A 50,034-nucleotide genomic window follows, 5' to 3' on the forward strand; every position below is an offset into this window, starting at 1 on the left:
CCGGGTCCCTTTCGACGGGTTCACACCTGTGGATCTCCTGAGCAACGAACCATCACCATGCGTATCGTGCGCCTCACGCGTGGTCAAGGTGTAGACCACTTCCCCGTTCTGCGGCCGACGGAATCACCCGGCGCGCAAGGCGCTCGAACGGGCCGAAAAGGCGGCCGACTGCAGGGCGGGCCCGCCCCGGGCCGCCCGCCGCCGGACAGGCGGTGCTGAGGCGTCTCCGAATGACTTCCGAGCGGTTCTGACGCCGATCGGGGCGCGAAAGAGAGCGTGATCACACCAGACCCTGCCCGATATCGGGCACAATTGTTGCGTTGGAGCTCCGTTCACCGCAATATCAACGAGTGCCTGAACGCCGCTCGTCGCACGACGACCTCATCGATCACCTGGTGCGCTCCACCACGCTCCAGCGCGGCGAAGCCGCCCGGGTGATTCTCGACGTGCTGGCGTACTTCGACGAGACGACCGACGCCTTCGTCCGCCGCCGCCACCGCGAACTGCAGTCCGGCGGCCTGGTGAACACGGAGATCTTCGAGCGCATCGCGGCCGAGCTGCCGCACCGGGCGGTCGCGCCGCCGGAGCTCTCGCTCCGCCAGCTGCGCCGCATCGTCTACGGCTGAGTACCAGGCATCACAACGACGTCGATGGAGGGGCAGAGATTCTATGTGCGGAATCGTCGGATATATCGGAAAGCGTGATGTGGCACCGCTGCTGCTGGAGGGGCTGCAGCGGCTGGAGTACCGGGGGTACGACTCCGCGGGCATCGTCATCACCGGCAAGGCAGCGGCCGGAAAGCCCGCGACGCTGAAGATGGTCAAGGCGAAGGGCCGGGTCCGCGAGCTGGAGGCCCGCGTCCCCAAGCGTTTCACCGGCACCACCGGCATCGCCCACACCCGCTGGGCCACCCACGGCGCCCCGAGCGACGAGAACGCCCACCCGCACCTGGACGCCGAGAACAAGGTCGCCGTCGTCCACAACGGCATCATCGACAACGCCTCCGAGCTCCGTGCGAAGCTCGTCGCCGACGGCATCGTCTTCCTCTCCGAGACCGACACCGAGGTGCTGGTCCACCTGATCGCCCGTGCGCAGGCGGACACCCTGGAGGAGAAGGTCCGCGAGGCGCTTCGCTCGGTCGAGGGCACGTACGGCATCGCCGTCATGCACGCCGACTTCAGCGACCGCATCGTCGTCGCGCGCAACGGCTCCCCGGTCGTCCTCGGCATCGGCGAGAAGGAGATGTTCGTCGCCTCCGACGTCGCCGCGCTGGTCGCCCACACCCGTCAGGTCGTCACCCTCGACGACGGCGAGATGGCCACCCTCAAGGCCGACGACTTCCGTACGTACACGACGGAGGGCTCGTCCACGACGGCCACGCCGACCACCGTGGAGTGGGAGGCCGAGTCGTACGACATGGGCGGCCACGACACGTACATGCACAAGGAGATCTCCGAGCAGGCCGACGCCGTCGACCGGGTGCTGCGCGGCCGCATCGACGACCGGTTCTCCACCGTGCACCTGGGCGGCCTCAACCTGGACGCCCGTGAGGCGCGCGGGGTCCGCCGGATCAAGATCCTGGGCTGCGGCACCTCGTACCACGCGGGCCAGATCGGCGCCCAGCTGATCGAGGAGCTGGCCCGCATCCCCGCGGACGCCGAGCCCGCCTCCGAGTTCCGCTACCGCAACCCGGTCGTCGACCCCGACACCCTGTACGTCGCGGTCTCCCAGTCCGGTGAGACGTACGACGTGCTGGCCGCCGTCCAGGAGCTCAAGCGCAAGGGCGCACGGGTCCTCGGCGTGGTCAACGTGGTCGGCTCGGCGATCGCCCGGGAGGCCGACGGCGGTACGTACGTCCACGCCGGCCCCGAGGTCTGCGTCGTCTCCACCAAGTGCTTCACCAACACGGTGGTCGCGTTCGCGCTGCTCGCCCTGCACCTGGGCCGCATCCGCGACCTGTCGGTCGCCGACGGCAAGCGGATCATCGAGGGACTGCGCAAACTGCCCGCGCAGATCACCGAGATCCTCGAGAACGAGGACGAGATCAAGAAGCTGGCCGCGGAGTACGCGGACGCCAAGTCGATGATGTTCATCGGCCGGGTGCGTGGCTACCCCGTCGCCCGTGAGGCCTCGCTGAAGCTCAAGGAGGTCTCGTACATCCACGCCGAGGCCTACCCGGCGTCCGAGCTGAAGCACGGACCGCTGGCCCTGATCGAGCCCGCGATGCCGACGGTCGCGATCGTGCCGGACGACGACCTGCTGGAGAAGAACCGCGCCGCGATGGAGGAGATCAAGGCCCGCAGCGGCCGGATCCTCGCGGTCGCGCACCAGGTCCAGGAGAAGGCCGACCACACCATCGTGGTGCCGAAGAACGAGAACGAGCTGGACCCGATCCTGATGGGCATCCCGCTCCAGCTCTTCGCCTACCACACGGCGCTGGCCATGGGCCGCGACATCGACAAGCCGCGGAACCTCGCGAAGTCCGTCACCGTCGAGTAGCCCGCCCCCCGCACGGCAGGAGAGCGGCCCCGCACCACGTCACGAAAGGTGCGGGGCCGCTCTCCCCGTCGGCCGGTGCCGCCCCAGGTCGCACCGGCCGGTGGCTGCCTCAGCCGGCGGCCGTCACACCCCGGCCGGCAGCACGCCCCGGCAGCGCCGTCGGCCACTTGGCGAGCGCCGCCGTCGCTCCGTACCAGGCGGCGAGTCCGGCCACCGCGGTGAGCCAGCCGCCGACCTTGCCGAGCCCGTCACTCCCGGCGAACTGCCCGACGCCCAGGAGCAGAAGCCCCAGGAAGAGCAGCGCGTACGTCCCCTGCGCGAGCAGACCGCCGCCGGCCGCCCCGAGGGTGAGACTCAGCGCGAACAGCGCCCAGAGCAGCAGGAACAGCCCCGCCGCATGACCGGAGACATGGGCATCGGCGCCGGTGCCCCAGGTGAACCAGAAGGCGCCGAGCCCGACGAAGGCCGTGCCGGTGAAGGCACTGCCGCCGCGGAACTCCAGGAGTCCGGCGACGAACAGGGCGATACCGCCGACATACAGCGCGAGCGAGACGGCGTCGGCCGCCGTCACCCCGTCGATGACCCGGGTGTGACCGATGCCGAACGCCAACAGGGTGAGTCCCAGGGCGAGATGACCGAGGGTGGAGGTGCTGCTGCTTCCCGCAGAGACGTCATTGTCCACGGCGGGCTCCCTTCAAAGGCAGTGGTGCTGTTTCCCAGTGACCTTTATGTACCCTTCACAAGCGCACAATCCACCTTTACGGGTGAGTAGATTGCCTGTTTTCAAGGGCGAGTTGACGCCACGTCGGCAATCCGGTCAGAACGCCCGCGCGTCAGGGAGAAAGAGCCCTAGGGGATGACCACGACCGGGCGCTGGGCGCGCCGCGCCAGCCGTCCCGCCACCGAGCCGAAGATCCGGCCGACGATGCCGTGCGTGGAGCCGACGACGATCGCGTCGGCCGAGTACTCCCGGCCGACCTCCTCCAGCTCGTGACAGATGTCGCCGCCCCGCTCGACGAGCACCCACGGCACCTCGGAGAGGTAGTCCGCGCAGGCGAGCTCCAGACCGAGGACCTCGGTGCGGTGATCGGGTACGTCGACGAAGACGGGCGGCTCGCAGCCCGCCCAGACCGTGGTCGGAAGCCGATTGGCGACATGGACGATGATCAGACCGGAACCTGATCTTCGGGCCATCCCGATGGCATAGGCGAGGGCTCGCTCACTGGACGTGGAGCCGTCGAAGCCGACCACGACCCCATGCCGGAAGGCGGGATCGCAGGAATGACGTGGCTCTTCGACCGCCAGGGGGTCCGACAGTGGGTCGGCTACCTGCTTGCGGTCCGCGGGTTCGGGGATTTCGTGACCGGCCATCGGTGTCTCGGCGAAGAGAGTCCTCGTGAGGAGAGAGCGGCTTGGGGAAGGCGTATCAGTGGTCGCTGTTGCGGTGTCCGGGAATCATCTTCCCAACCCCTTACCCCCAAGGGTACGGCGCCACTCCTCCACCGCCCAGACCCGCGCAAAGCACGTGCGACGTTCCACGGAGCATGCCCGAGGCGGCCGCGAATGGCAATGCCGGTTGCGTGGTACACCGAGGCCGCCCGAGCGGGGTACGACGCCGGGCGACCGGCCGCGGCGGACACCCCTCAGCGACAGGTTCGCATCACAGAGTCACCACCCGCAGGTGACCACCGCATCGAATCACCACGGCGCCCCAGGGAGCAACGCCGTGCCCGCACCCGCCCCGCCCGCCCGACCGCCCGCCCGCCACCACCGCCGACCGGTCCGCGACCGCCGTCGCCCACCGGGCGGCGTTCAGCTGCCCGCTCGCACCGGTCGCCCGTGGCGTACGGCACATCCCGCAGCGATGCCGCCGGCGTCGCTTCAGCCTCGCGATCGGCACCGCAGCCTGCTCCGCCGGTCCGAACCCGCCGCCGCCCACCACACCGAGGGGGCGCACAGAGGCAGTCGCACGGAATCAGTCGTGCGCCGGTCGAATGACTGATTCCAGCATGCACAACCGTATATTTTCAGCCAACTTCTCACCCCTGTCGATTCCTTGGTGAATTGGCCGATCAACCCCCTTGCCACCAGGCAAGAAGAGACCACACGGTACGCTTCCACCCGACAGGGACGGGCCACGAACGGGAGGCGCACTTCCCTGCACGGCCCGGGGGTGGAACGCTTCGTGATCGAATGCTTCCCGCCAAGTGGCCATATCGACATAGTGGTGGTGGGTCAACTTGTCACGACGGCACCACGGGACGCAGTAGATTCGATCTTGGGTGTCGAAGACTGGGGACTGTGCAAGACCGAGGGGAAATGTGCAGGAGCGACAGGCCCGTAAGGACCAGGAAGACGCGAACACCGAGGGGGGCTTAGCGTTATGAGCCAGGACTCCGCCGCCGCAACGGAGGCTGTACGGAAGCTCAGCGGACGACGACGTCGGGAAGTCGTCGCCGTCCTGCTGTTCAGCGGCGGCCCCATCTTCGAGAGCTCCATCCCGCTCTCCGTGTTCGGGATCGACCGGCAGGACGCGGGAGTTCCGCGTTACCGACTCCTCGTCTGCGGCGGGGAGGAGGGGCCGCTGCGCACCACCGGGGGGCTCGAACTCACCGCGCCCTACGGGCTGGAGGCGATCAGCAGAGCCGGCACCGTCGTGGTGCCCGCCTGGCGTTCGATCACCTCGCCGCCGCCCGCCGAGGCACTCGACGCGCTGCGCCACGCCCACGAGGAAGGGGCCCGCATCGTCGGGCTGTGCACCGGCGCGTTCGTGCTCGCCGCCGCGGGGCTGCTGGACGGCCGTCCCGCGACCACGCACTGGATGTACGCACCGACGCTGGCCAAGCGCTACCCGTCGGTCCACGTCGATCCGCGTGAGCTGTTCGTCGACGACGGCGATGTGCTCACCTCCGCCGGGACGGCGGCGGGAATCGATCTCTGCCTGCACATAGTCCGCACGGACCACGGCACCGAGGCCGCCGGGGCGCTGGCCCGCCGGCTCGTCGTGCCGCCGCGGCGCAATGGCGGTCAGGAACGCTACCTCGACAGGTCTTTACCTGAGGAGATCGGCTCCGACCCGCTCGCCGAGGTCGTGGCCTGGGCGCTGGAGCACCTCCACGAGCAGTTCGACGTGGAGACGCTCGCCGCGCGCGCCTACATGAGCAGGCGGACCTTCGACCGCAGGTTCCGTTCGCTGACCGGCAGCGCACCCCTCCAGTGGCTGATCACCCAGCGCGTGCTGCAGGCGCAGCGGCTGCTGGAGACGTCCGACTACTCGGTCGACGAGGTCGCGGGCCGCTGCGGCTTCCGCTCGCCGGTCGCGTTGCGCGGACACTTCCGGCGCCAGCTGGGCTCCTCCCCCGCGACGTACCGGGCCGCGTACCGGGCCCGCCGCCCGCAGGGCGGGGTCGTGGAGCCGGTGGCGACGGCGATCGAGACGGTTGTGCCCGCGCAGGGCACGTCCGCGAGCCGGAGGGCCGGCCTGACGGCGACCCCGTCGGGCCCTGTGACCGCGGCCTCCACGGCGGCCGGGGCGGGGCAGCCGGAGCACGGAAAGCCGAGCTCCGACGCATACGCCACCGGGCGCCCGACCCTGCCGGGGCAACGCAGCGCCCCGTAGGGTGGGACGTATGAACGATCGCATGGTGTGGATCGACTGCGAGATGACCGGGCTCTCGTTGACGGAAGACGCACTCATCGAGGTGGCCGCACTGGTCACCGACTCGGAGTTGAACGTGCTCGGCGAAGGGGTGGACATCGTGATCCGCCCGCCGGACCGGGCCCTGGAGACGATGCCCGAGGTGGTGCGGCAGATGCACACCGCCTCGGGCCTCCTCGACGAGCTGGCCGGCGGCACCACGCTGGTCGACGCCGAGGCCCAGGTGCTGGCCTATGTACGCGAGCACGTGAAGGAGCCGGGCAAGGCACCGCTCTGCGGGAACTCGGTCGGTACCGACCGGGGATTCCTGGCGCGGGACATGGCGGCCCTGGAGGGCTACCTCCACTACCGGATCGTCGACGTGTCCTCGGTCAAGGAGCTGGCCCGCCGCTGGTACCCGAGGGCGTACTTCAACAGTCCTGAGAAGAACGGCAACCACCGGGCGCTCGCGGACATCCGTGACTCCATCACGGAGCTGCGGTACTACCGGGAGGCGATCTTCGTACCGCAGCCCGGGCCGGACTCGGAGCAGGCCAAGGCCATCGCGACACGCTTGACGGCGCCGCCGTCGTAGGACCTCGGGAAGCCGCTGGTCACGGGCGTTTCAAGGTCCGGGATCAGCGGCTGAACAACGGGGGCGCGAGCACCCTCTCGGACCCTGTACACTTTTTCTCGGCCGGTCAGAAAAGACCGGTCATGGTGGGTATAGCTCAGATGGTAGAGCACCTGGTTGTGGTCCAGGATGTCGCGGGTTCGAGTCCCGTTACTCACCCTGAATGATCAAGGGCCGATCCGTGAGAACGGGTCGGCCCTTTGTCGTACCCGGAATTTCGGGACAACATGAACCGCACGGAACACTGCGGGAGCACGGAGCGGGCACAGGCCCCGGTGAAGCGGCAGCAAGATTTTTCTGCAACCACATGAAACTCATTGCAACAACATCTGCCCCGGGGGATGCTGTGGAGGTCGCGCCACCGGGGACGAGTGGCGTTGCACTGGGGGTATGTGTGTACGCACGCGAGAACCGGCCGATTCCTTTCCGGGTCCTCGGCAAGGTCCGGATCGATGATCAGGAGATCCCCGGGGCGAAGCCGCGGGCCCTGTTGGTCGCCCTGCTGCTGGAGGCCAACCGGACCCTTTCACTGGACCGGATCGCCGACGCCCTGTGGGACGGCGAACCCCCGCGGTCGGCGGTGGCGAACATCCGTACCCACGTCAGCGCCCTGCGGCGGCACACGGCCGACGCGGCCACGCTCGTGTCCCGCCCTGGCGGCTACGAACTCGTCGTGCTCGAGGACGACTGCGACCACCACCGGTTCATCCGGCTGGCATCGGAGGGCAGGTGCGCCCTGCAGGGCGGCGACCCGGAGCGTGCGACCCTGCTGCTGGGGCAGGCCCTGTCGCTGTGGACCACTGACGTCGCTGCCGAGGGCGTGCCGCGCAACGGCTGGCCGGCGGGGCCGCTGGACCATCTGGACGAGGAGCGCAGACGCGTGGTCGAAGACCTCGCCGAGTCGTGTGTGGAGGCGGGTGAGCCCCGTTCCGCGCTGCGCGAACTGTATGCCCTGCTGGCCGCCGACCCCTTACGGGACAGGGGCTGGGCGCTGCGGATGCGGGCCCACCACAGCCTGGGGGAACCCGGCGGGGTCAGCGACAGCTACCGGGCCGCCGTCCAGGCGTTCCAGGATCAGCTCGGAGCCCGGCCGGGCATCGCACTGGACCGGCTCCACCGGATACTCAAAGCCCCCTGCGCCTAGGGTGCGTTTCGAAAGTGCTGGTCACAGCCACTCGTTGATGGCTGCGGCCAGTACGGGTCGCCTCGTAGCGGACGGCGCGTTTGTCGTATCTCGTGGGTGCGCCACGAGGCGCCGTGGAATCGAGTGAGGTGAGAGACCTTCACCGCCGGGTTGTCGCAGCAATCCGGCTGAAGCTGGGGGCAGTTCGGCTCGGGGGATGTCGAGTCGGGCGGTAAGCAGCCCCGACAACGTCGGGACGGGCTGGCACTGCCAGACAGCCCGGGTCCGGCTAGCGAGACGGGAAGGTGCACGCGAGGAATCAGTGCTTGACGCCCCGTAATTACGACACCGGCTCCAATCTGGCGGATATGGGCCGGACGCAGTGCACGGCCGCCGACAGTTGGCGGTCGACTCCGAATCCGATTCCACGTATCGGTGGGGAGGCCACGCCGAAAGCCTGCGGCGTAAGCGTGGCGATGCTGCCGGGGTAGAGCTGGGCACCTCACCCGTCGATCGATTCCGTGGTGAACGTGGGAACTGCCCGCGGTCGCCCCAGGGCCGGACCTCCAGTTCGGTCGAGGGCAGGCCCATCGCCGGCTGATGGCCGTCGGGCAGGGCGGAGGCTCCGTAGTACTCGGAGGCCGGGAAAGCCGGCCACATGGGGAAGGGGGCCAGCAAGTCAGCAGTAGGGACAATGGAATGCCAGGAGGTTGTCGCCGGTGAATACCGACGAGCTGGAGTGGGCCTTGATGAAGGCCGAACGCCGGGTACTGGAGATTCAGACCAAGCTGCACCGTTGGGCAACTGATGATTCTCATCGCAGGTTCGACGATCTGTTCAATCTCGTGGCCGACCCCGCCTTTCTGTTGGTGGCGTGGGATCGGGTCCGGGGAAATAAGGGTGCCCGCACGGCCGGAGTGGACGGGAAGACCGCACGCTCCATCGAGGCCGGGCAAGGAGTCGAGGCTTTCCTCGACGGGCTGCGAACTCAACTGAGAGATCGCAGCTTTCAGCCGGTCGCCGTGCGTGAACGGATGATCCCGAAGGCGAACGGCAAGCTCCGTCGTCTCGGGATTCCGACCATGGCGGACCGGGTGGTCCAGGCATCCTTGAAGCTGGTGCTGGAGCCGGTGTTCGAAGCGGATTTCCTTCCGTACTCGTATGGATTCCGCCCGAATCGCCGGGCTCATGACGCGATCGCCGAGACGCGTTATTTCGCTAGCCATTCTTACGAATGGGTGGTGGAAGGCGACATCACGGCGTGCTTCGACGAGATCTCGCACACGGCCCTGATGGACCGGGTGCGGAATCGGATCGGGCAGTACCTCTGGGGAACGGCGCAAGAGGCGGCGTCGGGGAATGCCCAACTACCGGCTGGTCCGGTACGCGGACGACTTCCTCGTACTCGTCTCCGGCAGCCGGGATCACGCCGAGGAATTGCGAGGGGCCGTCGCGGAGGCGCTGACACCGATGGGCCTTCGCCTGTCAGTCGAGAAAACGAGGATCACCCACATTGACGAGGGCTTCGACTTCCTCGGATGGCGCGTCCAGCGTCACCGGAAGCGGGGCACTGACCGGCAGTACATCTACACCTACCCGGCGCGGAAATCGGTTCGCTCGGCGACGGCCAAGGTGAAGGAGCTGACCGGAAGACAGAATGTCGGCCTGCCGCTGACGTCCCTACTGCACCAGCTGAACTCGGTGCTGCGGGGATGGTGCGCGTACTTCCGCCCCGGGGTCTCGAACGTTGCTTTCTGCTATCTCAGCCACTTCGCGTGGATGAGGGTTATTCGGTGGATTCGGCGCAAGCACCCCGGGATCACGTGGAAGCAGCTTCGCCGCCGCTACTGCGACGGCGGCTGGTGGCCCGCCACCGAGGACGGAGAACTGTTCAATCCGGCGAAGGTAAGCACGACCAGATACCGATACCGAGGGACCGTGATCCCGAGCCCGTGGCTCACTGCGGCATGAGAATCGGAGTATCCCAATCGGGGCTTGTGGAGAGCCCGGTGCCCGGAGACGGGCACGCCGGGTTCGGGAGGCGGCTCGGGGAAACCCACTGGTGGAAACACCAGCAGGGCGCACCGAGTCGACCTCACCGACTGCGCGGTGTCGCTCGAGGCGATGGATTCCGCACTCCACCGCGTGGCGCTCTTTGTAGTCGACCTTGTCGAACTTCGGCGGCCGGCCACCGTGGTAGCCGCGCTTCTCGCGGTTGGCGATCTGGTCGCGCTTCTCCGGAATCGTGCAGCGGATACCCCGCTTGCGCAGGTAGGCGCGGTTCACGCGGGAGCCGTACGCCTTGTCGGCACGAACCTTGTCCGGCCGGGTGCGCGGGCGGCCCGGGACCACCTGGAACTGCGGGGAGTCACCACGTTGCCCTGCTGTGATCACCAGTGACATCGGCTTCTGGGCCTGCTCGACCGCCTGGTGGAGCTTGGTGGTCAGCCCGCCCCGGGAGCGTCCGAGCCCGTGGTCGTCGGGCTCGGTGAAGATACCGCCTGGCGGTTCGACCTGCAGATCCCCCTTTTACGGGCTCCCGCCGCATGCTGGTGGGCGCGGGCGATGGTCAAGTCGACCGAGACATCCCATGTGATCAGCCCCTCGGCGTCGGCCCGGGCCTGCAACTGCTCGACGATGCGGTGCCAGGTGCCGTCCCGCTGCCAACGCCGGAACAGGCCATAGACCGTCTCCCACGGGCCGTACCGCTCGGGCACGTCCCGCCACGGAGCACGAGCTCGGGTGCGCCAGCGTATGCCGTCCATCAACTGCCGCTTGGTGTGCACCGGCGGCCGCCCAGGCTTCTTCCCGACCGGGAGCAACGGCTCCAGCTTCGCCCACTGCGCATTCGTCAGATCATGCCTTCCCCCGAAGTGGATCTTGACACATCAAGATCCACTTCGGAAATGCACCCTAGGTTCTTGCGTGCTCAGCGGGGTACGCGGGCGATCACCCGGTCGACCGGGACGAAACCGAAGTCGCGGGAGTCGACGCTCGCCGCGGTGTTGTCGCCGAGGACCACGGCGACGCCTTCCGGTACGACCCCGGTCACTCCGAGAGAGGTGGAGACCGGCGGGGGAACCGGGTCTCCGGGCAGCGCGGCCAGCCGCTTCAGCAGCCAGGCCCCCTCCCCCACCGGTCCGCCCACCGCGGGCCACCACCAGTCCCCGGGGCACTCGGGCTTGACCAGGACGACCACATCCCCGGTCCGCAGTCCCCCGGGGCCCACCCGATGGGCGATCACCACCTGCCCGGGTGTCAGCGCGGGCGCCATGCTCTGCCCGGCGACCGTGACCCGCAGCCGACTGCGGCGGGTCCGGACGCACACGACCGCGACGACGGTGACCGCGACCACGGCCGTCATCGCCGGTGCGGCCGCTGCGAACGCCCAGGGCGTCATACGCGCTCCGCCTCCTGCGACGGATGCGCGGGGGGCTGTCGCCGCTCCCGGTATCCCGCCGCCTGACGCCCGAACAGATCGGCGTACCGGCCCGTCCTCGCCATCAGCTCTTCGTGATTCCCCTGCTCGACCACCCGCCCGGCCCGCAGCACCACGATCAGGTCGGCTTCCCGGGCCGTGCCGAGGCGGTGCGACACCAGGATGCTCGTCCGGCCCCGCCGGTGGCGCCGCAGGGCCTGGCGCACCTCGTCCTCTGCCTGCGGGTCGAGCCCCGATGCCGGTTCGTCGAGGATCAGTACATCGGGGTCCTCGCGCAGGAGGGAACGGGCAAGCGCCACCCGCTGCCACTGGCCTCCGGACAACTCCACCCCGTCGTCCACGTCGTTCGCGTCGTCGTCGCCGGTGGACGGTTCGGTGAACGCGCGGCTGAGCAGGGTGTCGTAGCCGCGCGGCAGTCCTGCCAGGAGGCCGTCGATGCCTGCCCTGCGGGCCGCCGCCCGGACCCGGTCCGGATGGCGTGACGCGTCGTCCCCGTCACCGAGCCCGATGTTCTCCGCCGCCGACACGTCGTACCGCATGAAGTCCTGGAAGACCGCGCTCATTCTCCTGCGCAGTTCGGCCGGAGGGAACGTACGGATGTCCTGGCCGTCCCACAGCACGGTGCCGCGGGTGGGGTCGTAGAACCGGCAGAGCAGTTTGACCAGGGTGGATTTACCGGCCCCGTTGTCGCCGACCAGGGCGAGCGTCGAAGCGGCGGGGACGGTGAGATTCACGCCCCGCAGCGCCCAGTCGTGCTGGTCCGAGTACCGGAACCACACGTCCCGGAGCTCGATGCACACGCTCAGCCGGGCGGGCGCGGCAGCCGGCCGGTGCACGGGCAGATCCGGCGGGGCCTGGACGACCGCCGTGAAGTGCGCGAACAGCAGCAGACTGCGCCGGACCACCGCCAGCTGGGCGGCGCCGGTGCCGAAGCTGCCCTGCACGGACGCCATCGCGGCAACGGTCAGCGAGACCTCCCCCACCGACATCGCCCCGCGCGCGGCCTCGCGCACGGCCCACAGCAGGCCCAGAGCGGCGATGCCTCCGGAGAGCGCGGCCGGGAGTCCCTGCACAAGAGCGTTGCGTATCTCGGTGGCCCGGTGCGCACTGTTGATGGCCCGGCGGTCGCGCCGCATCCGCGCCCGCAGATGATCGCCGGTGCCGAACAGCCGGATCTCCTTGGCCGCCTTCACACTGGCCAGCAGATTCGAGTAGAACCACTCGCGGCGCTCCAGCGGTGTCACCCGGAGTTCGGTGTCCGCCCAGACGCGTGCCATCCGCAGCTCCACGGCGAGCGCGGGCAGTGCCGCGAGCGACACGGCCGCCACCAGCCACCAGCTGACCAGGGCGAGCGAGCCGAGGAACCCGAGCACGGTGACCACCGCCTGCAGCAGTCCCATGACGCCCATGACCACCTGCGGGGGCGCCTGCTGCCCGCACTGCTGCGCCAGCCGCAGCCGGTCCAGCATCGTGGGGTCCTCGAATCTGCCCAGCCCGCTCCATCCGTTGACCGCCGTGTAGAGCCGGTCCTGCGCGGCGAGCGCGACCCGGCGGGACAGTTCGCCGCGCAGCAGCGTCTCGACGTGCGGGAGCACCGCGAGCGCCAGGCCCGCGACGGCCGTCGCGACGGCCGGGCCGGTGACCTGCGCGGGCGTACCGCCGCCCTGGGCGATCGCGTTGAGCATCGCACTCATCAGCCAGGCCACCAGGACCGGGAGTTGGGCCAGCGTCAGGGCGATCAGCACGACTCCGGCCAACTGCGGCCAGGCGAAGCGCAGCGCCAGGCCCAGTACGGTGCCGAGGGGGCGTACGGGGTGCCTCACGGGGCCACCGGCGCGAAGGGGGCCATCCACTCGTGCTCGACCGGCGTCACCGCTCCGTCGGCGGCGAGCCTGCACACGACCGGATAGCCGACCACTCCGAAGGCCTCGGCGACCGCGGCCGCGTGCTCCCCGGACACCACCGTCGCCACCTCCGCCAGGGCGCTCACGTACTCCTGCTCCTCCGGTCCCGGTGCGACGACCGCCAGCACGGCGGGGACGGGCAGCCCGAGGCCCGGCACAGCGGCGACGAAGCGGGGCAGGAGTGCGGCGCACGGCGGACAGCCCGTACTGAAGAAGGCGACGAGCGCTCCGTCAGGCAGATCACCGCGGCCGATCGTCCGGCCCTGTGCGGTGACGGCCACGAAGTCCCGGGCGACCGGGGCGATACCGGCCCCGTGATCGCCGCCCGGACCGCCCGCCGGGCCGGGTCCGGCTCCCGGACGGAGCCTGCGGATCAAGCCGTAGGTCAGGGTCAGGTTCAACAGGGCGATCGCTCCGACGAGGGCGACCGCCGCGCCCGTGAGGGACACTTCAGCTCCTTGGGGTGTGTGTGACGCCGCGGGGCGTTGCGGGCCCGGCCGCCTCGGCGATGTCGTCGAGGGTCACGGCGACGAGTGCGCCGAGTGCGCCGAACCCGGCCGCGATCAGTCCTCCGCCCACGGTGGCCGGCCCGTCGGCGCCCTGCCCGGGCAGTGCGGACACGGCCGCGCCGAACAGGACGGCCGTGCGGACGAGATGCCGGGTGCCGAGCGTCGCGGGATTCCGGCCGAAGCAGGTGCACCGTGCGACCGTGCCACGTGCCCGCATCAGGATCATGGCCGCCAGGAAGGCGGCGAGAAGGAGCGCGGCGAGCGCGGCTCCGGCGCGGCGGGTCACCGGCACGGCGATCAGGACCGGGACGGCCGCCTCGGCGACGGACACGGCCCGCGCGACGGCGGGCCGGAGACCGGCGGGCACCAGGGGCCAGTTGCCGAGCTCGGCAACGAAACCGGCGTACACGGCGCGGGAGCGGAGCTTGCCGGCTGCTGCCGTCAGGAAGACGAGAGCCGTCAGCACCTGGCAGGCGAGGACGAAGTACGCCACGGCTCCCCCTCACAGGCCGGAACATGGCCTCGTGGGCCCGCCGTCCGGCGGTTCCGGACGGCGGGCGCAGCCTAGGAGGCGGGCATACACGCCACCTACAGGCGGGCCTGGATATCCCGTGTATGCAGGGGAGTTAGCGTGCCGCACCATCCGATCGCACCGGCGGTCGGACGGAGAGGAGAGCGTCATGCGTACGTTCCGGAAGATGGCGGACAGGCTGGCGGACCGGCTGGCTCCAGAGATCACGGGTGAGGCCGTGTGGTGGTACAAGTACCGCTGCTACAACGGCAGGGTGCAGCGGAACCAGTGCTGGGACAGCTCGTTCTGCAACGGCTGGGAGAACACCGGCGAAGCCTGCACCTGATCACCGTTCGAACCGCCGGTGTGCGGGCCCGGAGGGCCGTGCCCGCACACCGGCTTTCCGTCAGGGGGACACCAGGTGCTGGGCATCGCGTTCACTCAGGTGCGACACAGGGCCGCGCGGAGCCTGGCACTCGTCGCGGGGGTGCTGGCCGCGACGACCGGCTTCACGCTCCTGACCTCCACCGCCGAGACCTCGCAGCTGCGCACGACCGGGACCGTGAACGACAACTTCCGCGGCGCGTACGACATCCTGGTCCGCCCGGCGGGAGCCCGCGACGCACGGGAGAGCGGCCAGGGCCTGGTGCGGCCCAACTTCCTGTCCGGGCAGTTCGGCGGGATCACCCGGGACCAGCAGGACCGGATCGCGCGCATGCCGGGCGTGGGCGTCGCCGCGCCGGTCGCCATGGTGGGGTACGTCCTCGACAACAGCGGGGTCGCCGTCGACATCACGGATCAGGTGGACCGTCGCCGTACCCAACAACTGATCACGGTGAAGCCGACGTGGCACACCGACCGCGGACTCAGCACGCTCAAGGACGACCTGCCCAACTACGTCTATGTAACGAGGAACAGAGTCGTCTGGCCCGACTTCCACCTCGATCCGGCGAAGGAGAAGTCGGACCCGTCGTGGCAGGCCCCACCCCCCTCCTACGCCAACGGTTTCGACACGGCGGAGGCGCTGGCCGTCTGCGACGACCCGGAGAGTTCCCTGCCGCCCCTGGAGGTACTGCCGGACGGGCGCTCCGTGCCGGTCTGCGCCACGGACAGTTCCATCTCCCGGTCCGCGAGCGGCCGCGGCGGGCTGGAGGTGGCCCACCTGGCGGACGACGGGTCGTTCGGCCTGTGGTCGGGTACGGCGCACCGGCTGACTGCGCGGGTCTCCTGGCCGGTCTCGCTGCTGCTCGCGGCGGTCGACCCGGCCCAGGAGGCGAAGCTGGTAGGTCTCGACAAGGCGGTCGTGTCCGGCCGCTATCTGCGGCAGGAGGAGACCGGGGTGAGCCGACCCAAAAGCGGCGGGCGGAGCAGCCGTTCGGTGCCCCTGCTGATCTCCTCCGACCCCCAGGTCGACGAGCAGCTCTCGGTGACCGTCTCCCGCTCGCCCGCCGGCCCGGTCGGCCTCGCCGGGCAGGCCCACCGTGCCCTCGACACGGTGATCGCCGGGAAGAGGGGCGGGCAGGTCGCCGACAGCTCCTACTCGGTCGGCACGGTCTACAGGACGAGCCGCAAGGGCGCCGACCTGTACCGGATCATCCAGTCCGGGGCGCCTTCCTACCGGGCCGCCGCGGACGGCAGCCTCACCCCTCGTACGGTGCGGACCGACATCGGCAGGCTCTGGGCCAACAGCAACCACACCGGGTGGCCCACGCCCTGGCTGGCCCGGGACAGCAAACAGCGGCCGCTCCACCGTGTGCCCGAGTACCAGGCTCCCGACTTCCGGGCGGGCACCTGGCTGGGGGACGGTCTGGCTGTGGGGACGTACGACCCGAAGCGGCTGACCGAGTTCTCCCGCCTGTCCGAGGTCCCTCTGGAGACGTACCAGCCCGTCGAGGCGACGGGGGCCGACGCCGCCTCGCGCGAACTGCTGGGCGACCGGCCGCTGATGCCGAACTCCAACCCCGGGGGTTACCTCGCCACCCCGCCCCAGCTCCTCACCACGCTCGCCGCACTCGTCCGCGTCCTCGATCCCGCCTCGGAACAGGCTGTGGCGCCCATCTCCGCGATCCGGGTCCGCGTCGACGGCATCACCGGGACCGACGCCCGCTCCAGGGAACGCGTACGCCTCGTCGCCGAGAGGATCGGCAAGGAGACCGGGCTGGGCGTCGACCTCACCATGGGGTCCTCCCCCGCTCCCCGTACCGTCCACCTGCCGGCGGGCGACTACGGACGCCCGGCACTGGCCCTGTCCGAGGGCTGGTCGAGCAAGGGGGTCGCCGTGCGGATCGTCGAGGCGGCCGACCGCAAGAGTCTTCTGCTGTTCGGCCTCGTCCTCGGCGTCTGCGCCCTGTTCCTCGTCAACTCCGCGTCCGCCGCCGTCCGTGACCGCAGACGCGAACTCGCCGTACTGAGCTGCCTGGGCTGGCCCCGCACCCGGGTCACCGCACTCGTCCTCAGCGAGACAGCCCTGCTCGGCACCGCCGCAGGAGCTCTCGGCTCGCTTCTGTCCCTGCTGCTCGCCGGCCCGTTCGGCCTCGGTGTCTCTCCCCTGCGGGCAGCCGCGGCTGTCCCCATCGCCCTCGTCCTGTCCCTCCTCGCCACGGCCCTGCCCGCGCTCAGGGCTTCGTCGGGCCACCCGGCCGCGAGCCTGCGCCCCGCGGTCCGCGCGGCCCGACGCCCTCGCCGGCACCACACCGTCACCGGCCTGGCCTGCGCCAACCTCGCCCGGGTCCCGGGCAGAACGCTCCTGGGCGCGGCCGCCCTCGCCGTCGGCGTCGCGGCCGTCACCACGATCGCCGCCATCCTCTGGTCGTTCGAGGACGACGTCGTCGGCACCGTCATGGGCGACGCCATCGCGCTCCGGGCCCGCGGCGTCGACATCGCCGCCTCCACCGGCACCGCCCTGCTCGGCGCCTTCGCCGCCGCCGACGTCATCTACCTCGGCATCCGCGAACGGGCCGCCGAGTTCGCTGTACTGCAGGCCACCGGCTGGTCGGACGGCGAACTCACCCGGCTCGTCCTCACGGAAGGCACCCTCCTCGGAGTGCTCGGCGCCACCACCGGTGCCGCCACCGGCATCGGCCTCATCATCTGGCTCACCGGCGCCGTCACCCCTACGCTCGTCACCACCGCGCTGCTCGCCGCCCTGACCGGCGTCGCCCTCGCCACCACGGCCTCGCTCGTCCCCGCCGTGATGCTCACCCGGAGCCCCACCAGCGCGCTCCTCCAGGAGGATTAGGAAGCCATGTCACACACCGGAACGGACCGGGCGACCGGGCGGGCGGACACCGGCGGTGCGGCCGTCGAGGTCACCGGGCTCACCAAGGTCTTCGGCAAGGGCGCGGCCGTCATCACCGCGGCCGACGGCATCGATCTCACGGTCCCCGCGGGGCAGATCGTCGCGCTCACCGGCCGTTCGGGGTCCGGCAAGTCCACCCTGCTGCATCTGCTCGGCGCCATCGAACGCGCCGACTCCGGATCGGTGCGGGTCGGCGACACCGAGGTGACGGCCCTGCGCACCCGCAGGCTCGCCGCCTACCGCCGCACGGTCGGATTCGTCTTCCAGCGCTTCCATCTGCTGCCGGCCCTGACCGTCATCGACAACGTCCTGGCACCCGTCCTGCCCCGCCGTGCCGGCTTCGACCACCACGCGCGCGCCCGCGAACTGCTGGAGGCCGTGGGTCTGGCGGACCGCGAGAAGGCCCACCCCGCACAGCTCTCCGGCGGCCAGCAGCAACGCGTCGCCCTGGCCCGTGCCCTCATCGCCGCGCCCCGGCTCCTGCTCGCCGACGAGCCCACCGGAGCCCTGGACTCGGCCACCGGGACCGCCGTCATGGACCTGATCGTGCGGCTCGGGCGCGCCCACGGAACCACGGTCCTGATCGCCACGCACGAAGACCATGTGGCCGACGCCTGTGACCGGGTGATCGGGCTGCGGGACGGGCGGACGGTCGCCGATTCGGCCGGTGGCTGATCAGGCAGGTGTCGCCCGCGACCGGTTCGCCGACGGGCAGGTGCGGGCCGGGTGCGCCCGGCGGCCGCCCACCGGGTCAGCGGGCGAGCCCCGCGACCCGCACCCGTCGTCCTCACGAGGAGTCGCGGACGACCAGCTCGGTGGGAAGCACGATCTGCGGGCGTTCCAGGTCCTCGCCCGCGATCTCCTGGAGCAGCACCCGCGTCATCTCCCGGCCCATCTCCTCGATCGGCTGACGCACGCTGGTGAGCGCGGGGTCCATGTGGCGGGCCACGGCCGAGTCGTCGAAGCCGACGAGCGCCACGTCGTCCGGGATGCGCCGGCCCTCCTCACGGAGCACCTGACGGGCACCCGCGGCCATCACGTCGGAGGCGGCGAAGACCGCGTCGACATCGGGCCGGCGGGCCAGCAGGCCGCGCATGGCGCGGGCGCCGCCCTCCTCGGTGAAGTCGGCGGGGGCGATCAGCCGCTCGTCCGGCTCGAGACCGGCGGAGGCGACCGCCTTGCGGTAGCCGTCGAGGCGCCGCTGCGCACCGTACACATCGAGGTGTCCGGTGATCGTGGCGATGGACCGGCGGCCCCGGGAGATCAGATGGTCGACGGCGCTGCGGGCGCCCTCGAAGTTGTCCGAGTCGACCGCGGCGAGCGGTTCGGAGGCCGATCTGCGACCGCTCATCACGGCCGGCATCCCGAGCTGCTCCAGCAGGTCGGGCAGGGGGTCGTCGGCGTGCACGGAGACCAGCAGCACACCGTCGACGCGGTGCGCGGTCAGATACTGGGCCAGCCGCCGACGCTCGCGGTCGCTGCCCGCCAGGGTGAGCAGCAGCTGCATGTCGGTGTCGGCGAGGGCCGCGCCGACCCCCCGCACGATGTCGGAGAAGTACGGCTCGGCGAAGAAGCGGCTCTCCGACTCGGGCACGACGAGGGCGATGGCGTCCATGCGGTTCCCGGCCAGGGCGCGGGCCGCGCGATTGGGCACGTAACCCAGCTCGGCGACCGCCGCCTCCACCGCCTCACGCGTGTGTGCGCTGACCTGTGGTGAACCGTTGATGACCCGCGAGGCGGTACCGCGCCCCACCCCCGCTCGTGCCGCGACTTCTTCGAGCGTGGGCCGCCTACCGCTCCGTACTCGCGCTACCGTCATGGCCGCCTCCCGTTCGCGGTCAATTTCTCACAGTCGGATATCCAAACCAAGTCCCGATGTGGGATCCCTTGACACTCCACCGGGTCGACCGCCCGTACCGCAACTTTCTTTTGGGAGCGCTCCCACTCTACGCGCGTGGTCAAGGGCCGTGCAGCGTCCGGGGGGCGGGAGGGCTCAACTGGCGGGCGGAAAACGGCTGGGACCCGGCACAGGGCCGGATCCCAGGGGTCTGCGGGAGTCAGGAGGCGTCGGTCGGGGGAAGCGCGTGGCGGCGGATCACATCCGCGTACCAGTGGGCGCTCGCCTTGGGGATGCGGCGCTGGGACGCGTAGTCCACGTACACCGCACCGAAGCGCTTGGAGTACCCGTACCCCCACTCGAAGTTGTCCATCAGTGACCACAGGAAGTAGCCGCGGACGTCCGCGCCGTCGGCGACGGCACGCCGCACGGCGCCGAGATGGCCGCGCAGATACTCGATCCGCTCGGGGTCCTCGACCCGGCCCTCGGGCGAGACGTAGTCGTCGAAGGCCGCGCCGTTCTCGGTGACCATCAGCGGCAGCCCGGGGTGGTCACGGGTGACGTCCATCAGCAGGTGGTACAGGCCGTCGGGGTCGATCGCCCAGTTCATCGCGGTTCGCTCCTTGCCCTCGGCGAGATGGAAGGCGACATGCTCGGAGCCGGGCCACGGGGAGTGGTCGCTGACGCCGTGGCCGTCGTTGCGCGAGTCGCCGGCGCCCTCGGCGGGCGTGGAAACCAGCGTCGGCGTGTAGTAGTTGACACCCAGGACGTCGACCGGACGGGAGATCGCGGCCAGGTCACCGTCGTGGACCAACTGCGACCAGTCGACGATGTGCGAGGTGTCGGCGATCAGGTCCTCGGGGTACTCACCGCGCAGCATCGGTCCGGTGAACACCCGGTTGCCCACAGCGTCGATCCGGCGGGCGGCGTCCGCGTCGGCCGCGCTGTCGGTCAGCGGGCGGACCTGGTGGAGATTGAGGGTGACCGAGGTCTGCGCGCTAGCCGGGAGTCGACCGCGCAGAACCTCGATCGCCCGGCCATGGGCGAGGTTGAGGTGGTGGGCCGCCCGCAGTGCGGACGCGGCCTCGGTGCGGCCGGGAGCGTGCACACCGGAGCCGTATCCGAGGAAGGCCGAACACCACGGCTCGTTGAACGTGGTCCACATGCCGACGCGGTCGCCGAGGGCGCCGGCCAGGATGGCTGTGTAGTCGGCGAACCGATCGGTGGTGACGCGCTGCGGCCAGCCGCCCGCATCCTCCAACTCCTGGGGAAGGTCCCAGTGGTAGAGCGTGGCGACGGGCGTGATGCCGGCTTCGAGCAGCTCGTCGACAAGCTTGCGGTAGAAGTCCAGGCCGCGCTCGACGGCGGGGCCCCGGCCGGTGGGCTGCACCCGGGACCAGGAGACGGAGAAACGGTAGGCCTTCAGCCCCAGTTGCTTCATCAGCTGCACGTCGTCGCGGTAGCGGTGGTAATGGTCTGCGGCGATGTCGCCGGTGTCACCGTTGCGGACCTTGCCCGGTGTGCGACTGAAGGTGTCCCAGATGGAAGGGGTGCGGCCGCCCTCGGCGGCGGCCCCCTCGACCTGGTAGGCGGCGGTGGCCGCCCCCCAGACGAATCCGGTCGGGAAGTCCGTTGCCTCGGGTGCCCGCTGCGGGGCGATGTCGGGTCGTACGGCAGTCATGCGGGAGCGCTCCCAAGAGTGGACGAACGGAGTCGGGGAAGGGGTGGAACTCCGGTGTCCGTACGGCCCGCGGTCGGGTGCAGGCCGTACGGAGCGCCCGGGAAAGAGCGGATGACGGCACGTCAGCCCTTGACGGCGCCGGACATGATTCCCCCGACGATCTGCTTGCCGAAGATCACGAACACCACGAGCAGCGGCAGCGTGCTGATCAGCGCGCCGGCCATCACGATGCTCTGGTCGGGGGTGTACGAGGCGCTCAGCTGGCCGAGGGCCACCTGGAGTGTGGGGTTCTGCTGGTTCAGTGCGAGGTAGGGCCAGAAGAAGTCGTTCCACGCCTGCACGAAGGTGAGCATCCCGAGCACCATCATCGCGGGACGGGCCACCGGGAGCACGACGCTCAGCACGATACGGAAGTTGTTCGCGCCGTCGATCTTGGCGGCCTCGATGAGCTCGTACGGCAGCGCCTCGGTCAGGTACTGGCGCATGAAGAACACGCCGAACGCGCTCACCAGGGTCGGGAAGATCACCGACTCCAGATTTCCGCCCCAGCCGATGTCGGACATCATCATGAACAGCGGGACGACGCTGAGCTGCGGCGGGATCGTCAGAGTGGCGACGACCGCGGTCATCAGTACGTTGCGGCCCCGGAACCGCATCTTTGAGAAGGCGTATCCGGCCAGTGTGCAGAAGAAGAGCGTCGCTGCCGTGATGCATCCGGAGACGACGACGCTGTTGACGATCGCCTTGCCCAGATGGGCCTGGTTCCAGGCCGCGTCCAGGTTGTGCATGAGCCGGCCGCCCGGCAGGAAGGGCGGTGTGGAGGCCAGCACCTCGTCCTGCGTGTGGGAGGCGGCCACCAGGGTCCAGTAGAGCGGCAGGAGCGAGCCGATGCCGACGACGGCCAGGGCGATATAGGCGAACGGGCCGCCCTGCAATTGCTTGCCTGCGCCCGGCTTGAACCGGCTCGGGCGCCGCGGCGCCCGGTGGGCCGTGCGCGGGACGCCGATCGCCGGGGCTTTGGTGGGGCTGGTCATGGTCATGGATATCGCTCCCGGTCAGACCGCGGATGTGCGTACGAAGCGGCCGATGAGCCAGTTGACCGCGGCGATGATCAGCAGGAGGGCGAGCATCGCCCAGGCCACTGCTGCGGCAGGACCGAGATGCCCGAGGTTCCAGCCGTAGTTGTAGAGGTAGACGCTGAGCGTCTCGTACTGATTCTCGTTGCCGCCCTGCGCGCCGAGGATGCCGCCCTCCAGCAGCAGGGGCTCACCGAACAGCTGCATGGAGCCGATGGTCGAGATGACGATCGTGAAGAGGATCGTGGGCCGCAGCGAGGGGACGGTCACCTTGCGGAACTGCTGCCAGCGCGAGGCGCCGTCGAGCGAGGCGGCCTCGTACAGATCGCTCGGCACGGCCTGCATGGCGGCGAGGTAGATCAGCGTGTTGTAGCCGGTCCAGCGCCAGATCACGATGACGGAGATCGCGATCTTGGACGTCCAGTGCCCGTTGGCCCAGTTGGTGTGGCCGAGGCCGACGAACTCCAGCGCCCAGTTCAGCAGACCGCCGTCGGCCCGGAAGACCAGGGCGAAGACCAGGGCCGCGGAGGCCACGGAAGTGGCGTACGGGGTGAGGACGACCGTTCGCCAGAAGGTGCTGGCACGCAGCTTGTAGTTCAGCAGGTGGGCCAGGCCCAGCGCGACCAGCAGCTGCGGGACCGTGGACATGACGCCGATGAGGAAGGTGTTGGTGACGGCGGTCCAGAACTCGCTGTCGTGCAGGATCTTGTCGAAGTTGTCCCAGCCGACCCACTCCATCTGGTCCATGCCGGTCATCTCGACCCGGTGCAGGGCGATCCAGCCGGTGTAGAGCAGTGGATAGAGCCCGAAGGCGCCGAAGACGAGGAAGAACGGGGCTATGTAGGCGTACGGCGACGCCTTGTCGTCGAACCGCCACAGCCGACGCCGCCACGCCTGCCGGCGGGGGTCGGCCTGCGGCTGCTGGGGGCCGCTGGGTGGCGGGGCATATGCGTCCCGGGTGGGAGTCGAGGTGGCCACGGGCGGGAGTCCTTCCCTTGGTTACTTGGGGTACCCGGGTACTGGGGCGCCCCGGCAGGGGCTGTTGCTCACGGTCGTGGATGTCCACGGGGTGGCCGGAGGTGCCCCGGTACCGGGCCGGACGGGACGGGTCCACGGCGCGCCCGGGAGGTCCCCCGTGGTGCATCCGGGCACGCCGTGGAGAGGCCGATGAGCACCCGGCACCCCGGACAGCCCCTGGGCGCGGGGGCGGGCCGGGTGCTCGGGAGCGCGCAGGTGCGGGCGGCCCGGTGGCCGCCCGCTGCCGCGACGGTCAGCCGATCGCCTTGTCGATCGCGCCGGTCGCGGCCTTCCACGCGTCGTCCGGGCTGGTGCCGCGCTGCTCCATGTTGTTGATCTGGGTGGAGATGCTGTCCTTGATCACGCCGTCCTTCGGGCCCAGAACGGTCTCCGGGATCGACTTGGCCTCTCCGGCGTAGATCTGGCCGATCGGGGCGTCGTTGAAGTACGGCAGCGTCGCGCTCTTCACGTCCGGCAGCTCGTACGCACCCTTGTTGGACGGGAAGCTGCCGATCGCCTTGAAGACGGCGGCCTGCTGCTCGGGGGCGGTCAGCCACTTGACGAGCTTCGTGGCCTCGTCGACGTGCTTGCCCGACTTGGGCACGGCGAGGAACGATCCACCCCAGTTGGCGGCGGTCGCACCGGGCGCGGTGGTGATGTTCCACTTGCCCTTGTTGCCGTCACCGGCGTTGACCGAGATCTGACCGGCCATCCACGCGGGGCAGGCCACGGTGGCCATCGTGCCCTTGCGCAGGGCGGCCCTCCACGGGTCGCTGAACTGGGCGAGGCCCTGGGTCAGCTTCTTCGTCGCCGCCTCCGCCGCAAGGTCCCAGCCCATCTTGACGCTGGGGCTCTCCTTGTAGATCGGCTTGCCGCTCTCGTCGTAGTACTGCTTCGCGTCGGAGCTCACCACGGCGTTGAACATCGCGCTCGCGGAGTCCATGAAGTACGTGTCCTTGGGCGCGTTCTTCTTGTACTCCTCACCGAGCTTGAGGTAGTCCTCCCAGCCGCCGGCGACCCTCTTGGCGACCTCCTCGCGGTCGGTCGGCAGACCGGCCTGCTTGAAGAGGTCGGTGTTGTAGCAGAGGGACATCGGACCGATGTCGGTGCCCGCGCCGATCACCGCGCCGTCTGCCGTGGTGGCCTGCTTCTCCTTCCAGGACACCCAGTCGTCGACGTCGATCACCTTGCTGAGGTCGACGAAGGAGGACGCCTTGGTGTCGACGAGCTCCTTGATCCGGCCGACCTCGATGCCCTGGACGTCCGCCAGACCGCTGCCCGAGTTCAGCTGCTGGAGCAGCTTGGGGTAGTAGACCTTCTCATCGGAGGTGGCGTCCTCCTTGACCGTGATGTTCGGGTTCAGCTCGTGGTACTTGGCGAAGAGACCGGCTTCCTTGTAGCCGAACTGCCCGAAGTCGGCAACGGTCAGCGTGATCTTCCCATTCGCGCCGGAGCCTGTGTTTTCCGATGAATCCGAGTCGCTGCTGCAGCCGGTCAGCAACAGGGCCGTGGCCGTCAGGCCCGTGGTGGCCAGAACCGCGGCTCTGCGGCTTCGACCGGCGACGGTGCGGGTGATACGCATTCCACTACTCCTTGTTCCAGGGTGGGACTGGCGTTCTGACTGCGCGGCATACGCGCTGATGAGTGCGGTGCCGGATGGTGCAAGGGGGGAGAACACTGGCAGTGCCGTTCGCGCGAGAAGGCCTCAGGCGATGTGGGAGCGCTCCCATGCGTCGATGTCGGAAGGTTCCTGCCTTGGAGGGGCGAGTGTCAAGAGTTGAAGACGCTTCCGTTGCCCGAGTGTGTCCTGCAAGTCACGAGACCGTGTCCGGCCGAAGGCTTGCCAAAGCAGGTGAGCGCAATCTCCGGGCCAGCACGCTCTTGAATTCCAGCAGGTCAAAGGCTTGTTGCCAAACGATCACAGAATCGGGCGGCGGAAGCCCCCGTCGGCGCCCGACAGGCGCCCCGGCGCCGGGAATCGGCTCCCGTCCCACCCCGTTCGCACGGGAGCGCCCGCCGGAAGGTGAACGGGGCGCGGCGCCCGAGGGCGGCTCCGGGGCACCTGCGCGTTCTTTCTCCGAAGCCGACACCCCGAACACCACCCGCGGCACGCGCGAGGGGCGGATGCCGCGGGCTCAGACCTCGTCACCGGAACGCGGCGGAGGGCGGCACCGGTGACGGACGGGCGTCGGCATCGCGCACCGCAGCCGCGCCGCCGGTGAAGTCGGCGAGTTCCCGGCCGTGTTCGACGCGTCCTGGGTGCGGGTCGGTGGCGACCCTGCGGGTCAGTTCGGCGACCTTGAGCGGCAGTCCGGAGGCGAGCAGCACGGCGTTGCCGAAGCGGCGGCCGCGCAGGACCGCCGGGTCGGCGGCGAGGGCCAGTTCGGGGAAGACGGCGGCAGCAGTGGCGATCTGACCGCGGAGATGGGCCAGTGGCGGGCCGTCGGTGAGGTTGGCCACGTACTGCCCGGTGGGCTTCAGGACCCTGCGTACGTCGGTGAGGAACTCGGTGCTGTTGAGGTGGGCGGGGGTGCGGGATCCGCTGAAAGCGTCGGCGATGACGAGGTCCGCCCAGTCGTCGGGGATCTTCCCGAGTCCGGCGCGGGCGTCGGTGGACCGGACCCGGATCCGGGCCTGCGGGTCCAGGGGCAGCTCCCGGCGGACCAGTTGGACGAGCGCCGCGTCCAGCTCGACGATCTGCTGGGTGGAGCGGGGGCGGGTTGCGGCGATGTAGCGGGCGAGGGTGAAGGCGCCGCCGCCCAGGTGCACGACGTGCAGGGGCTGCCCCGCGGGGGCGGCAAGATCCGCGATGTGGCCGATCCGGCGCTGGTAGGAGAACGACAGGTGCGAGGGGTCGTCGAGGTCGACATGGGACTGCGGGGCGCCGTCGAGGTTCAGCGTCCAGGCACGCGGCCGCTCCCGGTCGGGTATCAGCTCGGCGAGACCGCCGTCGACCGCCTCGGCGAGGGTTTCCGGCCTGCGGTCGGAACGCCCCCGCGCGTTCTCGCCACCGCCGGATGCTCCTCGACGTGCCACTGCTGTCTCCCCTGCTCATCGCTCCGGACCGGTGCCGGACCGCCACCGGCGCGGGGAACACGCCCCCGGCCATTATGAGCTCAGCGGCAGTTGTCAGCCGCCTCGATCAGCCGGGCCGCCTGGTCGAGGGCGGCCCGCAGCGCGGCCGGGTCGGTGACCGGGGCGTCGGCGGCCGGCGGCAGCAGCCAGCCGCTGCCCGAGACCGGCGGCTCGGCGGGGATGCGCAGTCCGCGGCCGCTCGTCTGCGTACAGGCACTGCCCGGTACGTCCCAGGCCTCGGCGGTGCCCGGCGGCACCAGGAAGCCGAGGGTGTCGCAGGTGCCGTCGTGCAGGACGGGCCCGACGGCCTCCTGATCGGCGCCGCGGCGCAGGATGTCGACGGCCTCGAGGCCCTGGCGGGCGGGGACGGTCACCAGCTCGCAGGGCCCGGGGGCGGTGGGCGGCAGGGGCTCCGCCACGGCGGGCTCGGAGGCCGGGGGCCGGGGTGTGGCGGGTTCGGGCTCCGCAGCCCCGGAAGCGGTCGTCGTCGTGGTCGTCGTCTCAGTCGTGCGCGAGCCGGTCTCCGTGCCGAGATGCAACAAGGGACCTCTCCTCTCATCGCCGGGCGGAGCCAGACTCCGTCTCCACATGAACCAACGCGTCGACTACGTCAAGGGCTACGGTGCCACGCCGCCGCAAAGGATGGCAGTTCATGGCGGATCGCGGGCGAGATATCCGTTTTGTAGGCAAACCCTGCGTGTGCGGTCCGTCACAGCAGGTACCTTCTTGCTCCGCCGGGACACCGGAAACAGGCCCGGCTTGCACCAGAGAGGGCCCAGCCATGGTGTCGACAGGGGCAGTTCCCAACCTCGCCTTCCGGCGGCTGCGCGGACCGCGCTCCGCCGGGGAGTTCGCTGCCGCGGTGCGCAGATCCGCCCGCGAGATCGGCGAGCAGGTCGCGTGCGACGCCCGGTACATCGGACGCGTGGAGTCCGGCGAGATCCGCTGCCCCAACTACGCATACGAACGGGTTTTCCTGCACATGTTCCCCGGGGCGACCCTGGCGGACCTGGGCTTCTCGTCGCGCGAGACCGTGCGCGGCCGAGGAGCGCGCGCCACCGCCGAGATCCCCGACACCCCACTGCCCCCCACGCTCCAGAGCGACACCGACGAGGAGAGCGACGTGCTGCGTCGCGTATTCATGACCAGCGGCACCACCGCGATGGCGGCCGCAACCCTGGGCTTCGGCCTCGGCACCACCGGCGTCGCCGCCGCTGCCGTACCCGCACAGCGCCCCACACAGCGACGGGTCGGCGAGGCCGAGGTGACCGCCGTCGAGAAGGCGGTTCGGCAGATCAGGCTGCTGGACGACCGGCACGGCGGCGACGGCCTCTACCGGCGGGCCGCGCAGCCGCTGAGGGCGGCGTATGCGCTGCTGGACGAGGGGACGATCACCCGCCGCTCCACGTCCGACCGGCTGTGTGCCGGGGCGGGCGAGCTGGCCATCTCGGTGGGGTGGCTGGCCCATGACTCGGGGCGTTTCGAGGACGCCCGCTCGCACTACGCGGAGGCGCTGGCGACGGCACGGCTGGCCGGTGACGCGGCGCTGGAGGCGCATGCGTTCTGCAACGCGTCGTTCCTGGCCAGGGACACGGGGCGGCCGCGGGAGTCGGTACGGGCGGCGGAGGCCGGGCAGCGGGCGGCGACGCCGCTGGGCTCACCGCGACTGCTGGCGCTGCTCGCGCTGCGGGAGGCGGGGGGCCGGGCGGGGCTCGGTGATCGCAGCGGCTGCGAGCGGGCGCTGGGGCGGGCGCACGAGGCCTTCGGGCGGGGGACGCGCGATGCCGACCCGGAGTGGATGACGTTCTTCCGGGAAGCGGAGCTGGAGATGCTGGAGGCGCAGTGCTGGTCGGCGCTGGGTGACTGGCCGCGGGCGGCGCGTCATGCGCGACGGGCCACACAGCTGCAGGACCCGCACTTCACCCGGAACCTGGCGCTGTACCGGGCCGAGCTGACGACGGACCTGGCACATGCCGGGGCCGCGGCGGAGGCGGCCGCGACGGGGCACCAGGTGCTGGACCTGCTCGACCGGGTGCAGTCGTCCCGGATCCGGGCGATGTTGGCGGGGGCGGTGCGGGTGTTGCGGGCACAGCGCGGGTCACCGGAGGTGGCGGGGCTTCTGGAGCGGTGCGCAGACATGGGCGTGTGGACGAGGGTGTAGGAGCACCCGGCGAGGCCGGGGCACCCCGTACCGGTCCGACGGCTGGGTCCTCGTACACCGGGCAGGCCGGAATTCCCCGGCGCCGCCCTCCGCGAAGCGCCCACCGCGCCTCCGGGCAACGGCGGGACCTACCGGTCCAGGTGGCCCGTGTCGTTCCAGCGTTCCAGCGCCGGCGCCCCGTAGGCCCACCCCAGCACCGACAGCGATGTCGGGTCCAGCCGGATGCGGGACGCGAACGACACGTCCTCGCCCAGCCACCGCGCCCCCAGCGCCCGCAGGATGTGACCGTGCGCGAAGACCAGCACGTCGCGGTCGGCCGATTGCGCCCAGGCCACGATCTCGTCCGCGCGGGCGGACAGTTCGGAGAGGGTCTCGCCCTCCGGCACCCCGTCTCGCCAGATGAACCAGCCCGGCCGGATCGCCTGGATCTCGGCCGGGGTCATGCCCTCGTACGCCCCGTAGTCCCACTCCATGAGCGCGTCCCACGGCTGCGCGCGGTCCGCGAAGCCGGCTATGTCGCAGGTCTCCCTGGCACGGACGAGCGGGCTGGTCCGGACCTCGAGGCCCGGCAGGTCCGCCCACGGTTTCCGGTGCAGCCGCTCGCCCAGCAGCTTGGCGCCCTCGCGGCCCGCGTCGAGCAGCGGGATGTCCGTCCTGCCGGTGTGATTGCCCTTGACGGACCATTCCGTCCGGCCGTGCCGGGCGAGCAGGATACGCGGTGCCATGACGGCTCCCCCTGAGGTGTGGATCGGAGAAAACGACAACAGGGACGGGTCATCCGCCTTTGTCCATCATCGCTCACGTGCCCGGGGGGCAACCTCCGGGGCCGCATCGGCGTCCCTTCCTCCGCGGACAAAGCTCCGCGCGCACGGGGCATCCACAGGGGACCCCCGGGGGGATTCGCCACCGACCTGCGCCGTACGGTTGAACGCCCGCCGTCGGACGCATGAACACATGATGGAGAGCATCCGGATGTCGCTTGCCACCGCCGCGCCCGCGTCGCGGTACCGGCCTCGATGGTGGGCCGAGCTGCCGCTGATCGTGATCGTGTACGCGGTCTACTCGGCGGGCCGGCTGCTGGTCCGCAGCGACGTGGCGACCGCCGTCGACCACGGGCTGCGCATACTTCATCTGGAGAAGACGCTCTTCCTCAACGCCGAGCACCCGCTCAACCGTTTGATGACGGCCCATCCGGCGATAGGCATACCGTCCGACTTCGCGTACGCCTCACTGCATTACGTGGTCACCCCGGCCGTCCTGATCTGGATATACCGGCGTCGCGCGGCCGTCTACCGCGCCGCCCGCACCTGGCTGATGACGTCCACGCTGCTCGGTCTGATCGGTTTCGCGCTGATGCCGACCTGCCCGCCGCGGCTGCTCCACGCCACGCACGGCTTCGTCGACACCATGGCCCAGTACAGCTCGTACGGCTGGTGGGGCGCCGAGGCGAGTGCGCCGCGCGGGATGGGCTGGATGACCAACCAGTACGCGGCGATGCCGAGCCTGCACGTCGGCTGGGCGCTGTGGTGCGGCATCCTGCTGTGGCGCCACGGCCGGCACCCGCTGCTCCGGGCCACGGGTGTCGCGTACCCACTCCTCACCACGTTCATCGTGATGGGCACGGCCAACCACTACTTCCTCGACGCGGTCGCGGGCGCCGCGGTGATGGCCGTGGGGGCGCTGCTCACCGAGCCGGTGATGCGGCTCGCCGACCGGATCAAGGCAACGGTACGGGCCCGCTCCGGCGTGGCCGTCCCGGTCACGAAGTCCCCCGTTGTCAGTGCCGGATGCAAGACTTCCGCGGGTGAGCGAATCCCCGGCCAGCGGACCTCCTCCGCAGACTCCACCGATGACGCAGCATCGGCCGACGCAGCAGGCGACGACACTCCGGCAGCGGCTCGCTGAGCTGCGCGGTCCGGCCGTCGCGCCGCATCCGCTCGATGCCCGCGCGCTGGCCGCCCTCGCCGCCAACCCCGGCTGCAGGCGGCGCGCCCTGCTGGACGGTGCCGGGGTGGACAAGGCCGCGCTGGCCACGGCGCTCGGCTCCCCCGCCGCGTTCGGCCAGTCGCAGTTCGCGTTCATGCGGGGCAACGCGTTCGAGGCGAGGGTCAAGGCCGACGGCGGCACGGAGCTGATGCGCCTGCTGTACGAGCGGCTCGGCGGGGGCGGCGAGGCGCCGCGCGAGGTCCGGGTGCCGGATCTGGCGGCGGCGGGCCCCGAGGGCCGTGCGGCGCGTACGGCGCTGGCGCTGCGGGAGGCGACCGAGGCCGGTGGCTGGGCGCTCCTCGATCACCCGATGCTGGCCCTGGAGGTGGCGGGCTCGCCCGCCTATCTGGAGCCGGACGCGGTGGTGGTGCACCCCGACGGTCGGTGGACGGTCGTGGAGATCAAGTCGTTTCCCGTGATCGACAGTTCGGCGGACGCGGCGAAGGTCGGCGCGGCGGCCCGGCAGTCGGCGGTGTACGTGCTGGCGCTGGAGCGGATCGCGGCGGTCACGGCGGGGGCGGAGGTCGGCCACCGGGTGCTGCTGGTCTGTCCGAAGGACTTCTCCAACCTGCCGACGGCGTCGGTCGTCGACGTGCGCAAGCAACACGCGGTCACCCGCCGCCAGCTTGACCGGCTGACCCGGGTCGAGGACATCGCTGCGACCCTGCCCGAAGGCACCACCTTCGACCCGGAGCGCTCCCCTGAGGAGCTGACGGCCGCGGTCGACGCGGTCACGGCGGCGTACGCACCGGAGTGCCTGGCCGCGTGCGAACTGGCCTTCCACTGCCGGGCGAAGGCACGTGCGGCCGGAGCGGTGGAGGCCCTGGGACGGAGCGTGCGGGGTGAGCTCGGCGGCCTGACGACGGTGGGCGCGGTACTGGCCGCGGCGGCGGGCAAGGAAGGCGATCCGGCCGACCCCACGGTCGCCGCCCTGCGCCGCGCCGCGGCCCTGCGCGTGGAGGCCCTGGAGCACCGGGGCGCGCCCCGGGAAGGAAGCCCGGCGTGTCTCTGATCAGTACCCTGGCGCGGCTGGAGGCCGTGGAGAGCGGGCGGGCGCAGCCGATGGCCACCGTCAGGCACCGTCATCTCACCGGCACGCCGCTCGTTCTCGTACCGCTGACCACCGCCGGTGAGGCGGGCGCCCCGCTCGGCGCCCTCGTCGGAACGGACCGGGACGCGCCCCGGCTGCTCGCCGTGGCCCAGCCGCGCGACCGCGATCTGCGGTTCGCTTTCCTCGCCGAGCTGGCCGAGGTGGTCCTGCCGCACATCGAGACGTACACGGACGTGGTGGAGCCCGCCGAGCGCAAAGAAATCGATCCCGAGACCGGAAAGAAGGTCGAGGTCGAGGTCGAGTTGTGCACGGACGCGCCGCAGTTGATCGTGCCGAGCCGGGCGGGTCTCGACTTCGTACGGCTGCTGGGCCGGTCCATGCGGTTCCGGCGCACCGCCGAGGACGACCCGGACACCCCGTACCCGGCGCCGGCCCGTGTCCCGCTGCTGGGCCGCTGGCTCACGCATTACGGGGAGCGGGCCCGGGTGCCGGGTTCCTCGCTGCTCCTCGCCATGACCGATCTGCTGAACCGGCACTGGGCGACCGGGCAGTCCACGCTGGAGGACCAGCATCTGGGGGCGCTGCTCGCCTGGATCGACCCTGCGGCGGGCGAGTCCGGTGCGGAGGCCGCGCTCCGGGCCGAGCTGCAGCGGGACACCGGTGGCCAGCTGCTCTGCCCGCCCGCCGGACCGGCGACGGATCCGGCGTTCGACAACCGGCTGCTCGCGCCCGCGATCGATAAGTACGACCGGGCGCGCACGTCGCTCGCGGCGGCCGAGGACGGCCTCGCGGCCGACGCCCGGCTCGCCGAACTGACCGCCGCCGAGCGGGAGATCAGGTCGCTGCTGGCCGGGGTGGCGCGGCCGGCCTGGGACGCGGTGTGGCGGGGGCTCGACCTGATGCGGGAGTTGCCCGCCGGGGCCAGGACCGAGGACCGGTGGACCCGGGACCGCTGGTCGTTCACCGGCCACCGCGACCGGGTGCGGGCCGGGGAGCCGCCGCAGCCTCGCCGGGACGACGCGGTGACGGCGGCTCAGAAGCTGGCCTCGCGGGAGACGGCGCAGGCGCAGTTGGAGGCACAGGAGGCGCTGGACGATCCGCTGGTGCTCGCCGGGCGCCGGCTGGCCGGTGAGGCGTTCGTCGGGGAGGTGACCGAGGTGGTGATGGCGTACAGCGAGTCGAAGCGGCCCTCGCCGCGCCCGCTGGTCACGGTCCGGACGGACGAGCGACCTCATCTCGGTGAGCGCACAAAGGTGTACCGCACGCTGGACGGCAAGCCGCAGACCGCCGAGTTCGTGGCGTACGCCTGCAAGGATCTCCCGGACGCCCAGGAGCGGCTGCTGGTGCTGCGGATCACCGACCGGATGGGCCGGAGCAAGGAACCGGCCCCGGGCTCGCTGCCCGAGCCGGGCGAGCGGATCGTCTGGACGCTGTTCGAGCACGACCAGCGCAGCGGCCCGAAGCTGCCGGACCCGGAGGAGACGCCGTGGACGCACGGCGGCCCGCCGGGCGCCGCCGGACAATCCGAGAACCCCGACCCCGTGACCCCGGAGGACCTGTTGTGACGGCCGTATTCGATCCGGGAGCCGAGGCGGGGCGGGCCACCGCTCAGATCCTGGACGACACGCTGAACGGCACGGCCCGCGGCATCGTGGTGGACTCCCCGCCGGGTGCCGGCAAGTCGACGCTGGTGGTGCGCGCCGCGCTCGAACTCGCTTCGGCGGGGCGCCCGTTGATGGTGGTCGCGCAGACCAACGCGCAGGTCGACGACCTGGTGGTGCGGCTGGCCGAGAAGGACCCGGGGCTGCCGGTCGGGCGCCTGCACAGCAACGACGCGGACCCGTACGACAAGGCGCTGGACGGCCTGGCCAACGTACGGAAGTCGGCGAAGGCCGCCGATCTCGCCGGACTCGATGTCGTCATCTCGACGGCCGCCAAGTGGGCTCATGTGAAGAACGTCGAGCCGTGGGGGCACGCGATCGTCGACGAGGCGTACCAGATGCGCTCGGACGCGCTGCTGGCCGTCGCGGGGCTCTTCGAGCGGGCGCTGTTCGTCGGCGATCCGGGCCAGTTGGACCCGTTCTCCATCGTCGGCGCGGACCAGTGGGCGGGGCTGTCGTACGACCCGTCGGCGAGCGCCGTCTCCACCCTGCTGGCGCACAACCCCGAGCTGCCGCAGCGCCGGCTGCCGGTGTCGTGGCGGCTGCCCGCGTCGGCCGCGCGGCTGGTCTCGGACGCGTTCTACCCGTACACCCCGTTCCGCAGCGGTACGGACCACGGCGACCGGCGGCTGTCGTTCGGCGTCCCCTCGGACGGCTCCGCCCCGGACCGGGTGCTGGACGAGGCCGCGGAGTCCGGCTGGGGCCTGCTCGAACTCCCGGCCCGGCACACCCCGCGCACGGACCCGGAGGCGGTGCGCGCGGTGGCCCTGGTGGTCCGCCGGCTGCTGGACCGGGGCGGAGCGGCGACGAGCGAGCGCTCCCCCGACCCGGCCCCGGTGACGGCGGACCGGGTCGCGGTCGGCACGGCCCACCGTGACCAGGCGGCGGCGGTACGGGCGGCGCTCGCCGAGCTCGGTGTGACGGGTGTGGCCGTGGACACGGCGAACCGGCTCCAGGGCCGCGAGTTCGATGTGACGGTGGTCCTGCACCCGCTGTCCGGGCGCCCGGACGCCACGGCGTTCCATCTGGAGACGGGCCGGCTGTGCGTCCTGGCGTCCCGCCACCGTCACGCCTGCATCGTGGTCTGCCGCGCAGGTGTCGCGGACCTCCTGGACGAGCACCCGTCGACGGAACCGGTCCGGCTCGGCGTCACGATCAAGTTCCCCGACGGGTGGGAGGCGAACCACGCGGTCCTGACCCACCTCGCGGAACACCGCGTCCCGTGGCGCCCGTAACACTGCCGGAGTCACAGGCGATGGGCCGTCGGGGACGTGCGTCGCGCCGGGCGGTGACCCGGTGCGCCCCGCGCACCGCCCCCGAAGCACGCTTGCGGACGGTTGGACAATGGAGGGTGGCCGTCGGGCCCACCGAAGGAGGAACCTCACATGGCACAACCCGAGCGGAACGAGCAGCAGCGGCTGCGCCCCGCGCCCCTGCTCTTCGAGCCGTCGGCTGCGGTCGCCGACCCCGAGCACTTCTTCGACCTGGAGTCGATGGACGACCCGAAGGAGCTGCTGGACCGCGCCACCGAGCTGACGCTGGCCTTCCGTGCCGCGGCCGACCGGGCGGTCGAGTTCCAGGCCGTCGCCGCCGCCCAGCTGGCCGATCCGCGCCGGTTCGACCGGCTCACCCTGGCGGACATCGCGGAGCGCGCGGAGTGGAGCGAGGACTACGCGAAGCTGATGGTCGAGTTCGGCCGGAGCCTGCTGGGCGGTGCGCGGCCGTGACGCCGGAGCGTCCGGCCCCTGACCGCCTCCGCGCCCGGGTCGGACTCCGGATCCGACGACGGGGACTCGGGGTCCGGCCCCGGATCCCGCTCCGGATCTGACTCCGGGTACAGCCGCTGGCATATGCCTGCGCGCAAGATACTCCTCTCCACCCCACCCTGTCCGGGTTTCCGGCAACTCTTGCAATCCGTAGTGTCACTACCGGTAGACAGGTAGTCATGAGCGCATGGCTGCCAGACGAGACCACCCTGCATGCCGGCACCGGAACCTGCGCCGGGCCCCGCACCGGCACCCGCCACGGTGCCGATGTCTTCGCGGTCCTGCGGGACCGGACCGCTGAGGTCACCGCGGCCGGAGCGGCCTGGCTGGTCGGCGCCGCCGCGTATCCGCGCTCCACGCTCGCCCAGTGGGAGGCCCACCCCGGCTCCCCCGGCGTCCTGCCATGCGGGTCGGCGTTCGACGTGGTCAATGTGCCCGCGCTCTTCGGGCGGCGGATGCTGGAGCACCTGTGGGCCGACGGCCCGGGTTCCGGCCCCGTCGCCACGCACCGCGGGCGGATGCTGCTGTTCGCCGCCCCCGGCACCGCCCAGCGGCTGCCTTCGCTGCTCGACTGGGAGGAGTGGGGCACCAGCCACGAGCAGGCGGCGGAGCACGACCTCGAGGTGCCCCAGGAGGCGGAGGACCGCGAGGGCAGGGTCCCGCCGCTGCTCTGCCACGGCACCGGGGACGCGGTGACCGTCCCGCCCCTGGCCTGCGATTCTTCCTCGTCGGGGCCCCGCTGGGTGGTCGCCCCCGGCACCCGTAACCCGTGGCTGCCGGGACCCGACGTACTGCTCTGGGCCTGTGTGCGCGCGACCCGCTCCGCGCCTTCCGGGCCGGCTCGGATTTCGATTTTTCCTCCCGCCGATCAGGGTGCTAAGGTCTACGACGTCAGCAGGCGCCGCTAGCTCAGTTGGTTAGAGCAGCTGACTCTTAATCAGCGGGTCCGGGGTTCGAGTCCCTGGCGGCGCACAGACGGAAGAAGCCCCTCGCGAAAGCGAGGGGCTTCTTCGTTTTCCGTCGCGGTGGCGTTACGTGCCCGTGGCGATGCGGACCGTCCACGCACCCGACGGCGTCCGGTCCGCGACCTCGATCCGGGTGTGCTCGCCGGGGACGGAGTACGTCTCGCCGACCCGCAGCGGGGCGTCCGCGAGCGGCGGGTAGACCGACTGGTCCCAGCAGGCGTCGGTGTCCGGGTGGGTGTCGATGACCTGGATGGGCCCGCCGCCGGACGGCGTCTCGTTGCGGACCCGGTAGATCAGCACCCCCTCGCTGCACGTCGCCCGGTCGTTGCCGGTGGCACTGCGGGCCTCCAGTGCCACGGCGCTGCCCTCACCGGTCCTGATCACCGCGAGCCGCGTCCCGATGGACGCACCGGGCACCGGCACGGCGGCCATCGGCTCCAGGGTGATGTCCTGGTTGTGCTGGATGCACGCCACCTGCTTGCGGTCCAGCCAGCCCAGCTTCCACTTGTGCCAGCCGAACAGATCCGGCGCGAGACCGAACTGGCTGCCCATCACGTCCCAGTCGCCGACGAACGTGTCCCAGTCACCCTTGCCGTCCGACGGCCGGTGGTAGAGGTCCGGCAGGTCGAAGACGTGCCCGGTCTCGTGGGCCAGCACGTTCCGGTCCGGCGGGTGCTGCTCGAAGACGGTGACGAGGCGCCTGATGTCCGTGCCGTCGGCGTGCAGCGGCTGGTCGAAGTTGACGACCTTGGTGGCGTCGGAGTCGACGCCGGGCGCGTCCGGGTCGGCGACCAGGTAGACGATGTCGTACTTCGAGAAGTCGACCTGGTCGTCGGCCGCGGCGATCGCGTCGCGCAGATAGGAACTGCGCCGCTTGTCGTCCCAGTCGCGCTTTATGCCGTACGACGTGGAGCTGTGGGGCATCTGGACCCACTGCCGCTGCGGGTGCGGGCGCAGGGTGAACTTCCCGTACGAGGCGCGTTGGAAGAACTGCGTGGTGGCGGGGAAGTAGTCGGCGGCGAGCTCGCGGGGGGTGGTGACGGGGCGGGCGTCGGGGAACGAGAGAAAGATCATGACCGCGTCGAGGGCGTGGTCGGGGCGCGGATAGGCGCTGTCCCACTCGTCCAGGCCCAGCGAGTGGTGTGCCTCCGTCCGAGGGAGGGCGCAGGGGCCGACTTCGCCCGTTGCCGCCACGGCCGGACCCGCGACGAGGGAGGTGGCGGCGAACGCCAGGAGAGCGGTCGTACCGGCCACCACAGCACGCGGACTCGGTCTCTCCAGTCCCCCGAGTCTGCGCTGAGGCGGCACATCGACCTCCGGGTGCGGGATGCGGGGACACGCAATCCACCCTGTGCCGGTTCGGGAGTGTTCGCCCTGTTGTGCTGCCCCACTCGGGTCAGCAGTCAGCCTCCCGGAGTCTTTTCACGGACAGTCACTATCGATCGCTGCGGCGACGCGAAAAAGACCCGAGATCGACTTGAGGGAACAGAGCAGCGCAGAAACAATCAGTTGCGGGCAAACCGGAACGACTCGCGCATCGCCCATGCGGGGTTTTCCCCGGGGTCGCAACGGGCGGAGAGCTGGAACGGGCCAGACAACAGCATCTATGCTTCACCACGCTTTCCTGCGCGGATTCCGCCTCAGACAACGGCGCTCCGCGCGGCGGGCCAGTCCGACCACAACTGTTCAGGACAGAACTGCACGGCGGGAGCGAGCGGTGAGCGGAACCTCCGAAGGGCCGAGGCCCGCGGTGGGCACAGCGACCCCTACCGTGCGACAAACAGTCACGGAGCGTCACACAGAACCGGTCGGCCCGGGGTCCGTCGACTCCCGCCCGGCCGACTACCGGGCCGCTTTCCGAGGCGCGATGCTGCCGATGGCCGTCGTCGACCACGAGGGCCTGGTCCTGTGCGCCAACGACGCCCTCGGCGGGCTGCTCGGCACCGATCCCGCGGCACTGGCCGCCCAGTCCGCGTCCGATCTGCTCGATCTCTCCGCCGACGTCCGGACCTGGCATGCGTACCGCGAGGTGCTGCGCGGCCGACGTTCCCGGTTCCGCTGCACCCGCAGGCTCAAGCACCCCGACGGACGCTCGATGTGGGCCGAGATCACCGTCGTACCGATGCCGGAGACGGGGACGACGGGCACGGAGACGGGCACAGGCGCGGACACCGGGACCGGGACGGGCGCGGGGATCGGAACGGAAACCGGAACGGGCGCGGGGACCGGGATCATCCCGGGCGCCTCCCCCGTGCTCCTCTCCGTCGCCGACATCAGTGACCGGCGCGAGCTGCAGAAGCGGCTGCGCCACCTCCAGACGCACGACCCGGTGACCCGGCTGCCCAACCGGACGCTGTTCTTCGAGCGGCTCTCCGCCGTCCTGGAGACCCCGCCGTACCAGGACGACAGCCTCCGGCGGCACGGCCGGATCGGGCTCTGCTACCTCGACCTGGATGGCTTCAAGGCCGTCAACGACACGATGGGACACCGGATCGGCGACCGGCTGCTCGCCGCCGTCGCCGCCCGGCTCACCGACTGCGCCGAACAGGAGAGCCTGCACCGCACCGGCGGCACACTCGTGGCGCGCCTCGGCGGCGACGAGTTCGCGATCCTGGTCGAGGAGTCCTCGGGGACGCAGCAGCTCACCGATCTCGCCCGCGCGGTGCTCGCCGCCCTCCAGAAGCCGTTCGACCTGGCCGGGACACGGCTGGCCGTGTCCGCGTCGATCGGGGTGGTGGAGCGGGGCGTCGCCGGGACCTCGGCCACCGGTCTGATGCAGGCCGCCGACACCACGCTGTACTGGGCGAAGGCGGACGGCAAGGCACGCTGGACGCTCTTCGACCCCGAGCGCAACGCGCACCGGATGACCCGGCAGGCGCTCTCCTCCACGCTCCGGCCCGCCGTCGAGCGCGGCGAGTTCACGATCGAGTATCAGCCGCTGGTCGGGATGGCCGACGGGGTCGTACGAGGGGTGGAGGCTCTGGTCCGCTGGAACCACCCGCAGTTCGGCATGCTCTCGCCGAATCGGTTCGTCGCGATCGCCGAGGAGGACGGCTCGATCGTCCAGCTCGGCCGGTGGGTGCTCCGGTCGGCCTGCCGCCAGGCCCGGCGCTGGCAACTGGACCATCCGGCCGAGCCGCCGCTCTTCATCAGCGTCAATGTCGCCGTACGGCAGGTCTGGGACTCCGATCTGGTCACCGATGTCGCCGAGATCCTCGCCGAGACCGGTCTGGCACCCGGACTGCTGCAGTTGGAACTGACCGAGTCCGCGGTGATGGGCCCGGCGGGCCGGCCGCTGGAGGCGCTCCAGACACTCAGCGACATGGGCGTCCGGATCGCCATCGACGACTTCGGTACCGGCTACTCGAACCTCGCCTATCTGAGCCGGCTGCCGGTCTCCGTACTGAAGCTGGACGGCTCATTCGTGCGCGGCTTCCGGTACGAGGACGGGGCGCACCCCAGCCCGGCCGACGAGACGATCGTCGAGGCGATGGTGCAGCTGGCGCACCGGCTGGGGCTGACCGTCACCGCGGAGTGCGTGGAGACCGTGAGCCAGGCGGAACGGCTGCGGCGGATCGGCTGCGACACGGGGCAGGGCTGGCTCTACTCCCGGGCGGTGGCCCCGGAACGCATCGCGGAACTCATCGGGACGAGCCCCCTGAAGCTCTGAAAAGCCGCGCCCCGGAACGGCTGTGCCCTCGATCACCGGGCAGGCTTGATGTTCACCGTCTGCCGAGGGGCCCCTCCCATGCCCTTGAGGCTTCGGGAGGGGATCGAGGGCACCTCGCGGCCCGTCCGGCGTTTGAGGGCAGAACGGTCGGCCGGGCCCACCCGCACAGACCTCAGAGCCTGTCGGGTGACCCGTACGCATCCGCGATCAGGTCGTAGCTCCGCAGCCGTGCCTCCCCGCCATGCGCGTTCGCCGTGATCATCAGCTCGTCCGCCCCGGTCCGCTTGGCCAGGTCGTCCAGACCGCCGCGCACCTCGTCCGCCGTCCCGTGGATGACATTGCCGAGCCAGTTGTCGACGAACTCCCGCTCCATCGGAGTGAAGGCATACGCCTCCGCCTCCTCCGGCGTCGGGATCAGGCCGGGACGGCCGGTGCGCAGGCGGACCATCGACAGGGCACCGGTCAGGACCTGGCGGCGGGCCTCGCGCTCCTCGTCGGCGGCCAGCGCCGAGACGCCGATCAGGGCGTACGGGGCGTCCAGCACCGCGGACGGCTTGAACGAGTCCCGGTACAGGTCGAGCGCCGGAATCGTGTTCTGGGCCGAGAAGTGGTGGGCGAAGGCGAAAGGCAGGCCCAGGACCCCGGCCAGCCGGGCGCTGAAGCCGGAGGAGCCGAGCAGCCAGATCGGCGGGCGGCCCGCAGGACCTTGCACCGGGCCCGGGACCGCATGGATCCGGGCGTACGGGTGACCGTCGGGGAAGTCGTCGTCCAGGAACCGGGTCAGCTCGGCGAGCTGCTGCGGGAAGTCTTCGGCGCCCTCACCCAGCCGGTCCGTGCGGCGCAGCGCGGCGGCGGTCGCACCGTCCGTTCCGGGGGCGCGCCCGAGGCCGAGGTCGATGCGGCCGGGGGCCATGGCCTCCAGCGTGCCGAACTGTTCGGCGATGACCAGCGGGGCGTGGTTGGGCAGCATGACCCCGCCGGAGCCGAGCCGGATCCGCTCGGTGCGGGCGGCGAGGTGGGCCAGGATCACGGCCGGGGACGACGAGGCGACGCCGGGCATGGAGTGGTGTTCGGCGACCCAGAGGCGGTGGTAGCCGCGGCGCTCGGCGAGCTGGGCGATGTCCACGCTGGTGCGCAGCGCCTGGGTCGCGGTGCACCCCTGCCCGACGGTCACCAGGTCGAGCACCGACAGCGGCACGGAGGCCGTTCCCCGGGCCTCGCCCCGAATGCCCTGGTCCCGAACGCCGTCGCCGCGACTCTCGTCGCCGCGGCTCTCGTCGCCTCGGTTCTTGTCCACGTGAAGGCCTCTCCGGTGATACTCGTGCGTCCGGGGACGCCAACAGGAGGTTGTCTCCGCTTATTCCCGCCCGTCACTTCCCGACCGGCGCGGGCGGCGCCTCCCGGGTGGCGAACGAGGAATCCGACGGACGTCATATTCACCCTCCTGCGCTACTGGACCGCTGTACTGCCGCCGCCCTCCCCACTGCCCAGCATTCCTCCGGGGCCCGCACCCCCGCCGACCTTGCCGTTGACGGACGCGGGCCCGGGTGCGAGCGTGGTCAATCCACACATCTCAGACGTTGACGAGACGGCCACTCCCCGATGTCAGTGCCCACCCTCCTCGTACTCGACGCCGCCCCGTCGCCGCGCCTCGGCCGGCTGACCGGCCGGGTCCGGATCCGCTACGTGGACGAGGCCGGCCTCGCCGCGGAGCTGCCGCACGCCGACGCCCTGCTGGTGTGGGACGTCACCTCCGACGCGGTACGCGCCGCCTGGCCCGGCGACGGACCGCGGCCCCGCTGGGTGCATACGGCCGGCGCGGGCGTGGACCGGCTGCTCTGCCCGGAGCTGGCCGCGTCCGACACCGTGCTGACCAATGCGCGAGGCATCTTCGAGCGGCCGATCGCCGAATACGTGCTGGGCCTGGTGCTCGCGTTCGCCAAGGACGTCCCCGGCACGCTGGAGCTGCAGCGCCGGCGGCGCTGGCACCACCGCGAGTCGCAGCAGCTCGCGGGCACCCGTGCGGTCGTCGTCGGGGCCGGGCCGATCGGGCGGGAGATCACCCGGTTGCTCAACGCGCTGGGCGTCCAGGTGGCGCTCGTGGGGCGTACGGCGCGGCGCACCATCCATGGCGCCGAGGATCTGGACCGGCTGGCGGCGCTCGCCGACTGGGTGATCTGCGCGGCGCCGCTGACGGAACGGACGCGCGGGATGTTCGACGCGCGGTTCTTCGGGCTGATGCAGCCTTCGGCCCGCTTCATCAATGTGGGGCGAGGTCCCATGGTCGTCGAGGACGATCTCGCCGACGCGCTGCGCCGACGGTGGATCGCGGGCGCGGCGCTCGACGTCTTCCCGCACGAACCGCTCGCTCCGGTCAGTGAACTGTGGGACGTACCGGGGCTGATCGTCTCCCCGCACATGAGCGGCGACACCGTGGGCTGGCGGGACCGGCTGGGCGAGCAGTTCGTGGAGATGTACGACCGGTGGGCGGCCGGGGAGCCGTTGCCGAACGTGGTCGACAAGCGGCGCGGATATGTTCCCTCACCGGATGTCCCCGGCGCCCCGAATGACGTTGACACGTCTGCGCATTGAGACACGGAGAGATCACCTTCCGGACACCGTTCGGTCACACCGGGCCGCTTCCTGCATAGACGCACGGGATCGGGCAGGCGTCCCCCCTGTCCGAACTGTTCGTCCGTTCCAGGAGATTGCGAACCATGGCCGACTTCCCGAACCTGTCCCGCCGGGGCTTTCTCAGCCGCTCAACAGCCGTGGGTGGCCTGCTCGTCGTGCCCGGCGCGCTCGCGGCGTGCAGCAAGACCGCCTCCGGTGGCACGGACGGCGCGGGGGCGCTCGACAAGCTCCGCAAGCAGGGCTTCGTCCGGGTCGCGTACGCCAACGAGGCCCCGTACGGCTACCTGGAGGGCAAGGAGCTCAAGGGTGAGGCGCCCACCCTGCACCGGGAGATCTTCAAGGCGCTCGGGGTCGAGGAGCTGAAGCCCACCCTCTCCGAGTGGGACGGGCTGATTCCCGGGCTGCAGGCCGGAAAGTACGACGTGGTCAGCGCGGGCATGGCGATCACCCCCGAGCGCTGCGCCAACGCCCTTTTCTCCGAGCCGGAGTTCATCTCGCCGACCGCGCTGATGGTGAAGAAGGGCAACCCGAGGAAGGTCACGGACCTGGCGTCGGCGAAGGCCGCCGGGATCACCGTCGGGGTGATGTCGGGTGCGGTCGAGGGCTCGTACGCCGAGGGCGCGGGCATCGCGAAGGAGAAGATCAAGACGCTGCAGAAGCCGCAGGACGGCGCCGACGCCGTCAAGGGCGGCAGGATCGACGCCTTCCTGCTCACCGGAATCTCCCTGCGCTGGCTCGCGAAGACCAACCCGGGCACCGAGGTCACCGAGGCGTTCCTGCCGGAGCTCGACGGGAAGAAGCAGTACAGCCCGGGCGGCGCCGTCTTCCGCAAGGGCAACGAGGACCTGCGGGACTCCTTCGACCGCGAGCTGAAGAAGATCGTGTCCGACAGGTCGCGCTATGTGGAGCTGCTCCAGGAGTACGGCTTCGGCGCCACCGAGCTCCCGCCGGCCACGCTGCGGACGGCGGATCTGTGCAAGGGCTGACGGGACCGGCAGAGCCGAAGGGGCCGAAGGGGCCGACAGGGACGGACGGCGCCGCATGAGCGATTTCTTCTCCGCCTTCTCCGACAATCTCCCCCAGCTCCGGTCGGGGCTGTGGGTCACCCTCCAGGCCACGGTGCTGGGCTCGCTGCTCGCCCTGCTCCTGTCGTTCGTCCTCGGGCTGATGGCCATCAGCAGGATGCTTGCGGTACGCGGTGCGTCCCGGGTGGTCGTGGAGTTCTTCCGCGGCACCTCCCTCTACATCCAGCTGTTCTGGCTGTACTACGCGATGCCGCCGCTGACCGGGTACGAGCTGACGCCGCTGCTCTGCGGCGTCGTCGCGTTCGGCCTCAACTACGGGGCGTACGGCTCCGAGGTGGTGCGCGGCGCCATCAACTCCGTACCGCGCGCCCAGCACGAAGCGGCCGTCGCACTGAACCTGACGCCGGTCCAGCGGATGCGGAAGGTGATCCTGCCGCAGGCCTGGGTGCAGATGATCCCGCCCTTCACCAATCTGCTGATCCAGCTGCTGAAGTGCACGCCGCTGCTGTGGCTGATCTCCGCGGCCGATCTGATGACCGTGATCCAGCAGCTGCGCGACCGTACCGGTGAGACCCTCACCGCGTATCTGACCCTGCTGGCGGTCTACTTCGTGCTCGCGTACGCGCTGACCCTGCTGATGAACCTGCTGGAGCGGACCGCCAAGCGGCGGCTCGGACTGCCGACCGGCGCGGGCTCCCTGCTGCGCACCCGCTCCACGGTGGACGCCGTGGCGACGACGGCCGGAGGTGCCCGGTGAACGGCTTCGACTGGAACGCCGCGGGCGACGTCCTGCCCCTGGTCCTGCAAGGGTTCGAGGTCACGCTGCTGGCGACCGTGCTCGGCACGCTCGTCGCGGCCGTCCTCGGGCTGGCCGTCGCGGTCGCCGGGCGGGCGCCGAGCCGGTTCGTGACGGTGCCGGTGCGGGCCGTCATGGAGTTCGTCCGGTCCACCCCGCTGCTGGTCCAGCTGGTGGGCGCGGCAGCGGTTTTCTCCTCGGTGGAGCCGCTGACCATCGGCATCGTGGCGCTGGGTGTCCACTACGCCGCCTACACCTCCGAGGTGTACCGCGCCGGGATCGACGGTGTGCCGAAGGGCCAGTGGGAGGCCTGCCGGGCGCTCTCGCTGTCGCCGCGGCGGACCTGGCAGGCCGTGGTCCTGCCGCAGGCGGTGCGCAAGGTGCTGCCCGCCCTCGGCAACTATGCGATCTCGATGTTCAAGGAGACCCCGTTCCTCGCCGTGATCACGGTGCAGGAAATGGTCTTCGAGGCCCGCAGGTACGGGGCCGACCACTTCGCGTACACCGAGGCATTCACGCTCGCCGGACTGGTCTTCCTGGTCGCGAGCTACCCCACCTCACTGCTGATGAGAAAGCTGGAGAAGCGCCTTGGCCACTGAACCTCTCCCCCTGCAGAAGACGGCGGCCCCGGCGCCCGAGGACGCCGCGATCTCCGCCGTGGACACGGACGCACTGGTCCGCTTCGACCGTGTGGTCAAGCGGTACGGCGATCATGTCGTCCTCGACGAGCTGGACTTCTCGGTACGGCGCGGCGAGCACGTCACGCTGATCGGACCGAGCGGCTCGGGCAAGACCACGATCCTGCGGCTGCTGATGACGCTGGAGAGGGTGAGTGGCGGTGTGATCTGGGTGGACGGCGCTCCGCTGTCCCATGTCCGCACGCCGGACGGTGGCCTGAAGCCGGCGGGTGAGAAGCATCTGCGCGAGGCCCGGAAGAAGATCGGGATGGTCTTCCAGCAGTTCAACCTGTTCCCGAACATGAAGGTGCTGCAGAACATCACCGAGGCGCCGATCAGTGTGCTGGGCCTGGAGCGGGACGAGGCGGAGAGCCGCGCGCGCGAGCTGCTCGACCTGGTCGGGCTGGCCGGGAAGATCGACGCACACCCGTCCCAGCTCTCCGGCGGCCAGCAGCAGCGGGTGGCGATCGCCCGGGCGCTGGCAATGCGGCCGGAGATCCTGCTGCTGGACGAGGTGACGTCCGCGCTCGACCCGGAGCTGGTGGCGGGCGTGCTGGACCTGCTGTCCGACATCGCCAGGACCACCGACATCACCATGCTCTGCGTGACCCACGAGATGAATTTCGCCCGTGACGTCTCGGAGAAGGTACTGATGTTCGACGCAGGGCGGGTGGTGGAGGCCGGTCCGCCGGAAAAAATCTTCACCGCCCCCGAACACGAACGTACGCGCGAATTCCTCGACGCGGTGCTGTGACCTCGCCGTCCATCGATCGTTATTGACTCTGGCACATGCCAAACGGGTGCGCCCCAGCTGACAGCGCGGGGCGCACCCGAGAACTCGCCAACGGGCCCCCAACAAAAGCCTCTTGACGGCTATCGTGGTACAGAAGCTTGCGGTCACAACCTGGTGGGGGAAACCGTGGCGTTGAAGCCCGAACCGACCGCGCCGTTCCACTCGGTGCAGTACGCCCTTCGTGTTCTCGAAACGGTCTCCAAGCACGGCACCGGTGTCACGGACACCCAGATCTCCCGGGAGACGGGACTGCCGGAGGGACATATCGCCCCACTGCTGCTGACGCTGCGCCGCGAGGGCTATGTCGAGCAGGTGTCCGACGGCGCGTATGTGATCGGCGCCTCACTCCTGCTGCTCGGCTCCGGCGCCGCCCGCAGGCAGGCGCTGGAGAACAAGCTCCAGCAGATCCTGGACCAGCTGCGCGACTCGGTCGGCGCCGCGGTGTACATCAGCCGGTACGTCGACGGGGAGGTCCGGGTCACGCAGTACGCCGACGGTCCGCACACCCCCGCGGTCAACGAGTGGGTGGACTTCCGGTCCGCCGCGCACGCCAGCGCGATCGGCAAGTGCCTGCTGACCCAGCTCGACCAGAACGGCCGCCGCGACCATCTCTCGCGCCACAAGATCGCCCGGCTCACCTCGCGGACCATCACCAGCGAGAAGGTCCTCTTCTCCAAACTGGACAGCCAGCCGGCGACAGTCCCGGTGCTCGACCTCCAGGAGTACGCGGTGGGCACCGTCTGCGCGGCCGTGCCGCTCACGGCGGGCTCCTCGGCCGGCTGCCTGGCACTGTCGCTGCCGATCGAGCACGCGCACCGGCTGCGCTCGGCGGCGGACACGCTGAACCGGCGGGCGGCTCCGGTTCTGCTGTCACTGGCCCTCTAGGAGCCCTGGTCGGCACGTGTCATCAGCACCCCCGAGGACCAGGTATTATTTTCGAGTCAGCAGGCGCCGCTAGCTCAGTTGGTTAGAGCAGCTGACTCTTAATCAGCGGGTCCGGGGTTCGAGTCCCTGGCGGCGCACAGACAACGCCCGGGGCGGTTCGCGTACACACGTGAACCGCCCCGGGCGTTTTCGCTGCCCGCCACCCATACACACGTGTCACACAGGCGTCCCGGACAACCGTCGACCGTCGTGTCCTCAGCCGCCGGGCGACACCAGGTGGGCGCACCCGTGCGCCTCGTACGCGCCGAGCAGGGCGGCCGGCTCCGCGCCCCGGGTCGATGCCCGCCACGGCGGCCCCGGCCAGGCCGGTTCGCCGTCGACGCGGTACGGACGCGCCGTCAGACCCCGCCCCCACCGCTGTGTCCGGTACAGAAGGCCACCGTCAAGTCCTTCACCAGCGCCTTCCGTTCGTAATCGTCGAGCTCCACGAGGCCGCGCACGGTCAGTCGGTTGACCGTGTCGTCCACCGCGTCGACCACCGAAGTCAGCACAGTGTCGCGGTGTTGCGCGTCGATGACGGCGATCCGGCGACGCTGCATCGCGGCGGCGAGCTCCGGTGCGTACTCGATGCCGGTCGGCTGCGCGGAGTACACCTCGATGCCCGCAGCTTCGCAGTCGGCCTTCAGCATCCCGGTCAGCGCGTCACCGACCGCCTCCGCGTTGCGCAGCGTGTGGGCGTCCTCGTGGAACGCGTCGGCGGGGAGCTGCGAGAAGACCCGCGCCATCGCCGCCTCGACCTGCTCGCGCAGGTACTCCTCGTGGTCCGCCACCCCGAGCGTCGCCCGCGCGGTGTCGTTGATCCGCCACACGACGAGGACGACGACGCGCAGCGCCGTACCGTTCGCATCCACCGCGGGAAGTGGTTCGCTGCGCCAGTGCCGGAGCCGCACGTCGACCTGGCGGCGCAGCTGCAGCGGGCTGACCCAGACGAGGCCCGTCCGCCGCACGGTCCCCCGGTAGGCGCCGAAGAGCGTCATCACCCACGCGTACCCGACACGGCCGCGAATCAGACCGCCGAGCGCGAAGAGCACCACGGTCACCAGGGCGGCGAGCGACGCCCATGCCCCCCTGCCGATGCCGTCGTACGGACGCGAGCCGATCCCGAGCCGGTGAGGCACCCCGGCAGGCAGCGCGCCGACCCACCACAGCACGGCCCCACTTCCGGCGATCCCGGCCAGCCCGGCGAGCACGCCGGCCCACCCGGGCAGCGCGGCCCCCGGTTTCTCGGTCAGCCGCGGGTCGCCGACCGGCGCGGGCCTGGTGGGCGCCTGCACCTGCGCCCCGTGCGCCACAGGTGCACGCCGCCGGCCCGCCGGCTTCTCGCCGCCGGTCCCCCAGGCGAGACCGGAGGGGAGAGCGGCGGCGTCGGTGTGCTCGGACGCGCCACTGGAGAGGAGGTGCAGGGGGACGGAGGTGGTGTGCTCCTTGGCGGTGTGCTCCTTGGCGATTCGCTCCTTGGTGATGACGACATGCCGCCGCCCGGTCACGGCGTCGTCGGGTTCCGACACCGATACCGGGGCCGGTTCGGATTCCGGTACGGGGATGGCTTCGGCGGCCGAGGCGGGCACCGGATCCGTGGGGGGCACCGGCCCCGTGGGGGGCGGTGTGCCGTGCGGCGCGTCGGGGCCGGGTTCGGTCCGAGCCTGCGGCGTGGTGTCGGACAGGGCGTCCAGGAGCGGGCGGTTCAGTGGGTCCGGGTCCGGGTCGAGGGCCGGCGTCGAAGCCGCGGCCGGATCCGACACCGGGTCCGCACCGAAGGCGGGGTCCGTCGCATCACCCGGGACCAGGTCGAGCACGAGGTCGAGGACAGTATCCGAGCCGGCCCGCACCTCGGTCCCCGCACCGGAGCCACCCCCAGCCTCCACACCCACACCCGACGCCGGACCGGCGCCCGGCCAGACACCCCCACCCGCATCCCAGCCGGCCCCCGCCTCCGCCCCCACACCGGAGCCACCCCCAGCCTCCACACCCACACCCGACGCCGGACCGGCGCCCGGCCAGACATCCCCACCCGCATCCCAGCCGTCTCCGGCACCTCCGGCACCCGCACCGGAGCCACCCTCAGCCTCCACACCCACACCCGACGCCGGACCGGCGCCCGGCCAGACATCCCCACCCGCATCCCAGCCGGCCCCCGCCTCGGTCCCCACACCGGAGCCACCCTCAGCCTCCACACCCACACCCGACGCCGGACCGGCGCCCGGCCAGACATCCCCACCCGCATCCCAGCCGGCTCCGGCACCTCCGGCACCCTCCGTGTCGTCCGTTACGCCGCTCATCAGCTCCCGTTCCTTCCCGTCCTCCGGGATTCCGGAGCTGTCCGACACCGTGGATCGCATTTCCGCCTCCGTCATGTCCGTGTTCTCACGCGAAGAGTCGCCGCCAGGTCTCCGGGCCGGGGTAACCGTCGGCCTCGGCACCCCGCCAGCCCTGGGCCCGCTGGAAGGCTTCGACGTTGCGCCGGTCCGCCTCGGTCCACCGGGGTCCGGGGCCCGACGTGTAGTACTTGCTGTATCCCTTCTTCACCAACTGTCTGCCGAGCCTGTCGACATGGCTGCCGGCCTTCCCCGGCCGGAAATAGCTCCGGCCGGGGAAGGCCGGAGCCGCTTGCGAACCGCCCCCCTGGCTGCCGCCGCCCGTGCTTCCGCTTCCGCTCGCCGGGATGTCGCGGCCGGTCCCGCTCATCAGCAGACGCCAGGTGTGCGGACCGGGGACGCCGTCCGCCTCCTTGTCCTTCCAGCCCTGCGCCCTCTGGAACGCCTGGGTCGCGCGCCGGTCGGCATCGCCCCAGCCCAGCCCGGGTCCGACCTTGTAGAAGCGCCTTCCGCCGCGGTCCACGAGCATCCGCCCGAGTTGGGTGACGTACGTGTTGCTGACGCCCGGACCGAATTTCGTGGTGCCCGGGAACACCGTCGCCGACCCGCTGCCTCCCGCTCCGGCTCCGCTGCCGTACTTGACGGTTCCGGTGGTCAGGCCCTTGTAGCGGTACGGAACGTATTTGCCCGAATTGGTCCAGTAGGCCATGGGCGTCGTCTGTTTGCGCGTGTGCGCAGGAGTCTGTTCGTAGGCCGTGTAATGGGTGTGCGTGTAGTCGGTCCAGCCTCCGAAGATCGTGACGTGCGAGCCCTTCGAGGGGTCGGCCGGGTTATGGAAGAGCAGCATGTCGCCGGGCTGCAGCTCCGCGCGCGCGATCCGGGTCCCGTACTCGGTGAGGCTGCCGGTCCACTCGTTGCGCTTCAGTTTCCAGGCCATCGACACATAGCCGGAGCAGTCCTGCCGATACCCGTCGGACCAGTACTTCGCCATGCTGTACGGGACCTTCGCGCTCACCCACTTCTTGGCCCGGTTGATGATGTCCGCCCGGGTCACCTTGTTCAGTGCCGGTTTCGAACCACTGGACGGCGGCGGTCCCGGGGCCCCGGCACCGCTCAGCGGACCGGGCATACCCTGCGGATTGCCCACACCCGCATCGGCCGGACCCGGGCCCGGATCCGTCGTCTCATCCGGCCGGGCGGACCCGGGCGCCGGCCGGGTCACCACGCTCACCGCCGCGGCGGCACCGGTCCTCAGCGGACCGGGCATGCCCTGTGGGTTACCCACATCCGCATCGACCGGACCCGGATCGACCGCATCGCCCGGATCCGTCGTCCCATCCGTCGAGCCG

At 70.9% G+C, this 50,034-nt stretch carries 43 protein-coding genes, 3 tRNA genes and 1 pseudogene; 27 read left to right on the forward strand and 20 right to left on the reverse strand.

Annotated features, from left to right (window positions below):
* Positions 1 to 350 precede the first annotated feature (350 nt).
* Both AB0I23_RS05640 and glmS read left to right on the forward strand, forming a co-directional pair.
* Complete coding sequence (locus AB0I23_RS05640) at positions 351 to 626, forward strand: hypothetical protein (RefSeq protein WP_037694258.1); 276 nt, start codon at positions 351 to 353, stop codon at positions 624 to 626.
* Between the two features lie 43 nt (positions 627 to 669).
* Positions 670 to 2,499 (forward strand): glutamine--fructose-6-phosphate transaminase (isomerizing), encoded by a 1,830-nt coding sequence (glmS, locus tag AB0I23_RS05645; protein WP_359107125.1) that lies wholly within the window; start codon positions 670 to 672, stop codon positions 2,497 to 2,499.
* A gap of 109 nt (positions 2,500 to 2,608) precedes the next feature.
* Here the strand turns inward: glmS and AB0I23_RS05650 are convergent, their stop codons facing one another.
* Positions 2,609 to 3,181 (reverse strand): acetate uptake transporter, encoded by a 573-nt coding sequence (locus AB0I23_RS05650; RefSeq protein WP_359107127.1) that lies wholly within the window; start codon positions 3,179 to 3,181, stop codon positions 2,609 to 2,611.
* 167 nt (positions 3,182 to 3,348) lie between these two features.
* Positions 3,349 to 3,870 carry a universal stress protein gene (locus AB0I23_RS05655; RefSeq protein WP_037694266.1) on the reverse strand — a complete coding sequence of 174 codons (522 nt, stop codon included), beginning with the start codon at positions 3,868 to 3,870 and terminating at the stop codon, positions 3,349 to 3,351.
* Positions 3,871 to 4,882: 1,012 nt separating this feature from the next.
* Between AB0I23_RS05655 and AB0I23_RS05660 the strand changes: the two genes are divergently transcribed.
* The 6 genes and pseudogenes from AB0I23_RS05660 to AB0I23_RS05685 form a co-directional block, all read left to right on the forward strand.
* Positions 4,883 to 6,118, forward strand: coding sequence for a helix-turn-helix domain-containing protein (locus AB0I23_RS05660; protein ID WP_359107129.1), 1,236 nt, complete (start codon positions 4,883 to 4,885; stop codon positions 6,116 to 6,118).
* Positions 6,119 to 6,128: 10 nt separating this feature from the next.
* Complete coding sequence (gene orn, locus AB0I23_RS05665) at positions 6,129 to 6,731, forward strand: oligoribonuclease (protein ID WP_327246216.1); 603 nt, start codon at positions 6,129 to 6,131, stop codon at positions 6,729 to 6,731.
* 125 nt (positions 6,732 to 6,856) lie between these two features.
* Positions 6,857 to 6,929, forward strand: a tRNA-His gene (locus AB0I23_RS05670).
* A 235-nt stretch (positions 6,930 to 7,164) separates the two neighbouring features.
* Entirely contained in the window at positions 7,165 to 7,914 is a 750-nt protein-coding gene (locus AB0I23_RS05675) for an AfsR/SARP family transcriptional regulator (protein WP_359107131.1), read from the forward strand.
* Positions 7,915 to 8,975: 1,061 nt separating this feature from the next.
* Positions 8,976 to 9,410: a reverse transcriptase domain-containing protein gene (locus AB0I23_RS05680; RefSeq protein ID WP_359107484.1), complete on the forward strand. Its 435-nt coding sequence runs from the start codon at positions 8,976 to 8,978 to the stop codon at positions 9,408 to 9,410.
* A pseudogene (locus tag AB0I23_RS05685) lies at positions 9,319 to 9,681 on the forward strand (group II intron maturase-specific domain-containing protein); the annotation flags it as partial. The gene AB0I23_RS05680 and the pseudogene AB0I23_RS05685, both read left to right, overlap by 92 nt.
* Here AB0I23_RS05685 and AB0I23_RS05690 read toward each other — a convergent pair.
* The 6 genes from AB0I23_RS05690 to AB0I23_RS05715 all read right to left on the reverse strand — a co-directional run bounded on the left by AB0I23_RS05690 (position 9,574) and on the right by AB0I23_RS05715 (position 14,238).
* Positions 9,574 to 10,413: a transposase gene (locus tag AB0I23_RS05690; RefSeq protein ID WP_359107485.1), complete on the reverse strand. Its 840-nt coding sequence runs from the start codon at positions 10,411 to 10,413 to the stop codon at positions 9,574 to 9,576. The pseudogene AB0I23_RS05685 and the gene AB0I23_RS05690 sit on opposite strands and share 108 nt — an antisense overlap.
* A complete protein-coding gene (locus AB0I23_RS05695; protein WP_359107133.1) occupies positions 10,338 to 10,715 on the reverse strand; it encodes a transposase in 378 nt (125 codons plus the stop codon). The genes AB0I23_RS05690 and AB0I23_RS05695 overlap by 76 nt, the downstream gene beginning before the upstream one ends.
* A 107-nt stretch (positions 10,716 to 10,822) precedes the next feature.
* The gene (locus AB0I23_RS05700) at positions 10,823 to 11,293 is read right to left on the reverse strand and encodes a S26 family signal peptidase (protein ID WP_359107135.1); all 471 of its coding nucleotides are present in this window, start codon (positions 11,291 to 11,293) and stop codon (positions 10,823 to 10,825) included.
* Positions 11,290 to 13,155 carry an ABC transporter ATP-binding protein gene (locus AB0I23_RS05705; RefSeq protein ID WP_359107137.1) on the reverse strand — a complete coding sequence of 622 codons (1,866 nt, stop codon included), beginning with the start codon at positions 13,153 to 13,155 and terminating at the stop codon, positions 11,290 to 11,292. The genes AB0I23_RS05700 and AB0I23_RS05705 overlap by 4 nt, the downstream gene beginning before the upstream one ends.
* On the reverse strand, positions 13,152 to 13,685 hold the full coding sequence (locus AB0I23_RS05710; RefSeq protein WP_359107139.1) for a hypothetical protein: 534 nt from the start codon (positions 13,683 to 13,685) through the stop codon (positions 13,152 to 13,154). Before AB0I23_RS05710 ends, AB0I23_RS05705 begins: the two co-directional genes overlap by 4 nt.
* 1 nt (position 13,686) lies before the next feature.
* A complete protein-coding gene (locus tag AB0I23_RS05715) occupies positions 13,687 to 14,238 on the reverse strand; it encodes a MauE/DoxX family redox-associated membrane protein (RefSeq protein ID WP_359107141.1) in 552 nt (183 codons plus the stop codon).
* A gap of 187 nt (positions 14,239 to 14,425) precedes the next feature.
* On the opposite strand from AB0I23_RS05715, the gene AB0I23_RS05720 reads away from it, so the two are divergent.
* The 3 genes from AB0I23_RS05720 (at position 14,426) to AB0I23_RS05730 (ending at position 18,229) form a co-directional block, all read left to right on the forward strand.
* Positions 14,426 to 14,602: a hypothetical protein gene (locus tag AB0I23_RS05720; protein ID WP_359107143.1), complete on the forward strand. Its 177-nt coding sequence runs from the start codon at positions 14,426 to 14,428 to the stop codon at positions 14,600 to 14,602.
* A 75-nt stretch (positions 14,603 to 14,677) separates the two neighbouring features.
* Positions 14,678 to 17,494 (forward strand): ABC transporter permease, encoded by a 2,817-nt coding sequence (locus AB0I23_RS05725; protein ID WP_359107145.1) that lies wholly within the window; start codon positions 14,678 to 14,680, stop codon positions 17,492 to 17,494.
* A gap of 6 nt (positions 17,495 to 17,500) precedes the next feature.
* A complete protein-coding gene (locus AB0I23_RS05730) occupies positions 17,501 to 18,229 on the forward strand; it encodes an ABC transporter ATP-binding protein (protein ID WP_359107147.1) in 729 nt (242 codons plus the stop codon).
* Positions 18,230 to 18,341: 112 nt separating this feature from the next.
* Here the strand turns inward: AB0I23_RS05730 and AB0I23_RS05735 are convergent, their stop codons facing one another.
* The 7 genes from AB0I23_RS05735 to AB0I23_RS05765 form a co-directional block, all read right to left on the reverse strand.
* Complete coding sequence (locus AB0I23_RS05735; protein WP_359107148.1) at positions 18,342 to 19,373, reverse strand: LacI family DNA-binding transcriptional regulator; 1,032 nt, start codon at positions 19,371 to 19,373, stop codon at positions 18,342 to 18,344.
* 238 nt (positions 19,374 to 19,611) lie between these two features.
* A complete protein-coding gene (locus AB0I23_RS05740) occupies positions 19,612 to 21,072 on the reverse strand; it encodes a GH1 family beta-glucosidase (protein WP_359107150.1) in 1,461 nt (486 codons plus the stop codon).
* A gap of 122 nt (positions 21,073 to 21,194) precedes the next feature.
* Positions 21,195 to 22,112, reverse strand: a complete 918-nt coding sequence (locus AB0I23_RS05745) for a carbohydrate ABC transporter permease (protein WP_359107152.1) — start codon at positions 22,110 to 22,112, stop codon at positions 21,195 to 21,197.
* 15 nt (positions 22,113 to 22,127) lie between these two features.
* Positions 22,128 to 23,126 (reverse strand): carbohydrate ABC transporter permease, encoded by a 999-nt coding sequence (locus AB0I23_RS05750; protein WP_359107154.1) that lies wholly within the window; start codon positions 23,124 to 23,126, stop codon positions 22,128 to 22,130.
* Between the two features lie 292 nt (positions 23,127 to 23,418).
* Entirely contained in the window at positions 23,419 to 24,747 is a 1,329-nt protein-coding gene (locus AB0I23_RS05755; RefSeq protein ID WP_359107156.1) for an ABC transporter substrate-binding protein, read from the reverse strand.
* Between the two features lie 563 nt (positions 24,748 to 25,310).
* Entirely contained in the window at positions 25,311 to 26,201 is an 891-nt protein-coding gene (locus AB0I23_RS05760; protein WP_359107158.1) for a spermidine synthase, read from the reverse strand.
* An 80-nt stretch (positions 26,202 to 26,281) separates the two neighbouring features.
* The gene (locus AB0I23_RS05765) at positions 26,282 to 26,779 is read right to left on the reverse strand and encodes a hypothetical protein (RefSeq protein WP_436846884.1); all 498 of its coding nucleotides are present in this window, start codon (positions 26,777 to 26,779) and stop codon (positions 26,282 to 26,284) included.
* A gap of 242 nt (positions 26,780 to 27,021) precedes the next feature.
* Here AB0I23_RS05765 and AB0I23_RS05770 point away from each other — a divergent pair, with 242 nt between their 5' ends.
* Complete coding sequence (locus AB0I23_RS05770; protein ID WP_359107162.1) at positions 27,022 to 28,401, forward strand: tetratricopeptide repeat protein; 1,380 nt, start codon at positions 27,022 to 27,024, stop codon at positions 28,399 to 28,401.
* A 128-nt stretch (positions 28,402 to 28,529) separates the two neighbouring features.
* Here the strand turns inward: AB0I23_RS05770 and AB0I23_RS05775 are convergent, their stop codons facing one another.
* Complete coding sequence (locus AB0I23_RS05775; protein WP_359107164.1) at positions 28,530 to 29,126, reverse strand: histidine phosphatase family protein; 597 nt, start codon at positions 29,124 to 29,126, stop codon at positions 28,530 to 28,532.
* Between the two features lie 247 nt (positions 29,127 to 29,373).
* Here AB0I23_RS05775 and AB0I23_RS05780 point away from each other — a divergent pair, with 247 nt between their 5' ends.
* The 7 genes from AB0I23_RS05780 to AB0I23_RS05810 all read left to right on the forward strand — a co-directional run bounded on the left by AB0I23_RS05780 (position 29,374) and on the right by AB0I23_RS05810 (position 35,837).
* A complete protein-coding gene (locus AB0I23_RS05780) occupies positions 29,374 to 30,306 on the forward strand; it encodes a phosphatase PAP2 family protein (protein ID WP_359107487.1) in 933 nt (310 codons plus the stop codon).
* Positions 30,206 to 31,399 (forward strand): hypothetical protein, encoded by a 1,194-nt coding sequence (locus AB0I23_RS05785; protein WP_436846876.1) that lies wholly within the window; start codon positions 30,206 to 30,208, stop codon positions 31,397 to 31,399. The genes AB0I23_RS05780 and AB0I23_RS05785 overlap by 101 nt, the downstream gene beginning before the upstream one ends.
* Positions 31,390 to 33,003: a hypothetical protein gene (locus tag AB0I23_RS05790; protein WP_359107168.1), complete on the forward strand. Its 1,614-nt coding sequence runs from the start codon at positions 31,390 to 31,392 to the stop codon at positions 33,001 to 33,003. Before AB0I23_RS05785 ends, AB0I23_RS05790 begins: the two co-directional genes overlap by 10 nt.
* A complete protein-coding gene (locus AB0I23_RS05795) occupies positions 33,000 to 34,334 on the forward strand; it encodes an AAA domain-containing protein (protein ID WP_359107170.1) in 1,335 nt (444 codons plus the stop codon). Before AB0I23_RS05790 ends, AB0I23_RS05795 begins: the two co-directional genes overlap by 4 nt.
* Positions 34,335 to 34,484: 150 nt before the next feature.
* On the forward strand, positions 34,485 to 34,826 hold the full coding sequence (locus tag AB0I23_RS05800; RefSeq protein WP_359107172.1) for a hypothetical protein: 342 nt from the start codon (positions 34,485 to 34,487) through the stop codon (positions 34,824 to 34,826).
* 218 nt (positions 34,827 to 35,044) lie between these two features.
* Positions 35,045 to 35,773, forward strand: a complete 729-nt coding sequence (locus AB0I23_RS05805) for a bifunctional DNA primase/polymerase (protein ID WP_359107174.1) — start codon at positions 35,045 to 35,047, stop codon at positions 35,771 to 35,773.
* Positions 35,764 to 35,837, forward strand: a tRNA-Lys gene (locus AB0I23_RS05810). Before AB0I23_RS05805 ends, AB0I23_RS05810 begins: the two co-directional genes overlap by 10 nt.
* Positions 35,838 to 35,896: 59 nt before the next feature.
* Here the strand turns inward: AB0I23_RS05810 and AB0I23_RS05815 are convergent.
* Entirely contained in the window at positions 35,897 to 37,111 is a 1,215-nt protein-coding gene (locus AB0I23_RS05815) for a M6 family metalloprotease domain-containing protein (RefSeq protein ID WP_359107489.1), read from the reverse strand.
* A gap of 436 nt (positions 37,112 to 37,547) precedes the next feature.
* Between AB0I23_RS05815 and AB0I23_RS05820 the strand changes: the two genes are divergently transcribed.
* On the forward strand, positions 37,548 to 39,500 hold the full coding sequence (locus tag AB0I23_RS05820) for a putative bifunctional diguanylate cyclase/phosphodiesterase (protein ID WP_359107176.1): 1,953 nt from the start codon (positions 37,548 to 37,550) through the stop codon (positions 39,498 to 39,500).
* A gap of 172 nt (positions 39,501 to 39,672) precedes the next feature.
* Here AB0I23_RS05820 and AB0I23_RS05825 read toward each other — a convergent pair whose 3' ends face one another.
* The gene (locus tag AB0I23_RS05825) at positions 39,673 to 40,797 is read right to left on the reverse strand and encodes an LLM class flavin-dependent oxidoreductase (protein ID WP_359107178.1); all 1,125 of its coding nucleotides are present in this window, start codon (positions 40,795 to 40,797) and stop codon (positions 39,673 to 39,675) included.
* A 305-nt stretch (positions 40,798 to 41,102) separates the two neighbouring features.
* Here AB0I23_RS05825 and AB0I23_RS05830 point away from each other — a divergent pair, with 305 nt between their 5' ends.
* From AB0I23_RS05830 to AB0I23_RS05860, 7 genes are all read left to right on the forward strand, one after another.
* The gene (locus AB0I23_RS05830; RefSeq protein WP_359107180.1) at positions 41,103 to 42,092 is read left to right on the forward strand and encodes a D-2-hydroxyacid dehydrogenase; all 990 of its coding nucleotides are present in this window, start codon (positions 41,103 to 41,105) and stop codon (positions 42,090 to 42,092) included.
* Between the two features lie 125 nt (positions 42,093 to 42,217).
* Positions 42,218 to 43,120, forward strand: a complete 903-nt coding sequence (gene ehuB / locus AB0I23_RS05835; RefSeq protein ID WP_359107182.1) for an ectoine/hydroxyectoine ABC transporter substrate-binding protein EhuB — start codon at positions 42,218 to 42,220, stop codon at positions 43,118 to 43,120.
* A 55-nt stretch (positions 43,121 to 43,175) separates the two neighbouring features.
* Positions 43,176 to 43,916 (forward strand): ectoine/hydroxyectoine ABC transporter permease subunit EhuC, encoded by a 741-nt coding sequence (ehuC, locus tag AB0I23_RS05840; RefSeq protein ID WP_359107184.1) that lies wholly within the window; start codon positions 43,176 to 43,178, stop codon positions 43,914 to 43,916.
* Positions 43,913 to 44,554, forward strand: a complete 642-nt coding sequence (ehuD, locus tag AB0I23_RS05845) for an ectoine/hydroxyectoine ABC transporter permease subunit EhuD (protein WP_359107186.1) — start codon at positions 43,913 to 43,915, stop codon at positions 44,552 to 44,554. Before ehuC ends, ehuD begins: the two co-directional genes overlap by 4 nt.
* Positions 44,544 to 45,386 carry an ectoine/hydroxyectoine ABC transporter ATP-binding protein EhuA gene (gene ehuA, locus AB0I23_RS05850; protein WP_359107188.1) on the forward strand — a complete coding sequence of 281 codons (843 nt, stop codon included), beginning with the start codon at positions 44,544 to 44,546 and terminating at the stop codon, positions 45,384 to 45,386. Before ehuD ends, ehuA begins: the two co-directional genes overlap by 11 nt.
* A gap of 165 nt (positions 45,387 to 45,551) precedes the next feature.
* Complete coding sequence (locus tag AB0I23_RS05855; RefSeq protein WP_359107189.1) at positions 45,552 to 46,310, forward strand: IclR family transcriptional regulator; 759 nt, start codon at positions 45,552 to 45,554, stop codon at positions 46,308 to 46,310.
* 63 nt (positions 46,311 to 46,373) lie between these two features.
* Positions 46,374 to 46,447 (forward strand) — tRNA-Lys (locus AB0I23_RS05860).
* A gap of 261 nt (positions 46,448 to 46,708) precedes the next feature.
* Here AB0I23_RS05860 and AB0I23_RS05865 read toward each other — a convergent pair.
* Both AB0I23_RS05865 and AB0I23_RS05870 read right to left on the reverse strand, forming a co-directional pair.
* Complete coding sequence (locus AB0I23_RS05865) at positions 46,709 to 48,709, reverse strand: SPFH domain-containing protein (protein WP_359107191.1); 2,001 nt, start codon at positions 48,707 to 48,709, stop codon at positions 46,709 to 46,711.
* Positions 48,710 to 48,734: 25 nt separating this feature from the next.
* Positions 48,735 to 50,034: peptidoglycan-binding protein (locus AB0I23_RS05870; protein ID WP_359107193.1), on the reverse strand; the 1,300-nt coding region annotated here is incomplete at its 5' end.

Source organism: Streptomyces atratus, from assembly GCF_040655115.1.
Classification (GTDB): Bacteria; Actinomycetota; Actinomycetes; order Streptomycetales; family Streptomycetaceae; genus Streptomyces; species Streptomyces atratus_D.

Bases quoted from the DNA above. Each gene is read 5' to 3' on its own strand.
- glmS (WP_359107125.1), top strand. From the start codon at position 670: ATGTGCGGAATCGTCGGATATATCGGAAAGCGTGATGTGGCACCGCTG.
- AB0I23_RS05655 (WP_037694266.1), bottom strand. From the start codon at position 3,870: ATGGCCGGTCACGAAATCCCCGAACCCGCGGACCGCAAGCAGGTAGCC.
- AB0I23_RS05660 (WP_359107129.1), top strand. From the start codon at position 4,883: ATGAGCCAGGACTCCGCCGCCGCAACGGAGGCTGTACGGAAGCTCAGC.
- orn (WP_327246216.1), top strand. From the start codon at position 6,129: ATGAACGATCGCATGGTGTGGATCGACTGCGAGATGACCGGGCTCTCG.
- AB0I23_RS05680 (WP_359107484.1), top strand. From the start codon at position 8,976: ATGGCGGACCGGGTGGTCCAGGCATCCTTGAAGCTGGTGCTGGAGCCG.
- AB0I23_RS05700 (WP_359107135.1), bottom strand. From the start codon at position 11,293: ATGACGCCCTGGGCGTTCGCAGCGGCCGCACCGGCGATGACGGCCGTG.
- AB0I23_RS05720 (WP_359107143.1), top strand. From the start codon at position 14,426: ATGCGTACGTTCCGGAAGATGGCGGACAGGCTGGCGGACCGGCTGGCT.
- AB0I23_RS05730 (WP_359107147.1), top strand. From the start codon at position 17,501: ATGTCACACACCGGAACGGACCGGGCGACCGGGCGGGCGGACACCGGC.
- AB0I23_RS05735 (WP_359107148.1), bottom strand. From the start codon at position 19,373: ATGACGGTAGCGCGAGTACGGAGCGGTAGGCGGCCCACGCTCGAAGAA.
- AB0I23_RS05740 (WP_359107150.1), bottom strand. From the start codon at position 21,072: ATGACTGCCGTACGACCCGACATCGCCCCGCAGCGGGCACCCGAGGCA.
- AB0I23_RS05745 (WP_359107152.1), bottom strand. From the start codon at position 22,112: ATGACCATGACCAGCCCCACCAAAGCCCCGGCGATCGGCGTCCCGCGC.
- AB0I23_RS05755 (WP_359107156.1), bottom strand. From the start codon at position 24,747: ATGCGTATCACCCGCACCGTCGCCGGTCGAAGCCGCAGAGCCGCGGTT.
- AB0I23_RS05770 (WP_359107162.1), top strand. From the start codon at position 27,022: ATGGTGTCGACAGGGGCAGTTCCCAACCTCGCCTTCCGGCGGCTGCGC.
- AB0I23_RS05775 (WP_359107164.1), bottom strand. From the start codon at position 29,126: ATGGCACCGCGTATCCTGCTCGCCCGGCACGGCCGGACGGAATGGTCC.
- AB0I23_RS05780 (WP_359107487.1), top strand. From the start codon at position 29,374: ATGTCGCTTGCCACCGCCGCGCCCGCGTCGCGGTACCGGCCTCGATGG.
- AB0I23_RS05800 (WP_359107172.1), top strand. From the start codon at position 34,485: ATGGCACAACCCGAGCGGAACGAGCAGCAGCGGCTGCGCCCCGCGCCC.
- AB0I23_RS05805 (WP_359107174.1), top strand. From the start codon at position 35,045: ATGAGCGCATGGCTGCCAGACGAGACCACCCTGCATGCCGGCACCGGA.
- AB0I23_RS05830 (WP_359107180.1), top strand. From the start codon at position 41,103: ATGTCAGTGCCCACCCTCCTCGTACTCGACGCCGCCCCGTCGCCGCGC.
- ehuB (WP_359107182.1), top strand. From the start codon at position 42,218: ATGGCCGACTTCCCGAACCTGTCCCGCCGGGGCTTTCTCAGCCGCTCA.
- ehuC (WP_359107184.1), top strand. From the start codon at position 43,176: ATGAGCGATTTCTTCTCCGCCTTCTCCGACAATCTCCCCCAGCTCCGG.
- AB0I23_RS05865 (WP_359107191.1), bottom strand. From the start codon at position 48,709: ATGCGATCCACGGTGTCGGACAGCTCCGGAATCCCGGAGGACGGGAAG.